Source organism: Lysobacter hankyongensis (assembly GCF_039543145.1).
GTDB classification, from domain to species: Bacteria; Pseudomonadota; Gammaproteobacteria; order Xanthomonadales; family Xanthomonadaceae; genus Lysobacter_I; species Lysobacter_I hankyongensis.
Genome location: NZ_BAABJE010000014.1, coordinates 345,562 through 403,232, shown reverse-complemented (window position 1 = coordinate 403,232; position 57,671 = coordinate 345,562). Strand labels below are relative to the sequence as shown.

46 protein-coding genes, 1 tRNA gene and 4 pseudogenes (2 of these 51 only partly in view) are annotated in these 57,671 nt (G+C 66.1%); 33 read left to right on the top strand and 18 right to left on the bottom strand.

Going from position 1 to position 57,671, the window contains the following annotated elements; genetic code table 11:
* Both ABD974_RS13735 and ABD974_RS13730 read left to right on the top strand, forming a co-directional pair.
* Nucleotides 1–264, top strand: partial view of an FMN-binding glutamate synthase family protein gene (locus ABD974_RS13735; protein ID WP_345303998.1) — the 3' end only. 1,362 nt of this gene lie to the left of the window's left edge; only the last 264 of its 1,626 coding nucleotides appear in the window; the start codon falls outside the window, past its left edge; it ends in the stop codon at nt 262–264.
* Between the two features lie 41 nt (nt 265–305).
* Complete coding sequence (locus tag ABD974_RS13730) at nt 306–524, top strand: hypothetical protein (RefSeq protein ID WP_345303892.1); 219 nt, start codon at nt 306–308, stop codon at nt 522–524.
* A 52-nt stretch (nt 525–576) separates the two neighbouring features.
* Here the strand turns inward: ABD974_RS13730 and ABD974_RS13725 are convergent, their stop codons facing one another.
* From ABD974_RS13725 to ABD974_RS13710, 4 genes are all read right to left on the bottom strand, one after another.
* Entirely contained in the window at nt 577–2,403 is a 1,827-nt protein-coding gene (locus ABD974_RS13725; RefSeq protein WP_345303891.1) for a DUF885 domain-containing protein, read from the bottom strand.
* 249 nt (nt 2,404–2,652) lie between these two features.
* Nucleotides 2,653–3,423: a queuosine precursor transporter gene (locus tag ABD974_RS13720; protein ID WP_345303890.1), complete on the bottom strand. Its 771-nt coding sequence runs from the start codon at nt 3,421–3,423 to the stop codon at nt 2,653–2,655.
* Nucleotides 3,420–4,118, bottom strand: a complete 699-nt coding sequence (locus tag ABD974_RS13715; protein ID WP_345303889.1) for a DUF502 domain-containing protein — start codon at nt 4,116–4,118, stop codon at nt 3,420–3,422. Before ABD974_RS13715 ends, ABD974_RS13720 begins: the two co-directional genes overlap by 4 nt.
* 44 nt (nt 4,119–4,162) lie before the next feature.
* Entirely contained in the window at nt 4,163–6,211 is a 2,049-nt protein-coding gene (locus tag ABD974_RS13710) for a bifunctional serine/threonine-protein kinase/formylglycine-generating enzyme family protein (protein ID WP_345303888.1), read from the bottom strand.
* Between the two features lie 122 nt (nt 6,212–6,333).
* On the opposite strand from ABD974_RS13710, the gene ABD974_RS13705 reads away from it, so the two are divergent.
* Entirely contained in the window at nt 6,334–7,734 is a 1,401-nt protein-coding gene (locus ABD974_RS13705) for a hypothetical protein (RefSeq protein ID WP_345303887.1), read from the top strand.
* On the opposite strand, the gene ABD974_RS13700 is transcribed toward ABD974_RS13705, so the two are convergent.
* The 4 genes from ABD974_RS13700 to ABD974_RS13685 all read right to left on the bottom strand — a co-directional run bounded on the left by ABD974_RS13700 (nt 7,726) and on the right by ABD974_RS13685 (nt 10,732).
* Nucleotides 7,726–8,172, bottom strand: a complete 447-nt coding sequence (locus tag ABD974_RS13700) for a DUF4442 domain-containing protein (protein ID WP_345303997.1) — start codon at nt 8,170–8,172, stop codon at nt 7,726–7,728. The genes ABD974_RS13705 and ABD974_RS13700 overlap by 9 nt on opposite strands.
* Nucleotides 8,173–8,206: 34 nt before the next feature.
* On the bottom strand, nt 8,207–9,076 hold the full coding sequence (gene trxA, locus ABD974_RS13695; protein WP_345303886.1) for a thioredoxin: 870 nt from the start codon (nt 9,074–9,076) through the stop codon (nt 8,207–8,209).
* Nucleotides 9,077–9,168: 92 nt separating this feature from the next.
* Complete coding sequence (locus ABD974_RS13690; RefSeq protein ID WP_345303885.1) at nt 9,169–10,065, bottom strand: spermidine synthase; 897 nt, start codon at nt 10,063–10,065, stop codon at nt 9,169–9,171.
* The gene (locus ABD974_RS13685; RefSeq protein WP_345303884.1) at nt 10,055–10,732 is read right to left on the bottom strand and encodes a fused MFS/spermidine synthase; all 678 of its coding nucleotides are present in this window, start codon (nt 10,730–10,732) and stop codon (nt 10,055–10,057) included. Before ABD974_RS13685 ends, ABD974_RS13690 begins: the two co-directional genes overlap by 11 nt.
* Nucleotides 10,733–10,864: 132 nt before the next feature.
* Here ABD974_RS13685 and ABD974_RS13680 point away from each other — a divergent pair, with 132 nt between their 5' ends.
* Genes ABD974_RS13680 through ABD974_RS13665 form a run of 4 tightly spaced genes read left to right on the top strand, consistent with a single transcriptional unit; the run spans nt 10,865 to nt 12,787 of the window.
* The gene (locus ABD974_RS13680) at nt 10,865–11,500 is read left to right on the top strand and encodes a hypothetical protein (RefSeq protein WP_345303883.1); all 636 of its coding nucleotides are present in this window, start codon (nt 10,865–10,867) and stop codon (nt 11,498–11,500) included.
* Nucleotides 11,497–11,928 carry a DUF2178 domain-containing protein gene (locus ABD974_RS13675; protein WP_345303882.1) on the top strand — a complete coding sequence of 144 codons (432 nt, stop codon included), beginning with the start codon at nt 11,497–11,499 and terminating at the stop codon, nt 11,926–11,928. The genes ABD974_RS13680 and ABD974_RS13675 overlap by 4 nt, the downstream gene beginning before the upstream one ends.
* Nucleotides 11,925–12,143 carry a helix-turn-helix transcriptional regulator gene (locus ABD974_RS13670; RefSeq protein ID WP_425562695.1) on the top strand — a complete coding sequence of 73 codons (219 nt, stop codon included), beginning with the start codon at nt 11,925–11,927 and terminating at the stop codon, nt 12,141–12,143. The genes ABD974_RS13675 and ABD974_RS13670 overlap by 4 nt, the downstream gene beginning before the upstream one ends.
* On the top strand, nt 12,140–12,787 hold the full coding sequence (locus tag ABD974_RS13665; protein WP_345303881.1) for a DUF998 domain-containing protein: 648 nt from the start codon (nt 12,140–12,142) through the stop codon (nt 12,785–12,787). Before ABD974_RS13670 ends, ABD974_RS13665 begins: the two co-directional genes overlap by 4 nt.
* On the opposite strand, the gene ABD974_RS13660 is transcribed toward ABD974_RS13665, so the two are convergent.
* The 3 genes and pseudogenes from ABD974_RS13660 to ABD974_RS13650 form a co-directional block, all read right to left on the bottom strand.
* Nucleotides 12,735–12,986: a SemiSWEET transporter gene (locus ABD974_RS13660; RefSeq protein ID WP_345303880.1), complete on the bottom strand. Its 252-nt coding sequence runs from the start codon at nt 12,984–12,986 to the stop codon at nt 12,735–12,737. The genes ABD974_RS13665 and ABD974_RS13660 overlap by 53 nt on opposite strands.
* Entirely contained in the window at nt 12,986–14,296 is a 1,311-nt protein-coding gene (locus tag ABD974_RS13655) for a metal-dependent hydrolase family protein (protein ID WP_345303879.1), read from the bottom strand. The genes ABD974_RS13660 and ABD974_RS13655 overlap by 1 nt, the downstream gene beginning before the upstream one ends.
* 85 nt (nt 14,297–14,381) lie before the next feature.
* Nucleotides 14,382–15,899 (bottom strand): annotated as a pseudogene (locus tag ABD974_RS13650) (type IV secretory system conjugative DNA transfer family protein); the annotation flags it as partial.
* A gap of 681 nt (nt 15,900–16,580) precedes the next feature.
* On the opposite strand from ABD974_RS13650, the gene ABD974_RS13645 reads away from it, so the two are divergent.
* The 8 genes and pseudogenes from ABD974_RS13645 (at nt 16,581) to ABD974_RS13610 (ending at nt 24,487) form a co-directional block, all read left to right on the top strand.
* Nucleotides 16,581–17,486, top strand: coding sequence for a lytic transglycosylase domain-containing protein (locus ABD974_RS13645; protein ID WP_345303994.1), 906 nt, complete (start codon nt 16,581–16,583; stop codon nt 17,484–17,486).
* Nucleotides 17,487–17,577: 91 nt separating this feature from the next.
* Nucleotides 17,578–17,964 carry a TrbC/VirB2 family protein gene (locus tag ABD974_RS13640; protein WP_345303878.1) on the top strand — a complete coding sequence of 129 codons (387 nt, stop codon included), beginning with the start codon at nt 17,578–17,580 and terminating at the stop codon, nt 17,962–17,964.
* A gap of 191 nt (nt 17,965–18,155) precedes the next feature.
* Nucleotides 18,156–18,542, top strand: coding sequence for a TrbC/VirB2 family protein (locus ABD974_RS13635; protein ID WP_345303993.1), 387 nt, complete (start codon nt 18,156–18,158; stop codon nt 18,540–18,542).
* Nucleotides 18,535–18,843 (top strand): annotated as a pseudogene (locus ABD974_RS13630) (VirB3 family type IV secretion system protein); the annotation flags it as partial. The gene ABD974_RS13635 and the pseudogene ABD974_RS13630, both read left to right, overlap by 8 nt.
* A gap of 314 nt (nt 18,844–19,157) precedes the next feature.
* The gene (locus ABD974_RS13625; protein ID WP_345303877.1) at nt 19,158–21,620 is read left to right on the top strand and encodes a VirB4 family type IV secretion/conjugal transfer ATPase; all 2,463 of its coding nucleotides are present in this window, start codon (nt 19,158–19,160) and stop codon (nt 21,618–21,620) included.
* Nucleotides 21,621–21,730: 110 nt separating this feature from the next.
* Entirely contained in the window at nt 21,731–22,513 is a 783-nt protein-coding gene (locus ABD974_RS13620; RefSeq protein ID WP_345303876.1) for a hypothetical protein, read from the top strand.
* A 119-nt stretch (nt 22,514–22,632) separates the two neighbouring features.
* Nucleotides 22,633–23,904 carry a TrbL/VirB6 family protein gene (locus ABD974_RS13615; RefSeq protein WP_345303875.1) on the top strand — a complete coding sequence of 424 codons (1,272 nt, stop codon included), beginning with the start codon at nt 22,633–22,635 and terminating at the stop codon, nt 23,902–23,904.
* A gap of 73 nt (nt 23,905–23,977) precedes the next feature.
* Complete coding sequence (locus ABD974_RS13610) at nt 23,978–24,487, top strand: DUF4189 domain-containing protein (RefSeq protein WP_345303874.1); 510 nt, start codon at nt 23,978–23,980, stop codon at nt 24,485–24,487.
* Between the two features lie 382 nt (nt 24,488–24,869).
* Here ABD974_RS13610 and ABD974_RS13605 read toward each other — a convergent pair.
* From ABD974_RS13605 to ABD974_RS13585, 5 genes and pseudogenes are all read right to left on the bottom strand, one after another.
* Nucleotides 24,870–24,956 (bottom strand) — tRNA-Leu (locus ABD974_RS13605).
* A gap of 47 nt (nt 24,957–25,003) precedes the next feature.
* Nucleotides 25,004–25,582 (bottom strand): cysteine dioxygenase family protein, encoded by a 579-nt coding sequence (locus tag ABD974_RS13600; protein WP_345303873.1) that lies wholly within the window; start codon nt 25,580–25,582, stop codon nt 25,004–25,006.
* Nucleotides 25,583–25,685: 103 nt separating this feature from the next.
* Nucleotides 25,686–27,413 carry a pseudouridine synthase gene (locus ABD974_RS13595; RefSeq protein ID WP_345303872.1) on the bottom strand — a complete coding sequence of 576 codons (1,728 nt, stop codon included), beginning with the start codon at nt 27,411–27,413 and terminating at the stop codon, nt 25,686–25,688.
* 61 nt (nt 27,414–27,474) lie between these two features.
* A pseudogene (gene scpB / locus ABD974_RS13590) lies at nt 27,475–28,212 on the bottom strand (SMC-Scp complex subunit ScpB); the annotation flags it as partial.
* Nucleotides 28,213–28,271: 59 nt separating this feature from the next.
* Nucleotides 28,272–29,219: a segregation and condensation protein A gene (locus tag ABD974_RS13585; RefSeq protein ID WP_425562704.1), complete on the bottom strand. Its 948-nt coding sequence runs from the start codon at nt 29,217–29,219 to the stop codon at nt 28,272–28,274.
* Nucleotides 29,220–29,774: 555 nt separating this feature from the next.
* Here ABD974_RS13585 and ABD974_RS13580 point away from each other — a divergent pair.
* From ABD974_RS13580 to ABD974_RS13540, 9 genes are all read left to right on the top strand, one after another.
* A complete protein-coding gene (locus tag ABD974_RS13580; protein WP_345303871.1) occupies nt 29,775–30,074 on the top strand; it encodes a YciI family protein in 300 nt (99 codons plus the stop codon).
* On the top strand, nt 30,071–30,364 hold the full coding sequence (locus tag ABD974_RS13575) for a BolA family protein (protein WP_345303870.1): 294 nt from the start codon (nt 30,071–30,073) through the stop codon (nt 30,362–30,364). Before ABD974_RS13580 ends, ABD974_RS13575 begins: the two co-directional genes overlap by 4 nt.
* Nucleotides 30,365–30,548: 184 nt before the next feature.
* Nucleotides 30,549–31,577: a LacI family DNA-binding transcriptional regulator gene (locus ABD974_RS13570; protein ID WP_345303869.1), complete on the top strand. Its 1,029-nt coding sequence runs from the start codon at nt 30,549–30,551 to the stop codon at nt 31,575–31,577.
* Between the two features lie 124 nt (nt 31,578–31,701).
* Nucleotides 31,702–34,671 carry a TonB-dependent receptor gene (locus ABD974_RS13565; protein WP_345303868.1) on the top strand — a complete coding sequence of 990 codons (2,970 nt, stop codon included), beginning with the start codon at nt 31,702–31,704 and terminating at the stop codon, nt 34,669–34,671.
* Between the two features lie 120 nt (nt 34,672–34,791).
* Nucleotides 34,792–36,267 carry a glucoamylase family protein gene (locus ABD974_RS13560; protein ID WP_345303992.1) on the top strand — a complete coding sequence of 492 codons (1,476 nt, stop codon included), beginning with the start codon at nt 34,792–34,794 and terminating at the stop codon, nt 36,265–36,267.
* A 9-nt stretch (nt 36,268–36,276) separates the two neighbouring features.
* Nucleotides 36,277–37,548 (top strand): sugar ABC transporter substrate-binding protein, encoded by a 1,272-nt coding sequence (locus ABD974_RS13555; protein ID WP_345303867.1) that lies wholly within the window; start codon nt 36,277–36,279, stop codon nt 37,546–37,548.
* The gene (locus ABD974_RS13550; RefSeq protein WP_345303866.1) at nt 37,545–38,423 is read left to right on the top strand and encodes a carbohydrate ABC transporter permease; all 879 of its coding nucleotides are present in this window, start codon (nt 37,545–37,547) and stop codon (nt 38,421–38,423) included. Before ABD974_RS13555 ends, ABD974_RS13550 begins: the two co-directional genes overlap by 4 nt.
* The gene (locus ABD974_RS13545; protein ID WP_345303865.1) at nt 38,420–39,268 is read left to right on the top strand and encodes a carbohydrate ABC transporter permease; all 849 of its coding nucleotides are present in this window, start codon (nt 38,420–38,422) and stop codon (nt 39,266–39,268) included. The genes ABD974_RS13550 and ABD974_RS13545 overlap by 4 nt, the downstream gene beginning before the upstream one ends.
* A 351-nt stretch (nt 39,269–39,619) precedes the next feature.
* The gene (locus ABD974_RS13540) at nt 39,620–42,751 is read left to right on the top strand and encodes a discoidin domain-containing protein (RefSeq protein WP_425562694.1); all 3,132 of its coding nucleotides are present in this window, start codon (nt 39,620–39,622) and stop codon (nt 42,749–42,751) included.
* A 3-nt stretch (nt 42,752–42,754) separates the two neighbouring features.
* Here ABD974_RS13540 and ABD974_RS13535 read toward each other — a convergent pair whose 3' ends face one another.
* The gene (locus tag ABD974_RS13535) at nt 42,755–43,894 is read right to left on the bottom strand and encodes a hypothetical protein (protein ID WP_345303864.1); all 1,140 of its coding nucleotides are present in this window, start codon (nt 43,892–43,894) and stop codon (nt 42,755–42,757) included.
* Nucleotides 43,895–44,057: 163 nt separating this feature from the next.
* Nucleotides 44,058–45,446 (bottom strand): GH1 family beta-glucosidase, encoded by a 1,389-nt coding sequence (locus tag ABD974_RS13530; RefSeq protein WP_345303863.1) that lies wholly within the window; start codon nt 45,444–45,446, stop codon nt 44,058–44,060.
* A 140-nt stretch (nt 45,447–45,586) separates the two neighbouring features.
* Between ABD974_RS13530 and ABD974_RS13525 the strand changes: the two genes are divergently transcribed.
* The 9 genes and pseudogenes from ABD974_RS13525 to gyrA form a co-directional block, all read left to right on the top strand.
* Nucleotides 45,587–46,684 (top strand): ABC transporter ATP-binding protein, encoded by a 1,098-nt coding sequence (locus tag ABD974_RS13525; RefSeq protein WP_345303862.1) that lies wholly within the window; start codon nt 45,587–45,589, stop codon nt 46,682–46,684.
* A gap of 163 nt (nt 46,685–46,847) precedes the next feature.
* Nucleotides 46,848–50,351: a chromosome segregation protein SMC gene (gene smc / locus ABD974_RS13520; RefSeq protein ID WP_345303861.1), complete on the top strand. Its 3,504-nt coding sequence runs from the start codon at nt 46,848–46,850 to the stop codon at nt 50,349–50,351.
* 24 nt (nt 50,352–50,375) lie between these two features.
* Nucleotides 50,376–51,095 carry a cell division protein ZipA gene (zipA, locus tag ABD974_RS13515; RefSeq protein ID WP_345303860.1) on the top strand — a complete coding sequence of 240 codons (720 nt, stop codon included), beginning with the start codon at nt 50,376–50,378 and terminating at the stop codon, nt 51,093–51,095.
* A 109-nt stretch (nt 51,096–51,204) separates the two neighbouring features.
* Nucleotides 51,205–53,128, top strand: a pseudogene (gene ligA, locus ABD974_RS13510) (NAD-dependent DNA ligase LigA); the annotation flags it as partial.
* 113 nt (nt 53,129–53,241) lie between these two features.
* Nucleotides 53,242–53,562 (top strand): BRCT domain-containing protein, encoded by a 321-nt coding sequence (locus tag ABD974_RS19525; protein WP_425562703.1) that lies wholly within the window; start codon nt 53,242–53,244, stop codon nt 53,560–53,562.
* On the top strand, nt 53,559–54,539 hold the full coding sequence (gene epmA / locus ABD974_RS13505) for an EF-P lysine aminoacylase EpmA (RefSeq protein WP_345303858.1): 981 nt from the start codon (nt 53,559–53,561) through the stop codon (nt 54,537–54,539). Before ABD974_RS19525 ends, epmA begins: the two co-directional genes overlap by 4 nt.
* A 159-nt stretch (nt 54,540–54,698) precedes the next feature.
* Nucleotides 54,699–55,538: a DUF3011 domain-containing protein gene (locus tag ABD974_RS13500; protein WP_345303857.1), complete on the top strand. Its 840-nt coding sequence runs from the start codon at nt 54,699–54,701 to the stop codon at nt 55,536–55,538.
* Between the two features lie 107 nt (nt 55,539–55,645).
* Nucleotides 55,646–56,722: an S-methyl-5-thioribose-1-phosphate isomerase gene (gene mtnA, locus ABD974_RS13495; protein ID WP_345303856.1), complete on the top strand. Its 1,077-nt coding sequence runs from the start codon at nt 55,646–55,648 to the stop codon at nt 56,720–56,722.
* Nucleotides 56,723–57,010: 288 nt separating this feature from the next.
* Nucleotides 57,011–57,671, top strand: the 5' end (the start) of a protein-coding gene (gene gyrA / locus ABD974_RS13490; RefSeq protein ID WP_345303855.1) for a DNA gyrase subunit A. The gene runs 2,072 nt beyond the window's last position; the window shows 661 of its 2,733 coding nt (coding positions 1–661); it begins with the start codon at nt 57,011–57,013; its stop codon lies beyond the right edge, outside the window.

The window sequence follows — 57,671 nt, the reverse complement described above, 5'->3', positions numbered from 1 at the left end:
CACACGCTGAAGGCGCTGGGCGAACTGCTCGCCGCCGCCGGGCTGTCCCACCCTTCGGAGCTGGGGCCGGAGCACATCCTGCGCCGGGTGTCGCCGACCGAGGTCAGATCGCTTGGCGCGCTCTACCGTTTCCTCGCGCCGGGCGCCCTGCTGGACGGGAGCGCCGATCATTCCGTGTTCCGCGATTACTGGGACGCCGCGCGCAGCGATGCGTTCGCGGCGCCGGAACGCGTGCGCGCGATGCGCGCCAGCAAGTCGTACTGAAGGCCGCTGGCCGCATGTCGCATGCATCCCACAGGAAAGCGGTGCGCGATCCGACGCGTCCCTTCATGCATCGCGCCTCGCATGCGCGTTCGTGCGTCAATCATGTCGCCGCGCGGCTTGGAATGTCGCGTGATGACGTGATCGATCTTGTCATGGCCAGAACGGACATCGATTTGCGCATGCCGGCCGATGAAGAGGCGCTGCTGAAGGCATTCGAGACTTTGGAAGCGATGACCTGCGACGATCCCGCGAAGCCTTGAAGACGACGCCCGCTTGCGCGGGCGTCGTTCGCTGTGGCGGCGAGCGTCGGGCTCAGCCTTTCTTCTGCGCCGCGATCCAGCGGTCGATCTTCGCTTCCAGCACGTCCAGCGGCACCGCGCCGTCCTTCAGCACTTCGGCATGGAACGCGCGCGGGTCGAACTTCGCGCCCAGCGCGGTCTGCGCGCGGCGCTTGAGCTCCTGGATCTTCAGCTCGCCGATCTTGTAGGCCAGCGCCTGCGACGGCCAGGCGATGTAGCGCTCGGCTTCGGCGGTGGACTGCGTTTCGCTTTCGGCGGAGTTGTCGAGCATGTACTTGATCACCTGCTCGCGGGTCCAGCCCTTGCTGTGCAGACCGGTGTCGGTGACCAGACGGATCGCGCGCCACAGTTCGTTCTGCAGATAACCGAAGTAGTCGTAGGGATCTTCGTAGACGCCCAGCGACTTGCCCAGCGATTCGGCATAAAGGCCCCAGCCTTCGACGTACGCGGTTTCGCCGCCGAAGCGCCGGAACGCCGGCACGTTCTGCAGTTCCTGCTGCAGTGCGATCTGGAAGTGATGGCCCGGAATGGCTTCGTGCAGGTAGAGATCTTCGGCGTCCCAGGTCTTGCGGCTCGGCAGGTTGAAGGTGTTGACGTAGAAGATGCCGGGACGCGTGCCGTCCTCGCTCGGACCCTGATATTCGCCGCCCGCGGCGGATTCGGCGCGGAACGGTTCGACCGGACGGATCTCGAAGCCGGCCCTCGGCTTCAGCGAGAACTGTTCGCCGATGCGCCGGTTGATCTTCTCTTCCAGGCCACGGTAGTGCTTCAGCAGGGCTTCTTCGGACGGATACTCGAAGCGCTTGTCTTCGCGCATGAACTTGAAGAAGTCCTGCAGCGATCCCTTGAAGCCCACCTCGGCCATGATCTTGCGGATCTCGCCGTGGATGCGCGCGACTTCATCGAGGCCGATCTGATGGATCTGCGCCGGGCTGAGGTCGGTGGTCGTGCTCTGGCGCACATTGAAGGCGTACCACTCCGCGCCGCCGGGCAGTTTGTCCATGCCGACGCTGTCGCGCGTCGCCGGCAGATACTGGTCCGCGATGAAGGCGCGCAGCTTGCGGAACGACGGCATCACCTGCTTCGCGATCATGTCGCGATAGGCGGCGGTGAGCCGGGCTTTGTCGGCCTCGGAGAAATCGGCGGGCATCGCCTTGATCGGGCCCCAGAACAGGGTGTCCTCGGGCTGGTCTTTCACCAGCGCATCGATCTGCGGCACCACTTTCACCATCAGTGCGCGCGGCTGCACCACGCCGGCCTTCATGCCGTCGCGCATGTTGCCGATCATGCTGTCGACCAGCACCGGGAGGCGATTGCCGCGCGCCAGCCAGTTCTCGTAATCCTTCACGGTCTTGAAGGGCTGCGCGCTGGTGCCCGAGCCGAGCATCGCCGCATACGTCACCAGGCTGCCCATCTGGTTCACCGGCAGCATCCAGCCCGGGAATTTCTCGCTTTCCAGCGCGTCGCGGGCGTCCTCGACGAAGATTTCGTAGCTCAGCAGATCCTGGCCGCTCAGTCCGCGCGGCCCGATCGCCTCGATCCGCTTCAGCCAGCGCTGGGTGAACGCGACGCCTTCCGCGCGGAATTCGGCGGAATAGAAGTCCGGCATCTGGTCGTTGTAGCGGGCGTCGCCCTGGAACGTGGCCTGGATCGGGTTGAGCTTGAGCGTTTCCTCCCAGTATTCGGCGTAGAGGCGGTTCAGCTGCTGCGCCTTGGACTCGGCGGTCTGCGTGGCCGCGGCGGCTTGGGCGGGCTGCGGATGCAATCCGGCGCCGAGCAGCGCGGTGGCGATGGCGAACGCAAGCAACGCGTGCGAACGGGGGGAGGAACGATGGTGCATGGCGGACTCCGGCGATGGCGGCCTGGTGGCGGCAGTGTTGACCGCGACGGGGTCGCGGGGTGACGCAAGCCTCGCCGCTGGCGGTCGCGAAGGCATCGGCCAAAGGTCATTGCGACGACTGTCCGCCGTCCTCGCTGCGTCTGGTCTGCAGCGCGCGGATGCGGGCGACGCTTCCGCACTCGATCGGCCGAGTCCGGTCGGTCGGGTTCAGTCGGCCGGGTTCAGTCGATCGGGTTCAGTCGATCGGATTCATTCGGCGGCTTCGTGCCGCAACTGGTCGGCGCGCGCGGCGCCGAGGTAGCCGATGATCGCCCGGCGCATCAGATACACCAGCGGGATCAGCGCGACCGCGGCGAGCATCTTGTAGGCGTAGTTCACCGTGCTCACCGCCATGAACAGCGAGGTCGGCCACTGCTGCGGGCCGAGCACGAAGGCGATGTACAGCACCACGAAGCTGTCCACCAGCTGCGAGACTGCGGTCGATCCCGTCGCGCGCAGCCAGACGAAACGCTCGCCGGTCGCGCGGCGGATGCGGTGGAACACCGAGACGTCGATCAGTTGGCCGAGCAGGAACGCGATCACCGAGCCGCCGATGGTCCACAGCCCCTGGCCGAACACCGCGGCGAACGCTTTCTGGTAATCCGGCACGCCCTGATCCTTCACCGCGTCGACCCACCAGCTGGCGGGGGCGAGATGGATCGCGGCGAACGCGAACACGAAGCCGTACAGGATCAGCGCCACCGCGATCCAGGAGATCATGCGGACGCCGCGCTTGCCGTAGAACTCGTTGATCACGTCGGTGAACACGAACACGATCGGCCACAGCAGGGTGCCGGCGGTGAAGTTGAGCGAACCGCTCTGCCCGAACAGATTCCACGCCAGCGGGTCGATGCCCAGGGTGTCTTCCAGCGCGAAGATCTTCACGCCGATGAATTCCGCCAGCACGGCGTTGACGCAGAAAAAGGCGGCGAGGGCGATGAACAGCCGGGTCGCGCGGTCGTCCAGCAAATGGGCGCTCATGGCGATGACGTCTCCGCGTCTGCGTGGGTGGTCGGCGGCGGTGCCGAAAACGGGATCGAATCCGGCGCCACCGCGCCGCCGCTGATGATGAAGCTCATGGCCTGATCGACAGTCCAGTCGGTCGGCGTCATCTTCTCCACCGGCACGATCTCGAGGTAGCCGGAGGTCGGGTTCGGCGTGGTCGGCACATAGACGGCCGCGAGTTCGCGGCCGGTGCCGACTTCCCGCATCACCCGGGTGACGAAGCCGAGGGTCTTCATTTCGGTGTGGGGGAAGTCGATCAGCACCACGCGCTGGGTGCCGTCGGGTTTGGTCTGCAGGATGTCCAGCAGCTTGCGTGCGCTGCCGTAGATCGTGTTGGCCAGCGGAATGCGGGCGATCAGCGCTTCGAACCAGCGCAGCAGGCGCTGGCCGAGCACGCGCCGCGCGAGCCAGCCCGACAGCAGCACGGTGCCCACGGTGGCGATCAGGCCGATCGCGGTCTTCACCCAGGCCTGGGCCAGCCAGCCCAGCGCCTCGGGCGCGGCCAGGACGAGGTTCTGCAGCAGCGGGTCGACGAACGGTCGGCTGAGATCCGACAGCAGCACGAAGACGAACTTGACCACCACCCACGTGAGCCAGATCGGCAGCAGGGTCAGGAGTCCGGTGATGAACAGGCCCTGCAGGCGGCGGCCGAACGAGTGGGGATGCGACATGCCGCGATTGTACGGGCTCAGGTCAGTCGCCGAGTCGCGGCCGCTTACAGCTCGCGCACCAGGCGGAACCCCACGTCGTCGTAGCCGCGGGTGGCGTCGAGCGGACGGCCGCCGCCGGCGCCGCGCCAACTGCGGCCCGAGGTCATCCGTCGTGCGCAACTGCCGCCGGCGCAGTCGTTCAGCCATTCGGCCACCGCCTTGCCGTTGTCGCTGCGCGCGGCGGCCTGGGCCTCCGCGGCGCTGGGCAGGCGGTAGCGCAGCTTGCTGCGTTGGCTCTGCCAGCGCGCGAAGGCTTCCGCGTCCTGCCACGAGACGCAGACCACCGCGCCGGCCCCGGACTGCTCGAACCCCGGCGTCTCCCAGGTGCGTGGCGCCAGTACCCGCAGCAGCGAGGCCTTCTCGCGACACAGCGAGGCAGGGCGCCCGGTGGCCTTGGCGAATTCGGAATAGTCGTTGCGGGTGACCGAATTGCGCGAGACCGCGACCAGTTTGCCCCCGGCCTGGACCAGGGTCATGTCGCCGACGGTATCGGCCACGCGATCGCCGGGCTGGGCGATCTTCGCGGCCCGCGCCTGCAGCGCGGCGACCTGGGCGTTGTCCATGCCGAGCGTCTTCGCCGATGCGACCACGCGCTGCGCGGCGGTGCGGTCGAGTTTCTGCTGTGCCTGGTCCATCCGCGACGACAGCGTCGCGCCCAGGCGTTTGCGCACCTGCGCCATCTGCGCGTTGCCGCCGCTGCGGTCCTGTTCCGCCAGCCGCGTCATCCGGCTGACGAGGTCGCGTACGGCGGTGTCTTCGCCCTTGCGCAGGCGCTGCTCGGTCTCGTCGCCCAGCGCCGCGAACAGGCGATTGCTCACCGCCGCCAGGCCATCGTGGCTCGGATCGGTGCGCCAAGCCGTCATCACGCTGTCGTAGGCGTTGTCTCCGGACGGTGCGATCAGCCTGCGCTGCTGCAACTGGCGCGTCGCGTCGACGATGAAACGCTGTGCGGCGGATTCGGGCGCCGCGCGCAGCATCGAATCGGTCGGGTCGGGCAGCGGCGCACCACGCGTCGGGTCGAGATCGGTCGTCGCAGGCAACGCCGTGGCGATGGCGGGCGCGCTCGCGGTGTAGCGCGCGAACGCGCGCTCGGTGCTCTGGCGCTCGAGATGCATCAACAGCGCGATCCCGCCGCCGATGGCGGCGACGACCACGGCGGCGATCGCGAGCTGCTTCGGGCCCGTCCGGCTGCGCATCCGCGCCAGCGCGGCCCGCAGCGGCTGTTTCTGCGCATGCGGCACCCGCCGCAGCGCGTCCTGCATGTCCTGGGCGTCGGTGAAGCGTTCGCCCGGCGATTTGGCCAGCGCGCGGTTGAAGAACCGCTGCCAGTGGGCCAGATGCGGCGGCAGGCGCGGGATCGGATCCTGCACGTGCTTCAGCGCCATCGACAGCCCGTCTTCGGCCTTGTAGGGCAGGCTGCCGGCCAGCATTTCCCAGGCCAGCACGCCGAGGCTGTACAGATCCGCGCGCGGGTCCACGTCGGTGCCGCGCGCCTGTTCCGGCGCCATGTAGGCGGTGCTGCCGACCGCGACGCCGGCGGTGGTGACGCGCGCGCCGTAGCCGCGGCGCAGGGCGATGCCGAAATCGGTGAGCATCGGCCGCTCGGCCTCGTCGAACAGTACGTTCTCGGCCTTGACGTCGCGATGCACCACGCCGCGGCCGTGGGCGTAGGCCAGCGCCGAGAGCAGGGCTTCGAGGATTTCGCGGACGCGGGATTCGTCGCGGGTGAGATTGCGTTTGCCGAGGTGTCCGCGCGGGAACACCGGCATGGCGTAGTAGGGCTGGCCTTCGCGCGTGCGCCCGACCTCGTGAATGTGGACGATGTGCGGATGATCGAGACGCGCGATCGTGCGCGCTTCGTTCTCGAACCGGCGCCGGCCGATCTCGTCGGTCAGCACTTCCTGCCGCATCACCTTGATCGCGACTTCCCGTCCCAGCGACAACTGCTGGCCGAGATAGACCGTGGACATGCCGCCATGTCCGAGAATGCGCAGCAGCCGGTAGCCGGCGACTTCCGGCATCCCGTCCTGCTGGTCCGTGTGTGTCGAACCCATGTACCGCTCCCCCTGCGTGCCCGTCGAGCATACCCAAGGGCGGCTTCGGAGTGAATGCGCGCCTGCGCCGGTTTGTATGACGGTATGCTCAGGCCGACGAAAAAACCATCGGAATCCTGCATATGCCGCTGAAAAAATGGGCGAAACGATTCGGATCGGCGGTGCTGATGCTGGCTTTGGCCGTGGCCGGACTCTGGACGGTGTCGCGGCTGATGGGCCCGACGGACGCCCAGGAGGCGGCGCTGGCGAGGATGCGGGACATTCCGCCCCTGAACGGGCGCAACGCCTTTCCGGCGTTGTGGCTGGTCGCCTACGACATGCCGGAAGCCGAGCACGACGACTGGCTCGCCGAGGATCTGCGTCGCCACGCAGCGGGACAGCCGCCGGGCGGGGCATACGATGCGGCGGAGAAGGCGCACGCCAGCGCCGCCGAGCGGCGGTATGCGGACCGGATGCCGTCCCCGGACGAATTCGATCTGTTCTGCGGCAGCGCACCCGGATGCCTGGATCGGGTCGGCGCCGATCGTGGGCGCTATGCCGACCTGCTGCGCCGCCACGCGGCGCTGCTCGATCGAGTGGAGGCGCTGTCGGCGTATGCGGGGATCCGTCATGCCGGCGGCGAAAACATCCTCGGGACGCTGATTCCTCCCTACCAGGCGGCGAAGTTGCCGGCCACGCGCCACGCGCTCGACTTCGTGGAGGGGCGTCGGGATCGGGCGTTCGATGGTACCTGCCGGGCGATCGCGACATGGCGGCGTCTGGGCGCCGACAGCGACAGCCTCATTTCGCGCATCATCGGCGTCGCCTATGCGGCCGATCTGTATGGCGGCCTGTTCGTGGACATGCTCGCGCGGACGCCGCGGGATGTCGCGCTGCCGGCGTCCTGCGCACAGGCGTTCTCCGCGCCGGCCGACGGCGAGTTGTCGCTGTGCATGGCGATGCAGGGCGAACTGAAATTCATGCAATCGGCCGTCCGCATGGCAGATGCGAACGTATCGACTTCGGAGCGGTTGACGATGCTTTTCGGATTGAGCGCGGACATGACCGAGGCCGAGCGCGCGGAGCAACTCGCCTTCCACTGCAGCGCGGAAGCGCAGCGTGCGATCGCCGCCGACACACGCATCGAACGCAACGTGCCCGAGCCGGGTTTCCTGCGTTTCGAGTGCGTGGGCAATCCGGTGGGGTGCATGCTCGCGAATATCGCCCACGGCAGTCTCGACGGTTACGGCGATCGTATCCAGGACGGCAACGCGAAATTGCGGCTGATCGCCGAACTGTTGCGGATGCGTGCCGATGGGACGCCGCCGGAACAGGTCGCGGTGCGCCTGCGGACGGTGCAGGACCGCGTGGGGTCGCGGCTGCGCGCGCTGTCCCTGGGCGAGGACGGCCGGACGCTGCGCATGCGCAATTACGAGACCAGTCGCGGCGAATTCACCGAGATTCCCCTGCCGCCGTATCTGCAGTCCGCGTCGTCCGGAAGCGTGCCTTCGAAAGCCGCGGCGTCGAAACCGGTCTCACCCTGAGGCCGGCGCGTCCTTCTTCCTGCGGATGTAGAGCTGCTTGCGCACCCGCGCCACGACGTCGCCGTCGCCGTTCACGACATCGGTCTCGCACCAGCGCAGATATTTCTCGCCGCCCGCGGTGGCGGCGCGGATCTCGTCCAGCATCGCGTCGTCGATGCGGAACGTCGCGCGCACCGTGCCGCGGCCGGGCTTGAGGAATTCGATTTCGCCGGCCCTGTCCCAGACGATGTAGTCGCTGCCGATGGCGTGGATCGTCAGCAGCATCCAGAACGGATCGGTCATCGCGAACAGGCTGCCGCCGAAATGCACGCCGACGTAATTGCGGTTCCACCAGTGCGCGCGCAGTTCGACGTCGGCGCTGCGCCAGTCGCCGCCGATGGCGCGCACGCGCACGCCGGCGAAGAGGAACGGCGGCCACACGTTCAGGAGACGCCGCAGGGCGCGCGGCGAGAGATTCGCGAACACGCGCGGGTCAGACCAGCAGCAGCGACGACATCCTGCGCCGGTACTGGCCGACCAGATCTTCGTCCTCGATCACCCGAAAGGCGTCGATGAGGGCCTTGCGCGGCAGGCCGTCCTCGTAGCCGCGGTCGCGGCGCAGCATCTCCAGGAACGCTTCCAGTCCATCCTGCGAACGACCGGCGACGATGTGGTGCACGCCGAGCAGGTGACGCGAACGCAGATCGCCCGGATCGGCGTCGATCGCGGCCTGCAGGGCCTCGGCCGGCGGCGCGTCCTTCAGCAATGCGGCGAAACCCAGGCGCGCACGCGCGCGAACGGCGCGGTCGTCGGTGGCGAGATTGGCGGGCAGGCCATCGAGCAGGCGCTCGGCTTCGCCGGCATCGCCGGTCTGCAGCAGCGCGAGCACCAGTTCGAGTTTCAGTTCGTCCTTGTCCAGCGCGGCCGCGATCTCTTCGCGCAGTCGTGCGACTTCGGCCTGCGGATCCACCGCCGCGGGGGCGGTTGCTTCCGGTTCGGGCTCCGCGGCGGCCAGCGGTTCGATGCCGTGGTGTTTGAAGAATTCGCGCAGCTGGCCTTCCGGCAAGGCGCCCTGGAAACCGTCGACCAGCTGTCCGTCCTTGACCAGCACCACGGTCGGGATGGAGCGGATCTGGAACGCCGCGCCGAGTTCCTGCTCGGCTTCGACATCGACCTTGCCGAGCACGAAGGCGCCGCCGTATTCCGCCGCCATCTTTTCGAGGATCGGCCCGAGGATCTTGCAGGGTTCGCACCAGCCGGCCCAGAAATCCAGCAACACCGGCGTCTGCAGCGACCGCTGCATGACATCGGCCTCGAAATTCCGGGCGGTGGCGTCGAACACGTGTGGGGTGGGGGCGGACATGGGCGGTTCCGTGAGCGTGGATGCCCTCTATTGTGCCAGCGGCGGCCGTTTCCAAGGGCGGAACAACCCACGTCGTTGGGGGCGATTGCGTTCTATTCGTGCCCGAACAGCAGGTTCGCCGGCGAATACTGATCGGTCAGCGGACGCACGCCCGTCGCCGGCGGTTGCGGCCAGGCATCCAGTTCGCCGGCGAAGATGCCGACCTCGGCCAGACGCGGCTGCAGCGCCCGTCCGCGCGCGCGCATCACGTCAGGCGCGGGCAGACCGTCGCGGCCGGCGAGGATGATGCGGTTGCCCAGCATCATGTCCACGACGCGGGTCTCGCCGAACACCGATTGATAGGTCGCGGCTTCGTACGGCGCCAGCGGCCCGCGCGCGAAGGTGTTCGAGGCCACCACGCCGCCCGGCGCGAGCAGCGCCTTCACTTCGGTGATGAATTCGCGGGTCATCAGATGTTCGGGCACGTACACGCGCTCGTAGGCGTCGATCACGATCAGGTCGTAGCGCGCGCCGGCCCGCAGTTGCCGGCGCACGAACACGCGGCCATCGCCGATCCGGGTGTGCAGGCGCGGGTCTTCGCGATAACCGAAGCGTTGCCTGGCGACGTCCACGACCGCGGGGTCCAGCTCGACCACGTCGATGCGCAGGTCGGGGTCGATCCGGCGCATGGCGGAGGGTATGACCCCGCCGCCGAGGCCGATCACCAGCACCCGGCGCGCGCCGGGATTCGCCAGCAGCCCGGCGAACACGCCGCGGGTGTAGGGCACGGCCAGCCGGGTCGGCGTGCGCAGCGAGATGCAGGTCTGCATGCCGTTGCGGCGCGCGAACGACATGCAGCGGTATTCCTCGTTCTCGGTGACGATGATGTCGCGGTACATCGATTTCTGGCGATGCACGATCCGCCCGCCTTCGACATGGTCCGACGGCGCGCAGCCGGCCAGCACCACCGTCAGCGCGAGCGCGAACAGCGCGGAAAGATCAGTACGCACGGCGACGGTCGCTGGCCCAGAGCGCCGCGCCGATCGCGAAGGAGATCGCGATCAGGCCGATGACGATCGTGTCGATCTCGAACAGCAGCACGAGATAGAACGTGGTCAGGATGGTGCCGCCCGCCGAGCCGAGGGTCGAGGCGAAATACAGCCGGCCGGCCGATTGTCCCGATTTTTCCAGATCGCGGATCAACAGCCGCACCGCGTACGGCGAGACCATGCCCGAGAACAGCGTCGGCGCGCCGAACATCAGCAGCGCGGCCAGCAGCGCGCCGTAGCGGGGGTCTTCGATGGCGAACGACAGCGCGTCGAAGGCGGCGTCGCCGAAGAACACGATCGGCAGCGCCAGCAGCGCTTCCGCGATCAACAGCAGGCCAAGACCGGTCAGCGACGGCGTGCGCAGCGACAATTGGCCGCCGATCAGATATCCCACCGCCAGCGCGGCCATGAACACCGCGATCAGCGCGCCCCAGACGAAGATCGAACTGCCGAAATAGGGCGCCATCAGCCGCCCGCCCAGCAGTTCCACGCCCATCACGAAGAAGCCGCTCCAGCCGGCTGCCAGATACAGCGCCGGGTTGCGCCAGCCCGGGGCCGGTGCCGCGGTTTCGGGCATTGCGCTGGGCATCGCCGACGGGTCGACGGCATCGGGCAGGGTGGCGGGCATGCGGTGAGTTCCATCCGGGATGCCGGAATTGTGCCAGCGGGCGCATCCCGCCGGTCAATGTAAAAAAGGTTTGACATTGATCATTCGAAATGTATGCTTCACATTACATAAAGTAATTCGAGGGTGACTTTCATGGGCGCGCCGATCTGGGGGCGTTGGATATCGATACTGGCCGCGGGCGGCGCCCTGTGGCTGTTGCTGGCAGGGCCCGAGGCTGTCCTCGGCTGGGACACGGGCCGGGTCGGGATGATCCTTCTGGCCGGCAGTGCCTGGGGCCTGCTGTACACCGTGTCACGGATGCCCCGGGAAGCGCTGGCGGGTTCGGCATCGCCCGCGGAATGGCAGGCCCGGGTGGGGACGGGTTTCATCGTGGCGGCGATGCTGTACTTCTTCTCGAAGATGCCCGTTCTCGACACTCCCGCGATTGCGCACGACCCCGACGCCGCCGCGGTCGGTCGCAATCTGGTGATGCTGCTGATCGCCTGGGCGATTCTTTCGAGCGTACTGGCGTCGCGCTGGAAAGGGGCGGTGGAGGCGGACGAGCGCGATCGCGAGATCGCCGCGAAAGCCGCCGGTTGGGGTCATGGCGCGCTGATCTTCAGCATCGTGGGGATCGCGGTGATGTTGGGCTTTCCGTCGGAAAAGCTCGAATGGGCCACGCCGCCGATGATCGGCAACGTGCTGATCTTCGCGCTGATGTGGGGCTGGCTGTGCGAGTACGTGGCGACGCTGGCGTATTACCGGAGCGACAGGAAGGGGGCTGCATGAACAAGCACGAGACCTACGCGTGGTTTCGCGTCGTCTTCATCGGAACGGCCTGCGCCTGGTTGTGCTGGCGACTGTTCTTCGCCGATGCGACCGGCGGTGCCGACATCTGGGATCGGAACCGCGAGACGATGTCGATCGTGTCCTACGCATTCGTGTTCGCGATGGCGGTGTTCACCCGTCCCGGCAAGGGCGTGGTCGCGGATGAACGCGACCGGGCGATTTCCGCATTCGCCGCCAAATCCGCGCTGGTTGCGCTGAGCCTGGTCGTGCTCGTGTCCGCCACGATCATCGGCACCGAGGGACATGCGGATCTGCTCACCGCGCGATCGAATGGCTGGTTCGAACACTATCTGTTTGCCTGCGTGATGTTCGGTTGGTGGGTTGAATCCGCGATCTGCGTGTTCCATCACTGGCGGGACCGTCGATGACGGCGCCTCCCATCGTCAACCAGATCCGCCGTCTGCGTTTCGATCGCGGCGAGATGACCCAGGAAGCGCTGGCGCAGGCCTGCGGCGTGACTCGGCAGACGATCATCGCGCTCGAAGCCGGCCGCTACACGCCGTCGCTGGAACTCGCGTTCCGGATCGCACGTACGTTCGGCGTCGGCGTCGAGGACGTATTCCAGTGGAGGGACGCGCCATGAATCGATCGCGGCGCCTCGCGGCGCATGCCGCGCTCTGGGGATTCGTCGCGGCCGCCGCGTTCTGCGGTGCGCGGCCCGGCGCCGTCTCCTCCGGCTTCTCGCATCGCAGTCATCCTTTGGCCTGGCTGGGCGCGGGGGGGATGCCGGAGGCGACGGTCTTCAATCTCGCCGGTTTCGTGATTCCCGGCCTGCTCGCGGCCGTCGCGCTCTGGTCGCTGCGCTCGGCCTTGCCTGCACAGGCGCGCTGGAGCGCCAGGATCGGCGCGCAACTGACGATGCTCTCGGCCCTCGCGTTCGCCGCTCAGGGGCTGTTGCCGCTCGACCTCGAAGATCCGGACGGCGCCGCGAACGCGGCGCATGGGTTGGCCTGGACGCTGTGGTGGTCGACCTTCGCCGTCGGCGGCCTCGCGCTCGGGCTCGGATCGCGCCGGGCATCGGCGTTGCGCCCCGGTTTCGCGGCGGCGGCGGTCGTCGCCGCGATCGCGATTCCGGCGCTCGCGCTGCTGGCGCCGATCTGGTGGCCGAACGCGTTCTCCCAGCGGGCGGCGTTCGTGCTGTGGTTCGTGTGGGTGGCGTGGGCCGCGGGTGCGGCTAACCGTGCTTCAGTTTCAGGCCCAGGATCGTCGCCGACAGCAGAAAGGTGACGATGTTCGCGAGGATCATCGGCACCGAGTTCAGCGCGATGCCGTAGATCAGCCACATCGCGATGCCCGCGGTGAACACCACGTACATGCCCAGCGAGATGCTGCGCGTGTCGCGTGTGCGGATGGTCTTGACCGCCTGCGGTACGAAGGCGAGGGTGGTCATCGCCGCCGCGAGGTAACCGGCCCATTCCATCGACATCACTCGTTCTCCGCGCCGCGGGTGGCGTTTTTGTGGATCACGCCGTCCTTCATCACGAAATCGACGTTCATCACCGCCGAGATGTCCGCCAGCGGGTCGCCGGGCATCGCGACGATGTCCGCGCGCTTCCCCGGCTCGATCGTGCCCTGGTCGTCCACGCCGAGCACGTCGGCCGCATGCACGGTCGCCGACTGCAGCGCATACGCGGCGGGAATGCCGGCTTCGACCATCAGCACGAACTCGCGGGCGTTGTCGCCGTGCGGGCCGACGCCGGAATCGGTGCCGAACGCGATCTTCACGCCGCCGCGATATGCCCGCCCCGCGGTGTCCTGGATCAGGGCGCCGATGCGCGCGGCCTTCGGGCGCACCACTTCGGGGAAATAGCCGTCGATCTTCGCCTTGTCGGCGACGAAGCGGCCGGCGGAGATGGTGGGGACGTACCACGTGCCCTTCTGCTTCATCAGCGCCATGATCTCGTCGTTCATGTAGGTGCCGTGCTCGATGCTGGCGACGCCGCCGAGCACCGCGCGCTTCATGCCCTCGGCACCGTGCGCATGGGCGGCAACGCGATAACCGTAATCCTTGGCGGTCTCAACCACCGAACGCACTTCCTCCACCGTGAACTGCGGCGCATCGCCGGAGCGGGCGTAGCTGAGCACGCCGCCGGTGGCGGTGATCTTGATCACGTCGCTGCCTTCCTTGTAGCGCTGGCGTACGGCCTGGCGCGCGTCTTCGACCGAATTGATCACGCCCTCGGTGGGGCCGGGCGGCCCGACCAGATGCGCCAGCGCCGAGTTCATGCCGTTGGTGGGATCGGCATGGCCGCCGGTGGTGGCGATGGATTTGCCGGCGGCCCAGATCCGCGGGCCTTCGATCAGCCCCTGGTTGATCGCGTCGCGCAGATGCGGGGCGACTTCGCCGCCGAGATCGCGCACGCTGGTGAACCCGGCCATCAGCGTCTTGCGCGCGAAATTGACGCCACGCAGCGCGAAGTCGGTGTCGTCGAGGCGGAACCCCTCTTCGTAACTGCGGGGGCTGGATTGGCTGCCGAGATGGACATGCAGATCGGTCCAGCCCGGTGTGCAGGTGTGCCCGGAGAGATCGATGGGCCGCGCGCCGGCGACGTCGATCCGCCCCGCCTTCACCTCGGAAATCTTGCCGTCGCGCACCACGATGGTGTGCGCACCGAGCATCCTGCCGCTGCGACTGTCGAACAGCTTTTCGCACTGCAGTGCGGTATCGGCCGCCATCGCATGCAGCGGCGCGAGGCAGGCGAGGGCAAGGGCGGCGGCGAGTGCGGTGCGGGGCATGGCGGGACTCCTCGGAGACGTCCCGCGATCATAACGCGATCCCGGTCGTGCGCCGCCGTGCACGGCGCGCCGACCGGGCGGGCGATCAGAGATTGATCACCATCGGTTCCACTTTCACGGACGGCAGCAGCCGCGCGGTGAAGTATTTGTCCTGGAAATACTTGATCTTGTCGCACATCACCGGATGCGGGATGCCTTCGTAGAAGAAGATTTCCTTGTCGAAGCCGATCGCCTTCAGTTCCTGCGGCAACATCAGCGCGCGCCGCTCTTCGGACTCGCTGCGGCTGAACTCGCGGCCGCGCGTGAAACTGTCCTTGCGCACGGTGGTGTAGCCCAGCATTTCCGAATAATCGTTCGCGTCCTGCTGTTCGCGCGGCGCGTACACGATCTGCAGCGCGTGGTTGGTGATCATCGTGCGCGACAGGTCCTTGCCGTAGGTGGCGTCGAGCTGCGACATGCTCTGGATGATCGGCAGCAGGCGGATGTTGTAGCCGGCCATGTACGACACCGCGGTGGAGATGATGTCGACCTTGCCGATCGAGGTGAATTCGTCCATCAGCAGCAGGCACTGATGCTTCAGTTCCTTGTTGTTCTGCGGCAGTTCCTTGGTGTTGATGTTGATCAGCTGGCTGAAGAAGAGGTTGATGATCAAACGGCTCTCGGCCAGCTTGTTCGGCTGGATGCCGATGTAGATCGTCATCTTCTTCTTGCGCACGTCGGTCAGCAGGAAGTCGTCGGCGCTGGTCACCGCGTCGAGGATCGGGTTGATCCAGGCGTTCAGCGGTTCCTTGAAGGTGCCGAGGATCGACGCGAAGGTCTCGTCGGCCTGCGACAGCATGCCGGCGAACGCGGTCTTGGCATGGCTGCTCAGGAACGGGCGCTGCGCCAGGTCCTTGAGGAAGGGCTTCAACTCCTGCTTGCCGTCGCCCGAGGACAGCCGGTAGATCGCGCCCAGGGTCGGCGGCTTCGAGAACGGGAAGCCGATCTTCTGGTCGTCGTCGTATTTCTCGAACAGGTAGAGCGAGAAGGCCATGAATGCATTGCGGGCCTGGCTGACCCAGAATTTCTGGTCCTCGGCGCCGTCGGGATACAGCATCGCCGCGATGCTCATCAGGTCGGAGACGCGGAACGCCGGGTCGTTCGAGACGTAGGTCAGCGGATTCCAGCGATGGCTGCGGCGGTCTTCGGCGAACGGATTGAACAGGTAGATTTCATGACCGACGCTGGCGCGCCAGCCGCTGGTCAGGTCGAAGTTTTCCTGCTTGATGTCCAGCACCACCATCGACTCCTGGTAGTCGAGCAGGTTCGGAATCACGATGCCGACGCCCTTGCCCGAACGGGTCGGCGCGGCGAGGATCACGAACTGCTGGCCGCCGAGGCGGACGATCTTGCCGCCGAACTTGCCGACGACGATGCCGTTGGCGTGCGGCTTGAACATGCCTTTTTCGGCGAGATCGCCGCCGGTCGCGAAGCGCGCGTCGCCGTGCAGGGTGCGCTGCTTCGGGATCAGCGCCATGATCGTCAGCACCAGCCAGCCGCCGACCGGCAGGCCGAAGCCGATCGCGCCGCTGATCTTGATCTTCTTGGCGTAGGGCAGGACCTGGGCCTGGTCGATGACCCGGAAGTAGTTCCACCAGGTGTTCCAGTGCAGTTCGGTGCCACGCAGTTTGAGCATCATCAGGACGATGTAGCCCGACAGATACAGGCCGGCGGCGACGGCGGCGATGAACAGGATGCCGAGGAAAACGGCTTTGGCTTTGGTGTTGGAGTTCTGGCTGCTCACGGGGTGGCGTCCTGCGGAAATTCAGGGGTCCGGGGGAGGGCGGGGGAGATGTGCGAAGGCGGTTGGTCGAGCGCCGATCTGCGGCGGCAACGGGCAGGTTCCACTGGCGATCGGGTCGACGGGTCGTGCGGCTCGACGGAGATCGGGCGCGCGCAGCGAATTGTTTCAATTGCAACCGTTTCCAGCGACAACGCCATGCATCCGCCCCCCTGTCGACCGCCGACGATCTTACGGCATTCGGCCGCGGAGACCGCAAGGAGATGCGAGACACGTGTCCTCTCGCGTGTATATCAATACGTATGCATCGGCGGCTGGGTTGATCTGAGACGCATTGCATGTTTTGAAGTATTCTTGGCTCGCAACTTTCGTTGACAGGCCAATCGGCCCTGTGGACCATGGGCTCGGGCAAATGGAGGAATTGGGGATGCCCCGATTTGCAAACCACAACCGCTGCTGGATGCACGCAGCTTCTGATCGGAGGGGTCCGCCTTGTTGCCGGGTATGGAACTGATGGGCTGCCAAGGGCTGGCCGTTCCCACCGAAGTGATGCACCACGTGGTGAGGGTCGAATCCTCCTACAACCCGTACGCCATCGGCGTGGTCGGTGGCCGCCTGGTGCGGCAGCCGAAGAATCTGCCGGAGGCGCTCGCGACCGTGCGCATGCTCGAAGGTCGTGGCTTCAATTTTTCGATCGGCCTGGCCCAGGTGAATCGCTACAACCTGGACAAGTACGGTCTCGATTCCTATGAAGAGGCCTTCGAGCCCTGCGCGAATCTCACCGCGGGTTCGAAGATCCTGGCCGAATGCTACCGGCGTGCCGGTGGCGACTGGGGCAAATCCTTCAGCTGCTACTACTCCGGCAATTTCTCCACCGGCTACCGCCACGGCTACGTCCAGAAGATCTACGCGTCCATCCGCCAGGGCCGCGCGGTCGAGGCGGAGCCCGCCGCACCCGCCATCGAAGTGGTCGGTCGCGCTGCCCGTCGGTCGGTACCGGTTTCGCGGCACCCGCTATACGAAGGCGCCGCCGCACCGGCCGCCGATGCTGCGCAGACGGCCAGCGCCGCCCCAGCTGCGCCTGCCCGGCGCGACCGTGTGAGCGCCCGCATCGCCGCGCCGACCTCCCGTATCGAATCCGCTGTCCAAGACGCCGCTGCGCCCGTTGTCGCGTCTGCGCTTCCGGCCGAGCCGCCCGCGGCGCAGGTTGCGGCGGCGCCTCCCTCCATGCCGGCCGAAGTCGCCATCGCGCGCGCGGTCCCGGCCTCCAATCAGGTCGGCGTCGCCCGTGCGGTCGTCGCCGAACCTGTGCCGGCTCCCGAGCCGCAGGCCGCGAAGCGGCGGGATCGGGGTTCGGACAAGGCGTTCGTCGCCAGCAATCCAGATCAGGACGATGCTTTCGTGTTCTGATCTTCGCGTTCCAACATGTCCGAGCCGGTGCCTGAACGGACATGACATTGCGTTACACATGTTCCACCCCCTAACCATGGAGAGTAACTGAATGAAAATGTCCAACCCTCAGGCCAAGCGCCAGATGTCTTCGCTGTTGATGGCCATCGTGTTCGTGGCCGTCCTGGCTGTGCCGAACATGCTGTTCGCGCAGACCTTCGAAGGCGCCGACCAGCGCGTTTGCGGCTTCTTCGATGACGTTCGCGGCCTGCTGAACATGGCTTCGGTGGCCATCGTCACCATCGCCGTGATCATCGCCGGTTACCAGATCGCGTTCGCCCACAAGCGTATTTCGGACGTCGCTCCGATCCTGATCGGTGGCCTGCTGATCGGCGCCGCCAGCCAGATCGCCGGCATGCTGCTCCTCGGCGACGGCGCCACCGCCGACTCCGACTGCACCGCGATGCTCATGAACGCTCTGCCGGTGGTCGCAGCCTAAGCGACAGGTACCCTGCAGACTTGCCCGGTCGCCCGTTCGCGGGCGACCGGGATTGAATGTCCCTGGTTCGTCTCTCCAGCCGTGCTTTTCGCGGCATACTGCGGAGCTTCGATGCGGAGACGGGTGACGGGCCGGGCATTTTCGTGCAAACCAGTGTCCATCCAACCTGCTCTTCAAGAGGAGATCAATCCATGAAAGTCTTCAATCGCCAGACCAAGAACCATGTCTCGTCGCTGCTGATGGCCGCCGTGTTCGTGGCCGTCCTCGCCGTGCCGAACATGCTGTTCGCCCAGACTTTCGAAGGTGCCGACCAGCGCGTGTGCGGCTTCTTCGACGACATCCGCGGCCTGCTGAACATGGCTTCGGTGGCCATCGTCACCATCGCCGTGATCATTGCCGGTTACCAGATCGCGTTCGCCCACAAGCGCATTTCGGACGTCGCTCCGATCCTGATCGGCGGCCTGCTGATTGGCGCCGCGAGCCAGATCGCCGGCATGCTGCTCCTCGGCGACGGCGCCACCGCCGACTCCGACTGCACCGCGATGCTCATCAACACCCTCCCGGTCGTCAATGCATAAGAACGTCCTCTTCCGCGGTTGCACCCGTCCCGCCATGTTCATGGGGGTGCCGGTGGTGCCCTTCTTCATCGGCGCGGGCGGGTCCCTGCTGATGGCGGTGTATTTCGGCCTGCAGTATCTTCTGCTGATTCCGGTCGTCATCTTCGTGATGCGGCAGATGGCGCGACGGGACGAAATGATCTTCCGGCTGCTCGGGCTGAACCTCCAGTTCAAGCTTCGGGCGCGGAACGTCAGGGACCACGGGGGAATGTGGGTGTTTTCCCCCAATGCATACCGCAACACGCAACCCGGCGCCAAACGCAAGATGTCGGGCCCGTTCATCATCAGCGGCAAGATGAGCGGACCGGGCAAGAACCCGCGCCGGGAGGCGTCCAAAGCGTGATCCGTCGACCGTTCCGGAAGCCGTCTCGCGCGGACTTCCGGAACGGCGACAACCCAGGGGCCGATCCGGCGGATTCCGGAATATCCGGGGTCCATCCCGCGATCGCGTTCCGGGGCGTTGTAAGAGAAATCGCTGCAAATGCTTCAGACGGTCGCCTTGCGGCCGTCCCGCCCCGGCGAGACTCCAACTCCCGCCGATCTCGTTGACCCGCAAGTATCGACCCAGCCAGGCGCATGTTCAGTCCAGACACCTCCATCAGCGAGTTCGTCCCGTTCTCGTCGCACGTCTCGTCCTCGGTCATTAAGACCCGGGATGGCGACTATCTGATCTCATGGCACCTCGAAGGGCTGCCCTTCGTCGGTCGCGAGGAATGGGAGATCGAGCACCGCCACAACACCTTCAACCGGCTGCTGCAGACGCTGCGCGCGCCCGACTTCGTGAATGTGGCCTTCTGGATCCACGACATCCGCCGCCGCAGGCGGATCAACGTCAAGAGCCAGTTCCGGCAGCGCTTCAACCAGGAGATGTCCGACGCCTACTACGGCGCACTCTCCTCGCAGAAGATCATGCAGAACGATCTGTATCTGACCATGATCTATCGCCCGGTGGTGGCAGGTAAGCGGCTCATGGAGAAGACCGCCGATCACGCCAAGCTGAAGGCCGAAGAAGAGCAGTCGATCGCCAAACTGCAGGAACTCGCCAGCAACGTCGAAGCGGTGATCAAGGACTATTCGCCCTACCGCCTTGGCATGTATGAAGGCGCCAACGGCGTGGTCTTCTCCGAGACCCTCGAATTCCTCGGCTACATCCTCAACCGCATCGAGGAACCGGTGCCGGTTCTGCATGCGCCGATCTACAACTATCTGCCGATCAGTCGGCACATGTTTTCGGCGAAAAGCGGCGATTTCGTGATCAATACGCCCAATGGCGTCAATCACTTCGGCGCCATCCTCAACGTCAAGGAATACGTCGACGGTACCTTCCCGGGCATTCTCAACGGTCTGAAATATCTCGATTTCGAGTACGTACTGACCCATTCCTTCAGCCCGATGGGCCGTCAGGATGCGCTCAAGGTACTGGAACGCACGAAGGGCATGATGATCTCATCCGGCGACAAGGCGGTCAGCCAGATCGTCGAGCTGGATTACGCGATGGACCAGTTGTCCTCCGGCAACTTCGTCCTCGGCGAATATCACTTCATCATGACGGTCTACGCCGACAGCCAGGAATCCCTTGCGCAGCGCGTGGCCACGACCCGCGCGGAACTGTCCAATGCCGGTTTCGTCTCGTCGAAGGAAGACCTTGCGGTCGCATCGTCCTTCTATTCGCAGATGCCGACCAACTGGAAGTACCGCACCCGCATCGCCAACGTCAGTTCGCTCAATTTCCTCGGCCTGTCGCCGTTGCACAACTTCGCTTCCGGCAAGCGCGACAACAATCCCTGGGGCGAATGCGTCACCACGCTGCAGACGACCAACGGCCAGCCGTACTATTTCAACTTCCACGCCACGCATCCGGCCGAGAATTCGCTGGGCGAAAAGGCCATCGCCAATACGATGGTGATCGGTAAATCCGGTACCGGTAAGACCGCGCTGATCAATTTCCTGCTCAGCCAGGTCCAGAAATACAATCCGTCGCCGACCATCTTCTTCTTCGACAAGGACCGCGGCGCCGAGATCTTCGTCCGCGCCTGCGGCGGCAACTATCTCGCCCTCGAGAACGGCCAGCCCACCGGCTTCAATCCGTTCCAGTGCGAGCGCAACGAAGCCAACGTCCAGTTCCTGGCCGACCTGGTCAAGGTGCTGATCGGCAAGAAGCAGTACACCTCGCGCGACGAAGAGGACATCTTCCGCGCGGTCGAGAACATGCTCGATACGCCGATGCATCTGCGCAGCATGACGAACTTCCAGAAGAGCCTGCCCAACATGGGTGACGACGGCCTCTTCGCGCGCATGCGCAAATGGACCAACGCTGGTTCGCTCGGCTGGGTCTTCGACAACCCGGTCGACACCATCGACCTGCAGAAGGCGAACATCATCGGGTTCGACTACACGGACGTCATCGACAATCCGGAAGTGCGCGTCCCGGTCATCAACTATCTGCTGCACCGGCTGGAAGAGCTGATCGACGGCCGCCCGCTGATCTACGTGATGGACGAGTTCTGGAAGATCCTCGACGGCGAAGGCGGCCTGAAGGAATTCGCCAAGAACAAGCAGAAGACCATCCGTAAGCAGAACGGCCTTGGCATTTTCGCGACCCAGAGTCCGGAGGACGCGCTCAAGAGCTCGATCTCGGCGGCCCTGATCGAACAGACCGCGACGATGATCCTCCTGCCGAACCCGAACGCCAGCCGCGAGGATTACATCGAAGGCCTCAAGCTCACCGACGCCGAGTACCTGGTGGTCAAGGGGCTGGACGAGCGGTCCCGCTGCTTCCTGGTCAAACAGGGCCATGCCTCCAGCGTCTGCCAGCTCAATCTCCGTGGCATGGACGATGCCCTTGCGGTCATTTCCGCGTCGACCGACAACATCGAGATCCTGCACCAGGTCCTGGCTGACAAGGCCGAGGCCAAAGGTAGCTCCCAGAACGACCTGCACCCCGACGAATGGCTGGACGACTTCTATACGAACCGCAAGGGTTCCGGCAAGAAGCCCACCTCGTCGTCCGGAAACGGCCGTCGGGCGGCTGGCGCTTGACAGCGTGACCGGAATCGCGTTTTAACTCGTTCTATAAGATACTGGTTCGGCTCCCATTCACCCAAAATCCGATCGCAACAGATTCAGGAATCCACACTGGAGGTGCCCTCATGAAAACCGACCGCAAGTCCCGTACCGCACGCAAGGCTCCGTTTCTGACCAGCCTGGCGCTGGCCTGCGCACTCATGACCGGCAGTGCCGGAGCAGGTATCCCCGTCACCGACGTGGGCAACATGCCCAACCACATCATCACCCAGATCCAGTCCTATCTGAACCAGCTGAACACCCTGACGTCCAAGATCCAGGACGCCACCCAGTACGCGCGCGAAATCCAGCACATGACCCAGCAGCTGACCTCGCTGGACCAGATGTTCGCGTCGCTGGGCCTGGCCTTCACGCCGATCGAGGAAAAAAGCGCCGCCGAATTGAGCGCAGCGATCACCCAGCGCTGCAACAGCAGCGGCGGCGGCTTCAATCCGATGATGTTCCTCACCGAAGTCCTGAACCTGAACGGCGATATCGTCGCCCAGCAGAAGACCAAGTGCGTGCAGATCGTCAGCCTGCAGTTCATGCAGTTCAACGAACAGGTCAAGATGCTGAAGAAGCTGCAGCGTGCGCAGACCGATATCCAGCGCCTGAATGGCCAGCTCGCCTCCGCGAACACCAACGGCAAGATGGACAGCAACATCGGCGCCGCGCAGAGCGTCATGACCCAGTTGCAGGCCGATGCGCAGTACACCGAGACCGTGATCCGGACGTACGAAGGCATGATCAAAATGGTCGAGGAAGACCAGCGTCAGCTCGCGAAACGCGCGCTGAAGGGCGAGTCCAGCATGCTCGGCACCATGATCTCGACCGGCGCCTTGGCCACCGCCCTCGAAATCGCCGACTGATTTCGAGAGTGCTCTCTTGGCGACACGGCGTGCGGTCGCATCTGCCGCACGCTCAAACCAGAATGTGTTGGCCCGTATCGGGCTGGATCAACTGATCAGAATATAGGCGGATTCCTATGATGAATGCGATGGCGGGCTGGATCATGAATGCGGGCGGGCAGTTGCTGGATGCACTGTTGCGGCCGCTTGCGCAGTCCATCGGCGATCTCGCCTATTTCGTGCTGATCTACGACTTCCTGCACGATGAGATCCAGGACTTCGGTCTCGATCTGATGGCGTCCGCGTCGGCGATCGTCGGCGCGTCGGCGCTGATCCTGATGACGATCTGGATCTTCTTCCAGGGCCTTCGCATCGTGACCGGCCAGAGTCGCGACTCGATGATGGGGCTGGTCATGAACTCGCTGCGCGCCACCCTGATCGTCGCCGCCGCAACCACGATCGGTGTCGCGGGGTCGAACATGCACGACTTCCTCACCGAGGACGTGCAGGGGGTCATCACCGAGATGGTGACCGGCGAAGCCGGCGAAACGCCGAAAAGCATGATCGACAAGAATCTGGCCTACATGCAGCTGGGTCTTTCCAGCATCGATGCACTGCAGGTGGTCAGCGATCCCAATCTGCATGCCGAAAAGAACCAGGCGATGTGGATGGTCGGTGTGGGCACCGCGGGGCCGGCGATGGTCGGTGGCGCGATGCTGCTGATGTACGACGTGATGATCGCGCTGTTCGTCGGCCTCGGCCCGATCTTCGTGCTCTGCCTGTTGTTCGACGCGACCAAATCCCTGTTCCAGCGTTGGCTGCTCTACGGAATCGGCACGATGTTCTCGGTCGCCGTGCTCGCCGCGATGATCGCGATCGCGACCAAGACCGTGCTCGCTGTCGCGGGCGCCTTCTGGTCTACGGCCCTGATCGGCAGCCTGCTCGGTTCGAATTTCACTGGCGGCATGAAGAGTACGGCGCTGCAGCAGGGCGGTATCGGTCTGCTGCTGACCGTTCTGCTGATCACCACACCGCCGATGGTGTCCAACTTCTTCCAGGGCGCGTTGGGCGGCTTCTCCAGCTATGCGGCGATCAGCGGCAGCCATGCCGCGAGCGGCGGCTGGGGCGGAGGCGGTGGCGGCCACCATAGAGGCGGTGGCGGCTATGGCAATACCTTCCAGGGCGGCGGGGGTTACGGCAGCGTCGCCTACGGCGATGGTGGTGGACGCGGTGGCGGTGGCCGCGGTGGTGATCGCAATGGCTCCCGGGATTATTACTCCGATGGGCAGCAATCGCCGCCTGCAGCTGCCTACAACAATCGAGCATCGATAGCGTCCACCGACTCTGGTGGGGGCGCTACCGCGCCTACCGGTAGGCGCGGGGTTGCGAGGGAAGAGCCACCGATAGCGTGATCCAATCTGTTCATCGATCATTTGGTGATTCCGCGCAACGATACGAGCGAACGTTCTCACTGAGTCAGCTGCCATGAAAGGATTGCTCGCGGGTCTTGCGATGTTGGTGCTCCTCGCCGTATCGGTGGATGCACGTGCTGAAGGACGTTGTCCGGATGGTTACTATCCGACCGGTGGTGCGGACGTAGGCTGGTACGGTTGTGCGCCCATGGGGCCGATGCCGGACGAGGGCGATGGCCCCAGTCAGCAGCAGCCTGACGAGCCTGGCTGGGAAACCCGCTGGGGTGCCATTGCCACCGCCGATGGTGCCTTCGGTGTAGCCAATGGCATGACGTCCAAACGTCGTGCCGAGAAGCAGGCACTGTCCGATTGCAAGGCGCGATCCAATGGAAAGCCCTGCAAATTGAAGCCCGCTTTCTACGATCAGTGCGCCGCTCTTGCTTGGGGGGACGACATGAACATCATGTTCCGATCGCCCGACCTGCAGGATGCGGAAGCCAGCGCCGTGCAGGTCTGCAGTCAGCACACGAACAATTGCAAAGTGTATTACTCGGCTTGCAGTTATCCACAGCGCGCGCAATGAAGCTTTGAACTATTCGAGCGGATGCACACTCAGCGATGACGAGAAGAAGGCCCTCACGGGGCCTTCTTTTTTATGAGTCGATGGGCGAGACCATGCGACATCGTTTTGTCGATCGATCACCAGCTGACGCGCTGAGTACAACTCGCCTCCTGCTGAGGCAAACGCTGCGTACTGTGTGGGGGGTTCGACGAGATCGACGCATTGTCTTGGTCTGGAGCGACAGGGCTACAGGCTGAATGGATGCTTCGACTGCCGAGGCGGATCGAGAAACAGCACTCGCCTGCCTTGCGTCGAACATGGACAGGAAATCCCGATGCGGGATCATCGGAGAATGCTGGGTACGCCCCAGATCATGAGACACGACGTGTTGCGCGTCGTTCGATGGTGCCGGAAGTGGGACTCGAACCCACACGCTTTTAAGGGCGGCGGATTTTGAGTCCGCTGCGTCTACCGATTCCGCCATTCCGGCGCGGGCCCGCATTATAGCCCACACAGGCTGCCGCGAGCCCGCGTCGCTCATGCAGCGTGGTCGAACTTCAACTGTTTGCTGGTATGGACATGCCAGCCGTCGCCGGACGCTTCGAAAATGCCGCAGCAGGTCATCGACCGCTTGTAGATGTGCAGCGAAACCGCGGTTTCGCTGTCGCTGGCGTTGCGAATGGTGTGGTACTCGTGCGGAGGAATCAGGCTCCCGGCGGAACCGGTCCCTGCGATCAGCGTGCCGACTTCGGTAAAACGGTAGCGCTCCCCGAGGCGCTCGCTGAGGTCGTATTGCGTGATTTCGAGTTGCCCGTGCCAGACGCCTTCGACGCACCAGAGGCCGGCATGGTCATGGATCGGTGTGCCTTGGCCGGGGCCCCAAGTCATCGCGATCACGTCGTATCCGTGCTGAGGGCTGTTGTACAACTCGCGGCGCGCGTAGTGTCCTTCCACCGGTTGCAGCACGCAGGCCGGGAGCTCGACGCTCCGTTCCCGCATCATCCGACAGAGACTGCTGCGCAAGGCCTGCACGACGGCGGCATCGTCGCCGAGGGCGACGGCCGCGTTGATGGTCTCGATCAGGTGCGCTCGGCCGTGGAAATCGTCGATCGCCATAACGAAACTCCATAACGGCATTCTGCCGGGTTATGTCCCGATTCTAGCAGCCGACCCCCTTCCCGGGCATCGGCCGCGTCTGCCGTCATGGTTGAAGCCGGGCTCAGCGATCGCCGCCCCTGAAACCGCCACCGCCGCCGCGCGGGCCGCGATTGCCACCGGGACGAGGACCACCCGGACGACCGCCGGGCTTGGGCGCGCCGCCCGGCCTGGAGCCGCCGGGTTTGGGGCCACCATGCTTCTGGGGAGGCCTCGGGCCGCGCGGCGCGCGCGGTCCCGGCTCGCCATAAGGATTAAAGCCGCCGCCATGGGCATGGTCGGAGGGGAAGCTGGGCACATTCCCGGGGTGGCCGTAGGGTTTCGCGGCGCGTGCCGGCTTCGGACCGCCGGGGCCGCGCGGACCGCGCGGCGCGTCGCCGAACCCGCCGGGGCCCCGTTCGCCGGCGAAACCTGCGCCCGCCGGACGGTCGCCGTAGCTGCGCTTGGGCTTCGGACCGCCAGGGCCGCGACTCTCGCCGCCGAAGCCGCCTGCTGCGCTCGCGTCGCGATCGCCGTAGGGCCGATTGCCGCCCGGGCGCGGGCCGCTTGGCTTCTTGGCGCCGAAAGGCTTCTTCGGGCCACGGGGATCTGCATTGCGATGGCCAGTGGGACCGGTGTCCACGCCATCCGGCACGTACCAGGTACGGAACGCGGCGGGATTGCCTTCCGGCAAGGGCTTCGGACCTTTCATCGTGCGCTGTTTGAACGGCTTGTTCTGCGACTGGCGGGCGGCCGCTTCGCCACTGACGGTCAGGTCGCCGCGCTTTTTCTTGTTGCCGAAACGGCCGCGGTCCTCGCGGACGTGATCGAAGCGGCGCAGTTCGCGGCCTTCATCGGCGGTGTTGTGGCCGTTGACGTAGGCCTGGCTGCGGCCTTCGCGACCGACGTGCACGGTGGCCTTCGCGGCCTTGCGCTGGCCGATCACCGGCTGCAGGGTCAGCGCCGGCGGCGGACCTTCCTCGAGATTCAGTTTCTTGCGCAGTGCGTCGACCTGCGCGGGCGGCAGCTCCTGGCTCTGACCGCGCAGCAGCGGTTGCGGCAGCGACACGTCGCCGTAGCGGATGCGTTTGAGACGGCTCACCTGGCAGCCCTGCGATTCCCAGAGCCGGCGCACTTCGCGATTGCGGCCTTCGCTGAGGGAGACGCGGAACCAGTCGTGCCGGCTTTCATCGGGCATGTTGGTGCCGCCGATGCGTTCGATCGCGTCGAACTTCGCCGGACCATCTTCCAGGGCCACACCGCGGCGCAGACGGTCGACGAGTTTGTCGGAGACCTCTTCTTCGCCTTCGGGCGCACGGACGCGGCAGACGTATTCGCGTTCGATCTCGAAAGAAGGATGCATCATCGCGTTGGCCAGCTCGCCGTCGGTGGTGAGCAGCAGCAGGCCGGTGGTGTTGATGTCGAGACGGCCGATGGCGATCCAGCGCGCGCCCTTGAGGACCGGCAGCGCTTCGAAGATCGTCGGACGACCTTCGGGATCCTCGCGGGTGGTCACTTCGCCTTCGGGCTTGTTGTAGATGAGCACGCGCGCCGGTTCGGTGAGCGCGCTGGCGACGAAGGTCTTGCCGTCGATCTCGATGCGATCGCCGCCCTTGACGCTCATGCCGATCTGGGCGGTTTCGCCGTTGACCTTGACCATGCCGTCGGCGATGCGCTGTTCCAGCGCGCGGCGGGAACCGAGGCCGGCCTGGGCCAGCACTTTGTGCAGGCGTTCTTCCATGCGCGGCGCTTCGGCGGGGGCATCCTTCTCGCGTTTGAGCGAAAGGGTGCGGGGTTGTTGTTCTTTCTTCATGTCAAGCTCCAGTGCTGTCGTCGTCTTCGACGAGGGCGGTGTGGGTGTCGACGGGCGCTGGTGCGTCGTCGTGGGGATGGGATCGGGAGGAAGTGTCGTCGTCGACGGCATCGCCGGCGTCTTCGCCGGTGTCTTCGTTCTGGTCGGTCGTGTCGCCGCCCGCATCGTCACCGTCCCCATCGTCGGGTTCGGCGTCGTCCTGCACGCCGGCGACGATGGCCGCGGGTTTCGGCGCGTCCGGATCCTCGAACGACAACTGCGGATCGAGTTCGCCGAAATCCTTGAGTTCGGACAGCGGCGGCAACTGATCGAGGCTCTTCAGTCCGAAGTAGTCGAGGAACGTGCGTGTGGTGCCGAGCAGTTCGGGGCGGCCCGGAACGTCGCGATGGCCGACCGAGCGGATCCATTCGCGTTCTTCGAGCGCCTTGATGATGTTGCTGCTGACCGCCACGCCGCGAACCTGCTCGATCTCGCCGCGGGTGATCGGCTGGCGGTATGCGATGATCGCCAGCGTTTCCAGCGTGGCGCGGGTGTACTTGGTCTGGCGCTCGCTCCACAACCGCGCAACCCAGGCATGGACATCGGACTGCACCTGGAAGCGATAACCGGACGCGGTTTCGGCCAATTCGATGCCGCGCTGCTCGCAGCTGGCGCGCAGGTCGGTCAGGGCCTGTTCGATGCTGCCTTCCGGCGCGGGCTCGTCGAGGGTGAACAGGCCGCGCAGCTGCACGATGGTCAGCGGCTGGCTGGCCGCGAGCAGGGCGGCCTCGACGATGCGGGTGATGAAGTGTTGATCCATGCGGTTCGTTCGTCAGCGGGAGTGGCGTCGCGCGCGATGCCGGGCGGCGATGCGGATGGTCATGGGCGGACGTCGCCGTCGGCCAGCGGAGCCGCGGCCGGTTCCTGCACGTCGTCGTCGAATTCGCTGCTCAGATCGGGCACCACGGCGTCGCCGTGTTCGCCCGCGGCCAGCGATTTCAGATAGATCGGCGCGAGCGGCGCTTCCTGGACGATGTCCAGCAACTGCTCCTTCGCCAGTTCGAGGATCGACAGGAAGGTGACCACCACACCGAGCTTGCCCTCGCGCGGCTCGAACAGCGATTCGAAGCGGTGGAAGCTGCCGTCGCCGAGGCGGGTCAGCACGTCGGTCATGCGCTGGCGGACGCTCAGGGCTTCGCGCTTGATCGAATGTCCGGTGAACAGCTCGGCGCGCTTGAGCACGTCGTGCAGGGCCAGCAGCATCTCCTTGAGCTGTACCGGCGGCGGCAGTTTCACGCTGCTGCGGTCCGGCACGAAGGCGGCCGCCGGCGAGGTGTCGCGATCCATGCGGGGCAGGGCGTCGAGGTCTTCGGCGGCCTGTTTGAAGCGTTCGTAATCCTGGAGCCGGCGGACCAGATCGGCGCGGGGATCGTCCTCGGCGTTCTCGTCGCTGGGCGGGCGGGGCAACAGCATCCGCGATTTGATCTCGGCGAGGATCGCGGCCATCACCAGGTATTCGGCGGCCAGCTCGAAGCGCATCTCGCGCATCACCCCGATGTAGTCCACGTACTGCTTGGTGATCTCCGCGACCGGGATGTCGAGGATGTCGAGGTTCTGGCGGCGGATGAGATACAGCAGCAGGTCGAGCGGGCCCTCGAAGGCTTCGAGAATGACTTCCAGTGCGTCCGGGGGAATGTAGAGATCCTGCGGGATCTGCAGCACCGGCTGGCCGAGCACGGTCGCCAGCCGCATCTCGTGCTGCTGCGGTGCGTGCGGCGGGGGCGCCTGAGATTGCGGAGCCTGCGGCACGACCGCGTCGTCCTGCATCGCGGCAGGCGCGTCGGGCGCGGTTTCAGTGCTCATTCGACGGGAAGATCATGGGTTCTGGCATTCGACGGCGGAAGCGATCGACGAGGAGGCGGGTCGGCGTTCGGCGACGCGGGAGCGGCCGCATCGTGCGACCGCGAGGGCGTGGCGTCGTCGTCATCGCGGACGGCGGGCGACACATCGCCGATGTCGACCAGGGGAGCGGCGGACCGCGGGCCGGGCGTGCAACGGCTGAAGTTGCGGGTGCATGTCCCGTTCGGGTGGGCGCGGGTCATGCGGGGCGGATCGAAGGCAACGACCAAGACCACGGCACCCACCCTGACCTGAGGGTGGCGCGAACGGGTCTGGCGCAGGCCGGGGGCCGGATGGGGGTGACAGAGAACCTCGGTCGGGGGCGGGAAGCCGCGCTGCGGCTTCTGCACGCCATCGAGGGCATGACACGGCCGGCCTCGAAACGATGGGCCAAGAGTACGGGCTGGGGGGCCGGCTGTCCAGCGCGACCCACCCGGCCCACGGATATATCCTTGTCTATCCAGAAGATCGAGATCCATTCGCATGTGGTACGCCATCGAGGGCTATGACGCCCCGCAATCGCTCGACGCCCGCCTGCAGGCGCGGCCGGCGCATCTGGCCCGATTGAATGCGTTGAAGGACGCAGGCCGTCTCCTCCTGGCTGGCCCGTGTCCCGCCATCGATGCCGAAGACCCGGGCCCGGCGGGGTTCAGCGGCAGCATCGTGATCGCCGAATTCGAAACCCTCGCCGCGGCGCGCGCCTGGGCCGATGCGGATCCCTATGTCGATGCCGGCGTCTATGTCCGCGTCGAGGTTCGCCCGTTCCGGCAGGTGTTGCCATGAGCGGCGGCGTACCCGTCGGTCCGCTGCCGCGCGAGGCCCGTGTCGACGCCATCCGTCGACTGCTCGAAGCCGCGTTCTCGCCGACGGTGCTTGAGGTGATCGACGACAGCCATCGCCATGCCGGCCATGAAGGCGCCCGCGACGGCCGCGGACATTTCAGCGTGCACCTGGTCAGCCCTGCGTTCGCGGGAATGACCCCGATCGCCAGACACCGCGCGGTCTACGCCGCCCTCGGCGGATTGATGCAGACCGATATCCATGCGCTTTCGATTCGGGCGACGAGCGAATGATGCTGCGTCGCAGCATTTTTCCGGCATCGCATGAGGGTCCGCGCCGCCAGTAAAAACGTCGATGGATCAATCGGTTGGACGCTGTCCTCGAGATATCGCATCGATGCCTTGACATGGCTTTACATGGTTTTGTGAAAACGGTTACATTGCCCTGAGACGAACTCCGTCAGCAGGGAACCGGGCGATGGCATCCAGTGTGACGATCAGAGATGTGGCGCGACTGGCTAAGGTATCGGTGGCCACCGTGTCGCGGGCGCTCAACGGTCACGACAACGTCACCGAGGGCGTGCGCCGCCGCGTGCTGGCCGTCGCCCACGAACTTCGTTACAGCCCGCACCACGCCGCGCGCAGCCTCAGCAGTCGGCGCACCCACACCATCGGCGTGGTGCTGCCGGATCTGCACGGCGAATTCTTTTCCGAACTGATGCGCGGCATCGATCTGGTCGCGCGCGAATGCGGTCTGCATCTGCTGGTGTCGAGCTATCACGGCCATCCGGAAGAACAGGCCTCCGCGCTGCGTGCGATGCGCGGGCGCGTCGACGGTTTGCTGGTGATGTCGCCGCACGCCGGCGATCTGGATTTCCTCAGCGAGAATCTCGCCGCGCTGCCGGCGGTGCTGATCAATTCGCAGCCGACCGATACCGACCAGATCGCGTTCGGCATCGACAACTACGGCGGCGCGCGGGCGATGGTCGAACATCTGCTCGCGGCCGGGCATCGCCGCATCGCGTTCGTCGCCGGGCCGCCGAACAACTTCGACGCCTACGAGCGTCTGCGCGGCTATCGCGACGCACTGCTCGCCGCCGATGCGTCCGCCGAGCCATGGGTGGTGCCGGGCGATTTCGGCGAAGCCTCGGGCCATGCCGCGGGACAGGCGTTGCTGGCGGCCGCGCAGCGTCCGCAGGCGGTGTTCGCCGCCAACGACATGATGGCGCTGGGTTGCCTGTTCGCCTTCAGCCAGGCGGGCGTGCGGGTGCCGGACGAGATCGCGCTGGCCGGCTTCGACGACATCCCGCTCGCGCGCTACGTGATGCCGTCGCTGACCACGATGCGCGTGAACATCGCCGAGCTCGGCGCGCATGCGATGCGCGTGCTGCTCGATGTGTACGCAGGCCAGGATGTGCGCGCGCGGCTGGTGCCGCTGGTGCCGGAATTGATCGTGCGCGAATCCAGCGAGCCGAAGGCGGCGAGGGGGGCTTCGGGTCGCGAGTGAGGGAAAGGATTGCGGTTTTTTTTGATCGAGGATGTAACCGGTTACAGCTTGTGGATTCCGCTTCGGTTCCATCCGTTTCCAGAACAACTCAAGAAGTCAGCATGCCCTCGGGAGGGGCGAAGTCATGAACCAACCACGTCGTCAGACACCCCAACGGTTCCAGCGTTCGCTGCTGAGCTGCGCGTTGGCCAGTTGCCTGTTGTTCGGCGCCCCCGCCGCGTTCGCGCAGTCCACCGGCGCCACGGTCCGCGGCCAGGCCGCGGCCGATGCCAAGGTCACCGCCACCAATGTCGCCACCGGCTTCAGCCGCAGCGTCGAGGCCGGCGGCAGCGGCGGCTATTCGCTGGTCGGCCTGCCGCCCGGCACCTACCGCATCAGCGTCGAATCCGGCGGACAGACTTCCACCCACGACGTGACCCTGCGCGTGGGCGAAACGGTGACGCTGGACGCCGACGACGCGAAACCCGAAGGCGATCTCGACACCGTGGTCGTGGTGGGCACCGTGCTGGCCGAGACCAAGACCTCGGAAGTGGCGACGTATGTGAGCAAGAAGCAGATCGAGTCGTTGCCGCAGAATTCGCGGAACTTCCTTGCATTCGCCGATATTGTTCCGGGTGTGGTCTTCACTACCGGAAACGAGGGTTCGACCTCGCTGCGCAGCGGCGCGCAGCTGTCCAATGGAATCAATGTCTACGTCGATGGCGTTGGCCAGAAAGATTACATCCTGAAGGGAGGCATCACCGGCCAGGATTCCAGTCGCGGCAATCCGTTTCCGCAGCTCGGTATCGCCGAGTACAAGGTCATCACTTCGAACTACAAGGCCGAGTACGATCAGTTGAGCAGCGCTGCGATCACCGCGGTCACTCAATCCGGCACCAACGATTTCAAGGGCAGCTTTTTCTGGGACAACGTCGCCAGCGAGTGGGTGTCCCGCACCGTGCGCGAAGACAAGGGTCTCGATCGCAAGCCGCGAAGCAAGGATACCCAGTACGGCGTGTCCTTCGGAGGACCGATCCTCCGCGATCGTCTGCATTTCTTCCTGGCCTACGAGGCCAAGGATCGCGACGATCCGCGCCAGATCGATCCGGGGCGCAATTTCGAGATCGAAGATCTGCCGCCGCAATTCCGCGACGAAGCGCGCAATACCACCAATGCTCCCTTCCGCGAAGACCTTTACTTCGGCAAGCTCGATTGGTCCCTCTCCGAGGAACATCTGCTCCAGTTGACGCTCAAGCGTCGAGAGGAGGACGAGTTGACCAACATCGGCGGCCAGAACCTGTCCTCCAGCGGTACGCTCAAGACCGGCGATGAGACGCGCGCCGATCTGCGTTGGCAGTGGAGCACTGCGAACTGGGTCAATGACGCGCATCTGACTTTCGAGGACGCCAATTTCGCGCCGCGCACCGCTTCGACGGAAAACGGCTACCTGCTGTTCATTCCGCGGGCCGGTGAAGAAGCGAACAACAATCCCGGGATGGACCAGATCATTCGCCGCGGTGGCGGCGGCGATTTCCAGGACAAGGGCCAGAAAGGGTACTCGCTGCAGAACGATTTCACCTTCACGGGATGGGATCGACACACTGTCAAGTTCGGCGTCAAGTACAAGCTGATCGATATCTCCGCGTTCGAACAGAGTCCGTACACACCGCAGTTCCGATACGATGGCCTGCGCAGCCTGACCGTACCGTATTTCGTGCAGTTCTCCGCTTCCGGAAACGGCTATCCGACCAAGGTCGAGTCAAACAGCAAGCAATTCGGAATCTACCTGCAGGACGATTGGGAAGTGACCGACAAGCTGACGCTCAATCTTGGCCTGCGCTGGGACTACGAGCGAACTCCGAGCTACGAAGATCACGTCACGCCGGCCGGCCTCGTCTCTGCGCTGCAGGCTTGGCCGAACATCAACAATGGCAACGTCGACTACGACTACAACGACTACATCAGCACCGGCAAAAACAGGAAAGCCTTCAAGGACGCCTGGCAGCCGCGCATCGGATTCTCGTACGACATCGGCGGCGACGAGCGGCATGTGATCTTCGGCGGTGCCGGCCGCTCCTATAATCGCAATCAGTTCGATTATCTGTCCTACGAGAAGTACCGTCTCGCGTTCCAGCGCTATGAGCTCAACTTCAATACGCCCGGCCATACCTGTACCGTCGGACCGACCTGCTTCAACTGGGATCCGAGCTATCTCGATCCTGCCAACCTGGCCGCACTGGTCGCCGGTACTTCGAACGGTGCCGAGGTCTTCCTCATCAACAACGAACTGAAGACCCCGTATTCGGATCAGTTCAGTATCGGGATGCGCAATGCGTTCCAGCTGTTCGGACACGACTGGAATTCTTCCGTAACGCTGCTCCACATCCGCAGCCACGACGGCATCCTCTTCACCATGGGCAACCGCTATCCCAACGGCGAGTTCCGCAACAATCCCGCGCTGGACTGGGGCGGTCAGCCCTGGGGCGAGTCGCTGCCGGGCTGGGGGCGATTCTTCCTCGGCGACAACGCGGTGGAGACGCGCCTGAATTCGCTGCTTCTTTCCCTGGAGAAACCTTACACGCGCGAATCGCACTGGGGAGTGAGCCTGGCCTATACCTACAGTGATGCAGAAGAGAATCGCAGCAATTCCGATCAGTTCTCGTTCGACTATCCGAACCTCGACGGTGTGGCTTTCACGGATGCGCTGGGCGTCTCCAAGCACCGTCTGGTGGCGACGGGCATCGCCGACTTCTGGGGCATCACGGCTTCTGCAAAGCTCACCCTGGCCAGTCCAAAAGCCGTCGAAGCGATCAACTGCTACGAAGTGACCGTTACCGGAAACTGTTATTTCGATCCGTTCCGTCCTGATGGCACCATCGCCTACAAGCAGCTCGACATCGCGCTGCAGAAGGAATGGGATACCGGTTCGGACATCAAGCTTCGCGTTCGGGGCGATTTCCTGAATGTCTTCAACTGGCGCAATTACGGCGCTGGTGAATACTCGAACTGGCGCGGTTGGGACGGAAGTCCGGACGCCAACTTCGGGCGCCGGACCGGCGACGGCATCGAGCGTCCGACCCGCACCTTCAAGTTGTCTTTCGGTCTGGTCTGGTAATCGTCGAATGATCGTCGACAACGGCCGTCCGTACGCGACGGGCGGCCGTTCCCTCCCTCGATACCGGAGCATCGTTTGAATCGTTTTGCGTTCGGCCTTCGCTGCCGCATCGTCGCCGGGATGGGCGTGTGCCTCTCTCTCGCACTCCTCGCAGGTTGCCGGCACGCCCCCGGGCCGGCGACGCCTGCGCTCCCGACGGCGTCTTCTTTTTCCGGTGCGGCGACGCCGCTGCCGCCGGTCTTCGACGACATCGAGCGGCGCACGTTCGACTATTTCTGGGAAACGACCGAAGCGGGTACCGGGCTCGCGCCGGATCGTCATCCCTCGCGGCCGTTCTCCAGCATCGCGGCGATCGGTTTCGCGCTGACGGCCTATCCGATCGGCGCGGAGCGGGGCTGGATCACCCGCGGGCAGGCGGCCGAGCGCACGCTCGCCACGCTGCGGTTCCTGCATGATGCGCCGATGGGTCCGGAAGCCGTGGGGCGTTCGGGTCACCGCGGTTTCTACTATCACTTCCTCGACATGCGCAGCGGGCAGCGATTCGACAAGTGGGTCGAACTGTCGAGCGTGGACACCGGCCTGATGATGATGGGCGTGCTGTTCGCGCAGAGTTACTACGATGGCGACGACGCGCGCGAGCGCGAGATCCGCGGTCTCGCCGAGACGCTGTACGGCCGGGTGGAATGGGACTGGATGCGGCCGCGCGCGCCGCTGATCTCGATGGGCTGGAATCCGGAGACGCAGTCCTTCATCGATCACGACTGGAAGGGCTACAACGAAGCGATGCTGGTCTATGTGTTGGCGCTGGGCTCGCCCACGCATCCGGTGGAACCGGAAGCCTGGACTGCGTGGACCCGCAGCTATGACCGCAACTGGGGCGAATTCCAGGGGCAGACGCATCTGCGCTTCGGGCCGCAGTTCGGTCATCAATACAGTCACGTCTGGATCGATTTCCGCGGCATCCGGGATGCGTACATGCGCGACAAGAGCCTGCGCGACAGCGGGCTCGACTATTTCGAGAACAGCCGGCGCGCGACCCTGGCGCAGCACGCCTACGCGGTGGCCAATCCGATGGACTGGAAAGGCTACGATGACAAGGTCTGGGGCCTGACCGCCAGCGATGGTCCGCAGGGCACGCGCCAGACCTGGCGCGGGCAGACGCGCGAATTCCGCGGTTACAGCGCGCGGGGTCCCGGGCCGGTCGACGGTTTCGACGACGGTACGCTCGCGCCGACCGCGGCATTGGCATCGCTGCCGTTCGCGCCGGATCTGGTGATTCCCGCCGCGGAAGCCATGCGCGCGCGCTACGGCGACGATCTCTACGGTCGCTATGGGTTCCTCGACGCGTTCAACCCGAGCTTCGAATACGACGTGGCGCTGGTCACGGGCAAGGTCGTGCCCGGCAAGGGCTGGTTCGCCAGCGATTATCTGGGCATCGACCAGGGGCCGGTCCTCGCGATGATCGCCAACCACCGCGACGGTTTCGTCTGGAACGTGATGAAGCGCAATCCGCACATTCGCCGCGGGCTGGAGCGCGCGGGTTTCCGCGGCGGGTGGCTGGAGGCGCCGGCCGCGCCGGTCGCTCCGGCGCGCTAAAGTCGACGCATGCGCATCCTGATCGCGATCTTCTGCGTGGTGCTGGCGACGGCAGGGTGCCGCCGCGCCGACGAGCGAACGACGATCCGCTTCTGGGCGATGGGCCGCGAGGCGGAAGTGGTCGGTGCGCTGATTCCGCAGTTCGAGCGCGAGCATCCCGGACTGCGGGTGGAACTGCAGCAGGTGCCATGGACGGCGGCACACGAGAAGCTGCTCACCGCCTACGCCGCGGATGCGCTGCCCGACATCTGCCAGCTCGGCAACACCTGGGTGCCGGAATTCGCGGAGCTGAACGCGCTGGCGCCGCTGGAACCCTATGTGCGCGCATCGAAGGTCGTGGTGCCGGACGATTATTTCCCGGGCATCTGGGACACCAATGTCGTCGACGGCCGGCTCTACGGTGTGCCGTGGTACGTCGACACGCGACTGATGTTCTACCGCAAGGATCTGCTCGCCGCCGCCGGCTACGACGCGCCGCCGCGCACCTGGGACGAGTGGATGGCGGCGATGACCGCGATCAAGCGTCAGCGCGGCAAGGATCGCTATGCGGTGCTGCTGCCGTTGAACGAGTTCGAGCAGTTGCTGTCGCTCGCGCTGCAGCAGGACGATCCGCTGCTGCGCGACGGGCAGGGCAATCTCGACAGTCCGGGGTTCCGTCGCGCGCTGGCGTTCTACGCCGGCATGTTCGAAGCCGATCTGGCGCCGCCGATGTCGGAGACCCAGATCTCCAACGTCTGGGACGAATTCTTCAACGGCCTGTTCGTGTTCTACGTTTCCGGGCCGTGGAATATCCGCGAATTCAAAAAACGGGCGCCGAAAGGGCTGGAGGGCGCGTGGGGCACCGCGCCGCTGCCCGGTCCGGATGGTCTTGGTGCGGGCATCGCCGGCGGCACCAGCCTGGTGCTGTTCCGACAGTCGCCGCGCAAGCGCGAGGCCTGGGCCTTCGTCGAATTCCTGTCGCGGCCCGAGATCCAGCAGAAGTTCCATGCCGAGATCGGCGACCTGCCGCCGCGGCGCAGCACCTGGGAACATCCGTCGCTGCGCACCGATCCCTATGCCGCGGCGTTCCGCGACCAGCTCGAACGCGTGAAGCCCACGCCGAAAGTGCTGGAGTGGGAGCGCATCGTGCAGGAGATGCGGCTCGCCAGCGAACGCGTGGTGCGCGGGGGGCAGTCGCAGGACGCCGCCGTGCGCCGGCTCGATGCAAGCGTCGACGCCATGCTCGAAAAGCGGCGCTGGGTCGAAGCGCGCCGCGCCGCGGGCGCGGAGTCGGCGCCGTGAGGCCGTCGCTCGCTGCCTGGACCTTCGTCGGCCCGGCGCTGGCGGTGCTCGCGGTGTTCTTCGGCCTGCCGGTGCTGGCCGCGCTGTTCCTGAGTCTCAGCGATTTCGACCTCTACGCGCTGGCGGACTGGGACAACCTGCGCTTCGTCGGTCTAAACAATTATTTCGAATTGCTGCAGACGCCGCTGTTCTGGAAATCGCTGGGCAACACCTTCTATTTCGTGCTGGTCGGCGTGCCGCTGTCGATCACGGTGTCGCTGGGGGCCGCGCTGCTGCTGAACGCACCGGTGACGCGTTTCCGCGCGTTCTTCCGCACGGCATTGTTCGCGCCGGTGGTCACCACGCTGGTCGCGGTGGCGGTGATCTGGCGCTATCTGTTCCACACCAGCTACGGCCTCGTGAACTGGGCGCTGGGGCATGTCGGCATCGCGCCGGTGGATTGGCTGGGCGATCCGGACTGGGCGATGCCCACGATCATCCTGCTCGCGGTGTGGAAGAACTTCGGCTACAACATGGTGATCTTCCTCGCGGGGCTGCAGGCGATCCCGCAGGATCTCTACGAAGCCGCGCGCATCGACGGCGCGTCGCGGCGCCGGCAGTTCTGGCACATCACGCTGCCGATGCTGGGCCCGGTGCTGATGGTCGTCGGCGTCATCACGGTCGCCGGTTATTTCCAGTTGTTCGCGGAACCCTACGTGATGACCCGTGGCGATCCGCTGCAGAGCACGGTCAGCGTGCTGTACTTCATGTTCGAGGAAGGCTTCCGCTGGTGGAATCTCGGCCGCGCGTCGGCGGTCGCATTCCTGCTGTTCCTGATCATCTTCGCGATCACCACGCTGATGATGCGGCTGGGCCGCAGGAAGGGACTGGTATGAGCGCCGGCAACGGTCGCGTGGTCGGCGACTCGCGCACGCACGCGTGGCTGGTCCATGCCGGGCTGCTCGCGCTGACCCTGCTCAGCCTCGCGCCGCTGCTGTGGATGCTGTCGGTCTCGTTCATGCCGACCGGCGGCGCCAGCCGCTTTCCGCCGCCGCTGCTGCCGTCGGCGCCGACGCTGGACAATTACCGCGCGCTGTTCGAACGCATCGGCATGGGCGGCTATTTCCTCAACAGCGTGCTGGTCTCGACCGCGATGACCCTGCTGTCGCTGCTGATCAACGCGATGGCCGGCTACGCGTTCGCCAAGCTGCGCTTCGCCGGGCGCGAACGGATCTTCAAGCTGCTGCTGGCCGCGCTGGTGATCCCGTCGCAGGTGGCGATGCTGCCGCTGTTCCTGATGCTGAAACAGATGGGGATGGTGAACAGTTACGCCGGTGTGATCGTGCCGGGGCTGGCGTCGATCTTCGGCATTTTCCTCGTGCGCCAGTACGCGCGCTCGATTCCGGACGAATTGATCGAAGCCGCGCGCATCGACGGGGCGGGGGAGTGGCGGATCTTCGCTTCGATCGTGCTGCCGATGCTCAAGCCGGTGCTGGTGACGCTGGCCATCTTCACCTTCATGGGCAGCTGGAACGATTTCATGTGGCCGCTGATCGTGCTGACCGATCAGTCGAACTACACCCTGCCGGTCGCGCTGGCCTCGCTTTCGCGCGAACACATCCAGGACGTCGAGATGATGATGGCCGGCGCCGTGCTCACGGTGCTGCCGGTGCTGCTGCTGTTCCTGATGCTGCAGCGCTATTACATCCAGGGCCTGATGCTCGGGAGCGTGAAGGGGTGAGCGGCCACGTTTGCGCGCCACCGGCGCGCGTGGCAGCGAACGCCCGTGCATGGATGCACGGGCCGGGCGACCCGCAGCCCGTCACGTTTCGCCATGGATGGCATCGAACGCTCTGCGCGCACTCGTGCGTGTGGCCGGGCCATCCGCAGCCCATGGCGCTGCGCCATGGACGGCAACGCACTCCAGGCCGCCTCCGAAAAATGAGTTCGTCATCCCGGCGCAAGCCGGGATCCAGCCGTGATGATTTTTTCGCCGCTCGATTCCCGAAAAGCTGGACCCCGGCTTTCGCCGGGGCGACGAATGGTTCAGGCCTTCTTCGAGGCTTTGCCTACGCAACGAGAGAACGATTCGATGGCAGATAGCTTCCACCGCTACATGATGGTTTGCCTGTTGGCAGTGATCGGCAGTGCCCAGGCGAAAGACCACGGGCATACGCTCGATACCTTCGACGACCCCGCGCAGTGGCGCGTCATCGCCTCCACCCAGGTCAGCGGCACCCTCCGTGCCGACGGCGGCGCGCTCTGCCTCGACTACGATTTCAACGGCGTGTCAGGGTACGTCGGCCTCCAGCGCGATGTCGCCATCGATTACCCGGAGAACTACCGGTTCGATTTCAACATCCGCGGCGAGTCGCCGGCGAACGATCTGCAGTTCAAGCTCATCGATGCCAGCGGCGACAACGTCTGGTGGGTGAATCGCCCGCGCTACGCGTTCCCGCGCGACTGGACTGCCGTGCGCTACAAGCGCAGGCAGATCGGCAAGGCCTGGGGGCCGGGCGCCGATCCCGCGCTGCGCGCCAGCGCGAAACTCGAGTTCACGCTCAACAACAGCGCCGGCGGCAAGGGCCGCGTCTGTTTCGACGATCTGCGCTTCACCGCGCTGCCGCCGGATGCGACCGAGCCGAAGATCGCATCGGCGCGCGCGACGGCCGCCGGCCGCGATGCGGCGAAGGCGGTCGATGGCGATCCGTCCACGGCGTGGCGCGCGCGCGGCCGACAGCGTCTGTCGCTGGACCTCGGCGCATCCACCGAATTCGGCGGCCTGCGCCTGGACTGGTCCGATGGCGCGCAGCCAGCCGCCTACGCGGTGCTCGCGTCGGACGACGGTCGCGTCTGGCGCACGCTGCGCGAGGTCGTGGGCAGCGACGGCGGCCGCGACTGGATCGCGCTGCCGGAATCCGAGACGCGCCATCTCGCGATCGAAGTCCGCGGCGACGATGCGCACACAACTGCACTCGCCGAGGTCCGCGTCGAACCGCTCGCGTTCGCGGCCACGCCCAACGATTTCGTCGCTTGGGTGGCGAAGGATCGGCCGCGCGGCCGATTCCCGCGCGGATTCAGCGGCGAACAGGCGTACTGGACGATCCTTGGCGTCGATGGCGGTCTCGAACAGGGGCTGATCGGCGAGGACGGCGCGATCGAAGTCGCCAAGGGTGGTTTCAGCATCGAGCCGTTCCTGCGGGTCGACGAAGCATCATTGAGTTGGGCCGATGTCCAGGCGTCGCAGTCGCTGCAGGACGGCTATCTGCCGATCCCGAGCGTCGACTGGTCGCATCCCGATGCGCAGCTGCGCACGACCGCATTCGTCGACAGCGATGCGTCCGGCCGGCGCACGCAGATCGTCGCGCGCTACGTGCTGCGCAATCCGGGCGCGACCGCGCACGACTACACGCTGGCGCTCGCGGTGCAGCCGTTCCAGGTGAATCCGCCGAGCCAGTTCCTCAACACCACCGGCGGCGTCAGCCGGATCGCTTCGCTGGCCTTCTCCAACGACGGCGTCGTGCGCGTCGACGGCCGCCCGCGCGTGTATGCGCAGCGCGCGCCGGACGCCGCGTTCGCGACGCCGTTCGATGCCGGCATGGCGGCCGAGCATCTGGCCTCCGCGCGCCTGCCGTCGGCCCAGGCCGTGGACGATCCGACCGGTCTGGCGTCGGGCGCGATGCTGTATCGCTGGCGGCTCGCGCCGGGCGAATCGCGCGAGGTCGCCGTCGTGATTCCGATGTCGGGCGAGCCGTTCTGCGAACAGGCTCCCTGCGTCGCGGAACAGCGCCAGTCGGTCGTGGCCGGGCGCTGGCGCGCGAAGCTCGACGGCGTGCGTTTCGTCGTGCCCGAGGAAGGCCGGCCGCTGGTCGACACCCTGCGCACATCGCTCGCGCATCAGCTGATTTCGCGCATCGGCCCGCGGTTGCAGCCGGGTACGCGCTCGTACGCGCGAAGCTGGATCCGCGACGGCGCGATGATCGCCGAGGGTCTGCTGCGGATGGGCCGAGAGGATGCGGTGCTCGAATACCTCGACTGGTATGCGCCGTTCCAGTTCGAGAACGGCAAGGTCCCGTGCTGCGTCGACGACCGCGGCAGCGATCCGGTGCCGGAGAACGACAGCCACGGCGAACTGATCTTCGCCATCGCCGACTATGCCCGCCACACCGGCGACGATGCCTTCCTGCGCCGGATGTGGCCGCACGTCCGCGGTGCGTTCGGCTACATGGAAACGCTGCGCGCCAGCGAGCGCACCGAGGCGAACCGCGCGGTCGATCCCGCGTTCTACGGGATGATGCCGGTCTCGATCAGTCACGAAGGTTATTCGGCCAAGCCGATGCATTCGTACTGGGACAATTTCTGGGCGCTGCGCGGCTACAAGGACGCGGTGTGGATCGCCGAGCGCCTCGGCGAGCGCGACGAGGCAGCGCGCATGGCCCCGGCCCGCGACGAATTCCGCGCGGACCTCGACGCCTCGCTGCGCGCGGCGACCGCGCGCCACGGCATCGATTACCTGCCGGGCGCCGCGGAACTCGGCGATTTCGACCCGACCTCGACCACCATCGCGCTGGCGCCGGGCGGCGAACAGCATCGCCTGCCGCAGGATCTGCTGCGCAACACCTTCGAGCGCTATTGGCGCGAGTTCGTGCAGCGTCGCGACGGCCAGCGCGCGTGGAAGGACTACACGCCCTACGAATGGCGCAACGTCGGTGCGTTCGTGCGCCTGGGCTGGCGCGAACGGGCCTGGGATGCGCTGCGCTTCTTCTTCGACGACCGCGCGCCGCGCGGCTGGAACCAGTGGGGCGAAGTGGTCTCGCGCACGCCGCGCAAACCCTTCTTCCTCGGCGATCTGCCGCATGCGTGGGTGGCCTCGGATTTCATGCGCTCGGCGCTGGACATGTTCGCCTATTACCGCGAGGCCGACGACCGGCTGGTGCTCGCGGCGGGCATCCCGGCGTCGTGGCTGGCGGGCGAGGGCATCGCGATCGACGGCCTGCGCACGCCGCAGGGCGGGTTCGGTTACGCGCTCCGTCGGGACGGCGAGCGCCTGCTGCTGATGCTGGAAGCGGGCAGCGAACTGCCCACCGGTGGCGCCGCGCTACCGTGGCCACTGGGCGATGCTCGGCCCGGGCGCACCACCATCGATGGGCGGCCGGCCGAATGGCGCGGCGACGAGTTGTGGATCCCGGCTGGCGCGCGGGCGGTGGTCGTCGAATCGCGCTGAGCGTCACACGCCCGATTGCCCAGTGTCGCGCGGCGGGGTCGCGATCGAGAAAATGTCGTCTTTCCCGAGTACCAGAACCGGCAGCGCCATGAATCGATAGATTTCCTCTGCTCTCGCCTTCAAGTTCGAATCGTTCGTGGCGAAATACCGGCAGCACGATGCGTATATCAAGTGTTCGATATCGTGGACGCTGCTTCTTTGCTGTCGGTCCGCCTTGTCCTGCTTGTACGCCATGAGGTCCATCGCGTCGTGCAGGGCGTAGACCGCGCTCCTGATCCGGTTGTGATCTTTCATGTTCTTGAAGTCGGATTTCTGAGAAAACCCGCTTGCATGCGTCAACCGCGAGAATTCGGCGTCGTCCATGGACTCGAAGATATCCTTGGTGTTTCCGAGCGATCTCCTTCTATCTTGCGCGTCGTAATGCCTGAAATAAAGTGCTCTGTCTTCGTCCTTCAGCGTCTTCATCCGCTCGACGGCGTCGCTGGCCTTTCGGGTGTTGTCGACCCTGGATACGACGATTTCAGGCGCTTCGAGGAATGTTTTGATGGAGCGACCGCCCGTGTCAGGCTGCAGGCTCATGTTGTCCGTCAAGCGGGAGATGACGTCGATGAGGCGGGACCTGTCTTCGGGTTTCGCGATTTTGGCGATCTCCTCCGCGTGCGATGGGCTGTGCACGAACCCGATCCCTGTCCCCTTCAACGCCATGAGTTTGAGGAAATAGTCGCTTTCCCTCGCCGCAATCGAGAAAATGCTCTGATCTAGGTAGGCGAGCGGCGCCGAGGTTGTGGCCGGAGTTCTCGCGAATACAAGTCGTGGAAGCCTGGCGAGACCCGCGAGCGCTTCATCATGCAGTTTGGAATATCTCCATCTCTGCATGTCCTGCTTCACTTGGTCGGCGCTGGACTTTCCGGAGGAAAATCCGGTGATTAGCGTGCGATAGAAATGCGCGTCGAAACAGGCGTCGCAGTTGTCGCAGAAGTCTTCGAGATCCTCGTCGTCCTCCGCGAAGCCGGTGAGCGATGGGGATTGTCCGGAAATGATTGCGTCGACAATATCCTTGTACCGAATGCTCTTCGCACGGATGCGATCGTTGTGGTGGTCCATGAGCGGTTTCTCCAAAGCTGCCGGGTTCAGGAATGTCACGATGGATGTTCGTGCGCCATGATCGATCGAATGGTCGCGGCCAGGCAAAAAAAACCGACGACCAGAAATCTGTGTCGTCGGCGCACCTGCCCAAGGAGGGGGGAGGGGGTGCAGAGAAAATCGGTAAGGCCGGGGTCGGTTGGACGGAAGCGGTAGTGCAGGATCAGTAGGGCGACGGCTCATCAAGCTTGCGGCCGTGGCTGCCGATGACTTGTGAGTACCACAGCGCGCTGTCCTTCGGCGTGCGTTCCTGGGTGCCGTAGTTCACGTGGACGATTCCGAAGCGCTTGGAATAACCGAGCGACCATTCGAGATTGTCCAGCAGCGACCACACCATGTAGCCGCGGATGTCCACGCCGGCGTCGATGGCATCGTGGATCGCGCGCAGATGCTTGTGCAGATAGTTGATGCGCAACGGATCGCAGACGTGGCCGTTCTCGGCCACCGGCGGATCGAAGAACGCCGCGCCGTTCTCGGTGATGTACACCGGCAGGTCGCCGTAGGTGTTCTTGAACCACAGCAGCAGATCGGTGAGGCCCTGCGGGAACACTTCCCAGCCGGTCTCGCTGTACGTGGCCAGCGGCTGGCGCACCGCACCGGCCTTCAGCGGATAGCTGTCGTTGGCCTGGGTGACGCTGCGGGTGTAGTAGTTGATGCCGACGAAATCCAGCGGTTGCACGATCAGCTTGAAGTCTTCCGGATCGAAGTCCGGCCAGGCGTCGCCGAAGACTTCCTTCAGCTCCGGGGGATAGCGGCCGAGCAGTGCCGGATGCAAGTACTGCTCGTTCATGTAGGCGTGCGCGCGCCGGGTGGCCGCGGCGTCCGCTTCGCTCTCGCTGGCGGGATATTTCGGCTCGATGTTCACCACCAGACCGATCTCGTGCTTGCCCTCGGCGCGATACGCCTGCACCGCGGCGCCGTGGGCGCGCATCAGGTTGTGGCTGGCGATCGGCGCTTCGTATCTGCTGCGATGCCCGGGCGCGAGCGCGCCGTGCAGGTAGCCGCCGTCGGTGATCACCCACGGCTCGTTGAGCGTCACCCACTTCTTCACCCGGCCGTCGAGCGCGCGGTACAGCACACGGCCGTATTCGGCGAACCAGTCGGCACAGTCGCGGTTGAGCCAGCCGCCCCTGTCGTCCAGCGCCGCCGGCAGGTCCCAGTGGTACAGGGTCAGCAGCGGTTCGATGCCGTTTTCGAGCAGTGCATCGACCAGCCGCGAATAGAAGTCGAGGCCGGCCTGATTCACCCGGCCGGTGCCCTCGGGCAGGATCCGAGACCACGACACGCTGAAGCGGTAGGCCTGCAGGCCGAGGTCGCGCATCAGCTTCACGTCGTCCTGCCAGCGCCGGTAGTGGTCGCAGGCGATGTCGCCGTTGTCGCCGTTGAGGGTCATGCCGGGGGTGTGGGCGAAGCGGGTCCAGATGCTGGGCCCGGCGCCGTCGGCCATGGGCGATCCTTCGATCTGGTGGGCGGCGGTGGCGGCGCCCCAGAGAAAACCCTTCGGGAACTGGTATCGCGAATTGCTGGGCAGCGCGTCGGCGGGCTGGGCCATGGCGGGGTTCCTCGGGCGGGCCTTCGGTGGCATCATGTAAACGGTTACATGAAGACTACAGCAAGCTTCGGGCTTCGCAAACCCTCCGCGCGACCGGTCGTCGCAGAAGGTGTGACGCAAGCCCCTCACGAGGACGGAAGATGGCGACTGTCGCGCTCGATCGGCTCCGCAAGGTCTACCCGGATGGACACGTCGCCGTGGCCGGCGCCAGCTTCGAGGCGGCGGACGGCGAACTGCTGGTGCTGGTCGGGCCTTCGGGCTGCGGCAAGTCCACGCTGCTGCGGATGATCGCGGGCCTCGAAGCGATCAGCGACGGCGCGTTGCGCATCGACGGCCGGGTGGTGAACGACGTGGCCCCGAAGGACCGCGACATCGCCATGGTCTTCCAGAGTTACGCCCTCTATCCGCACATGACGGTCGCCGAGAATCTGGCGTTCGGCCTGACCCTGCGCGGCTGCCCGAAAGCGGAGATCGAGGAACGCATCCGCGCCGCCGCCGAGACCCTGGAACTGGGCGCGCTGCTGCAGCGCCGCCCCGCTGCGCTGTCCGGCGGCCAGCGCCAGCGCGTGGCGCTGGGCCGTGCGCTGGTGCGCCAGCCGAAGGTGTTCCTGCTCGACGAGCCGCTGTCGAACCTCGACGCCAAGCTGCGCGCATCGATGCGCACCGAGATCGCCCGTCTCCATCGCAGCCTCGGCGCGACCATGGTGTACGTCACCCACGATCAGGTCGAAGCGATGACCCTCGGCCAGCGGATCGTGGTGATGAAGGACGGCGAGATCCAGCAGATCGACACGCCGATGGCGCTGTATCGCCGACCGGCGAACGTGTTCGTGGCGACCTTCCTCGGCAGTCCGGCGATGAACCTGCTCCGCGGCCGGCTGGTCGCGGAGGGCGGCAAGCCCGGGCTGGCGCTCTCGGAAGGGCTGATGCTGCCGCTGCCGGGCGGGGACATCGATCCATCGTGGCTGGGGCGCGAGGTCGATCTGGGCCTGCGTCCGGAACACCTTCTCCTGTGCGCACCCGGCGAGGCCGCGGACTTCGGCGCCGGGCTCGACATGCTGGAGCCGGTCGGCAGCGAAGCCTTCGCCTACCTGCGTTTCGGCCAGCACCCGCTGGTGGCGCGCTTCGCGCCGGACGATCTGCCGGCACCCGGCAGCATCGCGGGCCTGCGCGTGGCCCCGGGACAATCGCACTTCTTCGACCCCGCCACCGGCCTGAGGCTGCCCGCCGCCGGTTGAGTTTCCCCGGTCGCGGCGTTCTATATACTGCGGTGACGACGCGGCAGTCATGCCGTGTTGTCGCCAGCAAAATCAATCGCTTGGCGCCTCCTCTTCAACTTTTTTCCTGTCTTCGCCAGCGCCGGCCCCGCCCGGTCGGGCGGGTGGAGCCTCCGAACAGCGCATGCGTCTTTCCACGATCAAGCTTTCCGGCTTCAAGTCCTTCGTCGACCCGACTACGCTGCACCTGCCGACCAACATGACCGGCGTGGTCGGTCCGAATGGTTGCGGCAAGTCGAACATCATCGACGCCATCCGCTGGGTGATGGGCGAGAGCGCGGCCAGCCGCCTGCGCGGCGACTCGTTGACCGACGTGATCTTCTCCGGCAGTTCGGCGCGCAAGCCGGTGTCGCAGGCCACGGTCGAGCTGATCTTCGACAACAGCGACCACACCATCACCGGCGAATACGCCGCGTTCAACGAAATCTCGGTCAAGCGCCAGGTCAGCCGCGACGGCCAGAGCAACTACTACCTCAACGGCACCAAGTGTCGCCGCCGCGACATCACCGATCTGTTCCTCGGCACCGGCCTCGGCCCGCGCAGCTACTCGATCATCGAGCAGGGCATGATCTCGCAGGTCATCGAGGCCAGGCCCGAGGATCTGCGCGTCTATCTCGAAGAAGCCGCCGGCATTTCGAAGTACAAGGAACGCCGCAAGGAAACCGAGACCCGCATCCGCCACACCCGCGAAAACCTCGATCGCCTCAACGACCTCCGCGAAGAAGTCGGCAAACAGCTGCAGCATCTCGCGCGGCAGGCGAAACAGGCCGAGCAGTACCAGTCGATCCAGGCGGAGCGCCGGATCAAGGACGCGGAGTGGAAAGCGCTGGAATTCCGCGTGCTCGACACCCAGTTGCAGGCGCTGCGCGACGGACTGATGCAGGAAGAGACCCGGCTGCAGCAGATCATCGCCGACCAGCGCGAGGCCGAACGCCTGATCGAACAAGGCCGCGAACGCCGCGAGGCCGCCGCCGACGCCCTCAACAAGGCCCAGGCCGAAGGCTACGAAGTCGGCGGTACGCTGGCGCGAGTCGAACAGCAGATCGCGCATCAGCGCGAACTGGCCCAGCGTCTGCAGCGCGCCCGCGACGAAGCCCAGCAGGCGCTGTCGGAAATCGGCCTGCACATCGAAACCGACCAGAACCGCCTGGACGCGCTGCGCGCCGGCATCGAGGAATCCGAACCCCGGCTCGACGCGCTGAAGGACGCCGACGCCGACCGCCAGCAGGCGCTGGCCGACGCCGAGGCGAAGCTCGCCGACTGGCAGCAGCGCTGGGACGCGCACAGCCGCGCGCAGAGCGAAGCCGCGCGCGCCGCCGACGTGGAACGCACCAAGGTCGATTACCTCGACCGCCAGTCGCTGGACGCCGAGCGTCGTCGCGAACATCTGAGCCATGAACGCAGCGCGCTGGATGTCAATGCGCTGGCCGAAGCGTTCGCCGGCCTGCAGCTCCAGCACGATGAGAAGAAGTTCGCGCTCGAAGGCATGACCGCCGATCTCGAAGCGCGCAAGGACGCGGTGCTCGGCCTGCAGGACCAGGTGCGCAACGCGCAGGCGGAACTCGCCGACGTGCGCAAGCAGACCCAGGCCGCGCGCGGCCGGCTGTCGTCGCTGGAAACGCTGCAGCATGCGGCGCTGGGCCAGGAGCAGGGCGCTGCGGTGGCGTGGCTGAAACAGCGTGGTCTGGATTCCGCCGCGCGCGTCGGCGAAGTGCTGCAGGTCGAATCCGGCTGGGAAAACGCGGTCGAAGGCGCGCTGGGCCAGTTGATCGAAGGCGTGCTGGTCGAATCGCCCGAGACCCTCGTCGATGCGCTGGGCGAACTCGGCGAAGGCCGCATCGCGCTGGTGTCCGGCGACACCGGCGAGGCGGCGTTCGCGTCGACCTCGCTGGCCGCGAAAGTGCAGGGCCCGCTGGCGATCCGGCGCATGTTGTCGAAGCTGCACGTCGCCGAAACACTCGGCGATGCGCGCGCGCTGCTGGCGTCGCTCGGCGACGGCGAATCGGTCATCACCCGTCAGGGCGAACGTATCGGCGCCGGCTGGGTGCGTGTGGTCCGGTCCGGCGCGGCCAAACAGGGCGCGCTGCTGCGCGAACGCGAGATCCAGAGCCTGCGCGCCGAGATCGAAACGCTGCAGCAGCGCGAAGCCGGGCTCGACCGCGGCATCGCCAGCCTGCGCGATCAACTGCTGGCCGCCGAGCAGCAGCGCGAAGACGCGCAGCGCACGCTGTATCTGGCGCACCGCAACGTGTCCGAACTGGCCGGCCAGTTGCAGAGCCAGCAGGGCAAACTCGATTCCGCCCGGACCCGCATCGACAAGATCGACGCCGATCTCGGCCTGCTGATCGAAGCGATCGACAACAGCGCACAGCAGGCGCGCGAAGCCCGCTCACGTCTCGAAGACGCGGTCTCGCGCATGGGCGAACTGGAAAGCACGCGGCAGGCGCTGGAAGCCGAACGCCGCACGCTGAGCGAAGCCCGCGATGGCGCACGCCAGGCCGCGCGCGAATCGCGCGATGCCGCGCATGCGCTGGCGCTCAGCCTCGAATCGCAGCGCGCGCAGATCGTGGCGCTGGCGCAGGCGCTGGATCGCATGGGCGGCCAGCGCGGCCAGCTCGACAGCCGGCTCACCGAACTCGCTTCGCAGTTGTCCGAAGGCGATGCGCCGGTGGTCGCGCTCGAACGCGAACGCCAGGCCGCGCTGGAACAGCGCGTGCTCGCCGAGCGGCATCTCGCGGCGGCGCGCGCGGCGCTCGACGGCGTCGACAACGAATTGCGCGGCTACGAACAGACCCGGCATCAGCGCGACGAACAGTCGGTGAGTCAGCGCGAGGCGATCTCGCAGCGCCGGCTCGACCAGCAGGCGCTGTCGCTGAAGGCCGGACAATTGGCCGAAGCGGTGGTGTCCGCCGGTTTCGTCGTCGAAGACGTGCTCAACACGCTCGCCGAAGACGCCGACCCGCGCGCGTGGGAGAAGATCGTCACCGACTTCGACGCCAAGCTGCGGCGCCTGGAACCGGTGAATCTTGCCGCGATCCAGGAGCACGCCGAGGCCGCGCAGCGCAAGGAATACCTCGACGCGCAGAACACCGACCTCACCACCGCGCTGGAAACGCTGGAAGACGCGATCCGCAAGATCGACCGCGAAACCCGCGGTCGGTTCAAGGACACCTTCGACCGCGTCAACGCCGGCGTGCAGGAACTCTATCCGCGGCTGTTCGGCGGCGGTCATGCGTATCTCGAACTCACCGGCGAGGACCTGCTCGACACCGGCGTCGCGATCATGGCCCGGCCGCCGGGCAAGCGCGTCTCCAACATCTCGCTGCTGTCCGGCGGCGAGAAGGCGATGACCGCGGTGGCGCTGGTGTTCGCGATCTTCCGCCTGAATCCGGCGCCGTTCTGCCTGCTGGACGAGGTGGACGCGCCGCTGGACGAAGCCAACGTCGGTCGTTTCACCGCGATGGTCAGCGAAATGAGCGAGCAGGTGCAGTTCCTGTTCGTCACCCACAACAAGGCCACCATGGAGGCCGCCCATCAGCTCAGCGGCGTCACCATGCGCGAGCCGGGCGTCAGCCGCCTGGTGTCCGTCGACCTGGCCGAGGCCGCGCGCCTCGCCGGTGCGGCGTAAACCCAAGACAACGAGGTCACTGCGATGTCGGATATCTGGATGTTGCGCATCGGGATCGTGATCGCCGGTCTGCTGTTGATGGCCGCGATCTATTTCTTCGGGCGCCCGCGCAGGCCCGAACAGGGCCGCAAGCGTCGCGACGATTCCGTCGATCGCGCCGAGCCGCGGATACCGGCCACCGGCGTACCGTCACCGGGCCGCGACGATGTCGTGTTCGCGCAGGACGAGATGCCGCTGGAACCGGCCGTGCCGCCGCCGTCGGGCCCCGAGGTCGGCAAGCGCGACCGCGAGGAATTCGACAAGATCGTGACCCTCTACGTCGCCGCCCGCGCCGGACAGGTGCTGCGCGGCCCGGACATCGTCGTCGCTGCGGAAAAGGCCGGTCTCAGCTACGGCTACATGAGCATTTTCCATCGTCTCGTCGACGGTCGCGCCGACGGTGGCCCGATCTTCAGCGTCGCCAACATCAAGAAGCCCGGCGGTTTCGAGATGGCCGACATCCAGTCGGTGGAAACGCCGGCGATCGCGTTCTTCCTGACCTTGCCGGCGCCGATTCCCGCGCTCGACGCCTGGGAAAAGATGCTGCCCACCGCACAGCGCATGGCCGAACTGCTCGACGGTGTGGTGCTGGACGAATCTCGCAACGCGCTCGGCCGCCAGCGCATCGCCCACATCCGCGACGATCTGCGCGCCTACGATCGCCAGCACGAAGCGCCGCCGATCTCGAAGAACACCCGCTGGTGACGCGAATGTAGCCCGGGTTGAGGCCGCAGGCCGAAACCCGGGGCGCGCTTCTCCCCGAAAAGCCCCGGGTTTCGCGCTGTGCGCTCTACCCTGGCTACGGAATGCACCCATGACCGATCCCGCCACCCGCATCGCCGACCTGCGCCGCCTCATCGAGGACGCGAATCACCGCTACCACGTGCTCGACGATCCCTCGATTCCCGATGCGGAATACGACCGTCTGATGCGCGAACTCGAAGCGCTGGAAGCCGCGCACCCGCAGTTCGCCGATCCGACCTCGCCGACCCAGCGCGTCGGCAACGCACCGTCCTCGGCCTTCGCCGAAGTCCGCCACGCGATCCCGATGCTGTCGCTCGGCAACGCCTTCACCGACGAGGAAGTCGCCGATTTCGTGCGTCGCATCGAGGAACGACTGGAGCGCAGCGCGCCGGTGTTCTCGGTCGAACCGAAGCTCGACGGCCTCGCGATCAGTCTGCGCTACGAGCGCGGCGTGTTCGTACGCGGCGCCACGCGCGGCGACGGTTCGACCGGCGAGGACGTCACCGCGAACCTGCGCACGATAAAGGCCATTCCGCTGCATCTGCGTGGGATGAACTTGCCCGATGTGCTCGAAGTCCGCGGCGAGGTCTACATGCCGCTGGCCGCGTTCAAGGCCTACAACGAACGCGCGTTGAAGGACGGCGGCAAGGTGCTGGCGAATCCGCGCAACGGCGCCGCGGGATCGCTGCGCCAGCTCGATCCGCGCATCACCGCGCAGCGGCCGCTGGCGTTCTATGCCTATGCGGTCGGCGTGGTCGAAGGTTTCGACCTGCCGGCGACCCATTCCGCGACCCTGCAGCGCCTGCGCGAATGGGGCTTTCCGGTCAGCGCCGAAAGCGAAGTCGTCGCCGGGACCGACGGTCTGCTCGACTATTACCGGCGCATGGGCGAGAAGCGCGACGCGCTGCCGTTCGACATCGACGGCGTGGTCTACAAGCTCGACGACTACGCCGGGCAGCGCGAGATGGGCTTCGTCTCGCGCGCGCCGCGCTGGGCGATCGCGCACAAGTTTCCGGCGCAGGAGCAATCGACCGAACTGGAAGCCATCGAGATCCAGATCGGTCGTACCGGCGCGGCGACGCCGGTCGCGCGGTTGAAGCCGGTGCAGGTCGCCGGCGTCGTGGTCACCAACGCGACCCTGCACAACGCCGACCAGATCGCGCGCCTCGACGTGCGCGTCGGCGACACCGTGATCGTGCGCCGCGCCGGCGATGTCATTCCGGAAATCGTTCGCGTGGTGCCCGAGCACCGCAAGCCCGACGCGACGGAATGGCGGATGCCGGACGCCTGTCCCGTCTGCGGTTCGGAGATCGTGCGCGAGGAGGGCGAAGCGGTCTGGCGCTGCTCCGGTGAGCTGACCTGCGCCGCGCAGCGCAAGGAAGCGATCCGACATTTCGCCTCGCGGCGGGCGATGGACATCGAAGGTCTGGGCGATCGTTACATCGAGGACCTCTCAGACCTGGGATACGTACAGTCGGTCGCCGATCTCTACCGGCTGTCGCTGGACGATCTGCTGACGATGAAGCGCGCGGCCGACGAGCGCGACGGTACAACGCCGGAGACGGTGAAGGCCGGCAAGGTTGCGACCAAGTGGGCCGAGAACCTGATCGAAGCGATCGACCGCAGTCGCGCGACCACGCTCGAACGTTTCCTGTTCGCGCTCGGCATCGAACACGTCGGCGAAAGCACCGCCAAGGCGCTCGCCGCGTGGTTCGGCGACCTCGCACTGATCCGTCGCCTGCCGTGGCCGGTGTTCAAGCGTGTGCCCGACATCGGCGGCGAAGTGGCGCGCGCGCTCGGCCATTTCTTCGACCAGGCCGGCAACCAGCAGGTGATCGACGCGCTGCTCGAACGCGGCGTGCATGTTGTCGATGCGCATCCGCCGTCGCCGAAGCTGCGGCCCGATCTGAACCTCGCGACCTTGCTGGTCGACATGGAGATTCCGAAGGTCACCCTAATCCGCGCCGATCAGCTCGCCGCTGCGTTCGCCGACGCGGGAGCGGTGCGCGCCGCGCCCGAACATGCCTTCATCACCGCGGGACTGCCGCCCGACACCGCGCAGTCGTTGAGCGCATGGCGCGCGGACGAAGCCCATGCCCGGCTGCTCATGCGCGTCGGCGAGGCGTTGACGACGCTGCTGGCACGCATTCCGGATACGGACGACAGTGTCGCCGGTCCGCTCGAAGGCAAGACCGTCGTGCTCACCGGCGGCCTGGCCTCGATGTCGCGCGACGAAGCCGGCGCGAAGCTCGAAGCGCTGGGCGCGAAGGTCTCGGGCAGCGTGTCGAAGAAGACCGGCATCGTGATCGCGGGCGAAGCCGCAGGCAGCAAGCTCGCCAAGGCGCAGGAACTCGGCATCGAGATCTGGGACGAAGCGACGCTGTTGGCCTTCCTCGCGGAACACGGCGCGGCCACGGACGCGGGATGACCGACTGGCACCCCAGCGCGAATCTCGACGCCCTGCGCCTGCGTGCGCGTCTGTACGCGACGATCCGCGCGTTCTTCGCGGAACGCGCGGTGCTGGAGGTCGAAACGCCGGTGCTGTCGGTGGCCGGGAATACCGATGCCAACATCGCGTCGTTCCCGCTCGAATTCTCCGGCCGCACCGACGGCGCCCCGCGCACGCGCTGGCTGCGCACCTCGCCGGAGTTTCCGCTCAAGCGGCTGCTCGCCGCGGGTGTCGGCGACTGCTACGAACTCGGGCGCGTGTTCCGCGACGGCGAGGCCGGCGGTCGCCACAATCCGGAATTCACCATGCTGGAGTGGTATCGGGTCGGCTGGGATCACCATCGCCTGATCGACGAGACCGTCGCGCTCGTGCAGGCGGCGCTGGCGCTGGTCGGGCGCCGCGCGACGACGGCGACGACGACCTTTCGCGAGTTGTACCGCGAGCGCCTGGGCCTGGATCCGTTCGCCGCGGATGACGCCGCACTGCAGGCGGCCCTGGGCGATGTCGCGATCGATCCGCATGGTCTGACCCGCGACGATTGGCTCGACCTGCTGATGACCCATCGCCTGCAGCCGACGTTCGATCGCGACACCATTCTCGTGGTCCACGATTGGCCCGCATCGCAGTGTGCGCTGGCGAAGGTGCGCGCGGGCCAGGGCGATGCGCCGGCCGTCGCCGAACGCTTCGAGCTGTATCTCGGCGCGCTGGAATTGGCCAACGGCTATCACGAGCTGACCGATGCCGCCGAACAGCGCGCGCGCTTTCTCCGCGACCATGCGCTGCGCGCGGACCGTGGCGCGGTGCGTCCGCCGCTCGACGAAGCGCTGCTCGCGGCCATGGCGGCCGGACTTCCGGACTGCGCCGGCGTGGCCCTGGGCGTCGAGCGGCTGCTGATGGCGATGCTCGGCACCGACCGGATCGCCGACGTGCTGGCTTTCGACTTCGCCCGGGCGTAATCCGGGTTTTCCGGTGAAAACGGTTACCTGAACGCGCGGCCGATGGCGCGATGCGCGACGAAAAAATTCGCCGGCCATTCATCCGCCGCGGCTACATTGGAGTCACTCACCACGGGGGTGCCAACGATGCGCAACACACGCTTTTCCGACTCCATCGCCATGATCGCGACGGTCCTCTTCGGTGGTCTGCTGGGCGGTCTGTCCAGCCTGCCGGCGCAGGCGCAATGGAACAACTATGGTTACAACGGCACCCTGGTGCGCTGCGAGTCGCGCGATGGCCGTACCGAGCGGTGCAGCACCAATGGCGGCGACGCGCAGTTGGTTCGCCAGTTCTCCGATACCGCCTGCATCCGCGGCCGCACCTGGGGCAACGATTCGCGCGGCATCTGGGTGAGCTCGGGCTGTCGCGCGGAGTTTCGCGTCGAGACCGGCTTCGGTTATGGTGACGACGATTACGCCTATGGCGGCGGTTCCGGTTACGGCAACAGCTACGGCTACGCCAGCGACGGCACCTTCCGCTGCGAATCCCGCGATGGCCGCACCGAACGCTGCGGTAACGGCGGACGCGCCGAGTTCGTGCGCCAGTTGTCGAACAGCCCCTGCATCCGCGGACGGACCTGGGGCAGCGATTCGCGCGGCGTCTGGGTCAGCGGTGGTTGCCGCGCGTTGTTCCGCACCGGTTACGGCAATGGCTACGGCAACGGCGGCTATGGCAACAACGGTTATGGCGGCAGCGACCTCGTGCGCTGCGAATCCCGCGACAATCGCAGCCACAGCTGCAACATGAGCGTCGGCCGCAACGGCGACATCCGTCTGCTGCGCCAGCTGTCGGACAAGCCCTGCGTCGAAGGCCGGACCTGGGGCCAGAGCCGCAGCGGCGTGTGGGTGACGCAGGGCTGCCGCGCCGAATTCGTGGTTTCGCGTCGCGGCAGCCGCAGCGGCGACGGCTGGGACCGCCCGCCGGGCGATCTCGGCGACAGCCGCCCGCCGGGCGGTTGAACGCAGCGCATTCCGCGATACCGCGACGACCCGGCTCCGGCCGGGTCGTTTCGTTTGTGCGATACCCGCTGCGGTGGTTCGCGGCCCCGGACCGTTAGAATGGGCGCATGCCAGACACCATCGATTACGCCCGCTACGACCGCATCCGCCCGATCCGCTGGACCGGCGACGCCCTCGAACTCCTCGACCAGCGCAAGCTGCCCTTTGCGGTCGAATACGTGCCGTGCCGCACCAGCGGCGCGGTGGCGGTCGCCATCCATGCGCTGATCGTGCGCGGCGCGCCGGCCATCGGCATCGCTGCGGCCTGGGGCGTGGTGCTCGCCGCGCGCGAACTGGACGCCGCCACCGGCGGCGGCATCGCCGCGGCAGCCGAGGCGGCCGAACGGCTGGAACCGGTGATGCAGCAGCTCAACGCCGCGCGGCCGACCGCGGTCAATCTGGCCTGGGCGCTGCAACGCATGCGACGCGCGCTGTCGGTCGCGGGCGAGGACTGGCGCACGGCGCTGTTCCGCGAAGCGAAGGCCATCGAAAGCGAAGATCTCGCCGCCAATCGCAAGATGGGCCGGCTCGGTGCGCAACTCATCGCGAACGGCAGCGGCGTGCTGACCCACTGCAATACGGGCTCGCTGGCCACCGCCGGATTCGGCACCGCGCTCGGCGTGATCCGCGCCGGGGTCGCGCAGGGGCGGATCGAGCGCGTGTACGCGGGCGAGACCCGCCCCTGGCTGCAGGGCGCGCGCCTGACGGTCTGGGAACTGCAGCAGGACGGCATCGACGCCACCCTGATCGCCGATGCCGCCGCGTCCCATCTGATGAAGACCGGACAGGTGCAGTGGGTGATCGTGGGCGCGGACCGGATCTGCGCCAACGGCGACACCGCCAACAAGATCGGCACCTATCAGCTCGCGATCGCCGCGCGTTATCACGGCGTCAAGTTCATGGTCGTCGCGCCGTCGTCGACGGTCGACATGGCCACCGCCAACGGCGGCAAGATCGAGATCGAGGAGCGCGATCCCGCCGAACTGCTGGCCGTCGGCGCGACCCGCACGGTGGCCGAAGGCATCCGCGCCTGGAACCCGGTGTTCGACGTCACGCCGTCCGAGCTGATCGACGCCATCGTCACCGAACGCGGCGTGGTCGAGCGCCCCAACCGGGTCTCGATGCAGACCTTCTTCGGTCACTGAGAAAGCGCTGCTGCTGCAGCGGTTCGCCGGGTTTCCGGGAACGCCGTGCGTGCGCTCCCGATGCGGTCGCGACGCATGCGCAAGTTCCTGTTTTCGCATGGGAAAAACGCTCTTGCCGGTGGGCGTGAAATGCCTGTGCGTGCTACAATCCGGCGTTCGCGCAATGGAACCGCGCGCGTCCTCCGGAGCGACCCCTCGGCTGGCCCCGTCGCACATCGCGGCGCCCCCCGGTCTTGCCCCGGAACGATGCCCGTTCCGCCGCGCCGCCACCCAGCACAAGAAGTCGTAATGACCGAACTCGCGAAGGAAATCATCCCCGTCAATCTCGAAGACGAGATGCGTCGCAGCTATCTCGATTACGCCATGAGCGTGATCGTGGGCCGCGCGCTCCCGGACGTGAGGGACGGCCTCAAGCCGGTGCATCGTCGCGTGCTGTTCGCGATGAACGAACTGGGCGCGCACAGCAACAAGCCTTATTACAAATCGGCGCGTATCGTCGGTGACGTGATCGGTAAGTACCACCCGCACGGCGATCAGTCGGTATACGACACGCTGGTGCGCATGGCGCAGCCGTTCTCGCTGCGCTATCTGCTGGTGGACGGGCAGGGCAACTTCGGTTCGGTCGACGGCGACAACGCCGCGGCGATGCGTTACACCGAAGCGCGGATGGCCCGGCTCACCCACGAGCTGATGGCCGATATCGACAAGGACACCGTCGATTTCCAGCCGAACTATGACGAGAAGGAACAGGAACCGACGGTGATGCCGTCGCGGTTCCCGAACCTGCTGGTGAACGGTTCCGCCGGCATCGCGGTCGGCATGGCCACCAACATTCCGCCGCACAATCTTTCGGAAGTCATCAACGCGACCGTCGCCCTGCTCGACGATCCCGAGATCGACATCGAAGGCCTGATGCAGCACATCCCGGGCCCGGATTTCCCGACCGCGG

Bases quoted from the DNA above. Each gene is read 5' to 3' on its own strand.
- ABD974_RS13725 (WP_345303891.1), bottom strand. From the start codon at position 2,403: ATGCACCATCGTTCCTCCCCCCGTTCGCACGCGTTGCTTGCGTTCGCC.
- ABD974_RS13720 (WP_345303890.1), bottom strand. From the start codon at position 3,423: ATGAGCGCCCATTTGCTGGACGACCGCGCGACCCGGCTGTTCATCGCC.
- ABD974_RS13715 (WP_345303889.1), bottom strand. From the start codon at position 4,118: ATGTCGCATCCCCACTCGTTCGGCCGCCGCCTGCAGGGCCTGTTCATC.
- ABD974_RS13710 (WP_345303888.1), bottom strand. From the start codon at position 6,211: ATGGGTTCGACACACACGGACCAGCAGGACGGGATGCCGGAAGTCGCC.
- ABD974_RS13705 (WP_345303887.1), top strand. From the start codon at position 6,334: ATGCCGCTGAAAAAATGGGCGAAACGATTCGGATCGGCGGTGCTGATG.
- trxA (WP_345303886.1), bottom strand. From the start codon at position 9,076: ATGTCCGCCCCCACCCCACACGTGTTCGACGCCACCGCCCGGAATTTC.
- ABD974_RS13685 (WP_345303884.1), bottom strand. From the start codon at position 10,732: ATGCCCGCCACCCTGCCCGATGCCGTCGACCCGTCGGCGATGCCCAGC.
- ABD974_RS13680 (WP_345303883.1), top strand. From the start codon at position 10,865: ATGGGCGCGCCGATCTGGGGGCGTTGGATATCGATACTGGCCGCGGGC.
- ABD974_RS13675 (WP_345303882.1), top strand. From the start codon at position 11,497: ATGAACAAGCACGAGACCTACGCGTGGTTTCGCGTCGTCTTCATCGGA.
- ABD974_RS13670 (WP_425562695.1), top strand. From the start codon at position 11,925: ATGACGGCGCCTCCCATCGTCAACCAGATCCGCCGTCTGCGTTTCGAT.
- ABD974_RS13665 (WP_345303881.1), top strand. From the start codon at position 12,140: ATGAATCGATCGCGGCGCCTCGCGGCGCATGCCGCGCTCTGGGGATTC.
- ABD974_RS13660 (WP_345303880.1), bottom strand. From the start codon at position 12,986: ATGTCGATGGAATGGGCCGGTTACCTCGCGGCGGCGATGACCACCCTC.
- ABD974_RS13655 (WP_345303879.1), bottom strand. From the start codon at position 14,296: ATGCCCCGCACCGCACTCGCCGCCGCCCTTGCCCTCGCCTGCCTCGCG.
- ABD974_RS13645 (WP_345303994.1), top strand. From the start codon at position 16,581: ATGGAACTGATGGGCTGCCAAGGGCTGGCCGTTCCCACCGAAGTGATG.
- ABD974_RS13640 (WP_345303878.1), top strand. From the start codon at position 17,578: ATGAAAATGTCCAACCCTCAGGCCAAGCGCCAGATGTCTTCGCTGTTG.
- ABD974_RS13635 (WP_345303993.1), top strand. From the start codon at position 18,156: ATGAAAGTCTTCAATCGCCAGACCAAGAACCATGTCTCGTCGCTGCTG.
- ABD974_RS13625 (WP_345303877.1), top strand. From the start codon at position 19,158: ATGTTCAGTCCAGACACCTCCATCAGCGAGTTCGTCCCGTTCTCGTCG.
- ABD974_RS13620 (WP_345303876.1), top strand. From the start codon at position 21,731: ATGAAAACCGACCGCAAGTCCCGTACCGCACGCAAGGCTCCGTTTCTG.
- ABD974_RS13615 (WP_345303875.1), top strand. From the start codon at position 22,633: ATGAATGCGATGGCGGGCTGGATCATGAATGCGGGCGGGCAGTTGCTG.
- ABD974_RS13610 (WP_345303874.1), top strand. From the start codon at position 23,978: ATGAAAGGATTGCTCGCGGGTCTTGCGATGTTGGTGCTCCTCGCCGTA.
- ABD974_RS13600 (WP_345303873.1), bottom strand. From the start codon at position 25,582: ATGGCGATCGACGATTTCCACGGCCGAGCGCACCTGATCGAGACCATC.
- ABD974_RS13595 (WP_345303872.1), bottom strand. From the start codon at position 27,413: ATGAAGAAAGAACAACAACCCCGCACCCTTTCGCTCAAACGCGAGAAG.
- ABD974_RS13585 (WP_425562704.1), bottom strand. From the start codon at position 29,219: ATGCAGGACGACGCGGTCGTGCCGCAGGCTCCGCAATCTCAGGCGCCC.
- ABD974_RS13580 (WP_345303871.1), top strand. From the start codon at position 29,775: ATGTGGTACGCCATCGAGGGCTATGACGCCCCGCAATCGCTCGACGCC.
- ABD974_RS13575 (WP_345303870.1), top strand. From the start codon at position 30,071: ATGAGCGGCGGCGTACCCGTCGGTCCGCTGCCGCGCGAGGCCCGTGTC.
- ABD974_RS13570 (WP_345303869.1), top strand. From the start codon at position 30,549: ATGGCATCCAGTGTGACGATCAGAGATGTGGCGCGACTGGCTAAGGTA.
- ABD974_RS13565 (WP_345303868.1), top strand. From the start codon at position 31,702: ATGAACCAACCACGTCGTCAGACACCCCAACGGTTCCAGCGTTCGCTG.
- ABD974_RS13560 (WP_345303992.1), top strand. From the start codon at position 34,792: ATGGGCGTGTGCCTCTCTCTCGCACTCCTCGCAGGTTGCCGGCACGCC.
- ABD974_RS13555 (WP_345303867.1), top strand. From the start codon at position 36,277: ATGCGCATCCTGATCGCGATCTTCTGCGTGGTGCTGGCGACGGCAGGG.
- ABD974_RS13545 (WP_345303865.1), top strand. From the start codon at position 38,420: ATGAGCGCCGGCAACGGTCGCGTGGTCGGCGACTCGCGCACGCACGCG.
- ABD974_RS13540 (WP_425562694.1), top strand. From the start codon at position 39,620: ATGGCAGATAGCTTCCACCGCTACATGATGGTTTGCCTGTTGGCAGTG.
- ABD974_RS13530 (WP_345303863.1), bottom strand. From the start codon at position 45,446: ATGGCCCAGCCCGCCGACGCGCTGCCCAGCAATTCGCGATACCAGTTC.
- ABD974_RS13525 (WP_345303862.1), top strand. From the start codon at position 45,587: ATGGCGACTGTCGCGCTCGATCGGCTCCGCAAGGTCTACCCGGATGGA.
- smc (WP_345303861.1), top strand. From the start codon at position 46,848: ATGCGTCTTTCCACGATCAAGCTTTCCGGCTTCAAGTCCTTCGTCGAC.
- zipA (WP_345303860.1), top strand. From the start codon at position 50,376: ATGTCGGATATCTGGATGTTGCGCATCGGGATCGTGATCGCCGGTCTG.
- ABD974_RS19525 (WP_425562703.1), top strand. From the start codon at position 53,242: ATGCGCGTCGGCGAGGCGTTGACGACGCTGCTGGCACGCATTCCGGAT.
- epmA (WP_345303858.1), top strand. From the start codon at position 53,559: ATGACCGACTGGCACCCCAGCGCGAATCTCGACGCCCTGCGCCTGCGT.
- ABD974_RS13500 (WP_345303857.1), top strand. From the start codon at position 54,699: ATGATCGCGACGGTCCTCTTCGGTGGTCTGCTGGGCGGTCTGTCCAGC.
- mtnA (WP_345303856.1), top strand. From the start codon at position 55,646: ATGCCAGACACCATCGATTACGCCCGCTACGACCGCATCCGCCCGATC.